Raw genomic sequence first — 57,032 nt, 5'->3', positions numbered from 1 at the left:
ACGGCATCCATCTGTGGCCCGAAGGCGTCACGGACCTGTCCTGCTGCCGGCTCCCCGGAAGTGATTACTTCCGAGCCGGTCAGTACGACGGCGACCCTCGGCTTGCGCTGTACCTGGAGATGATCGTGGCCTGCCACGGCGGCCAGGGCAATGTGGGCGGGGTTAAGCAGTGTGCCGGCGGGGATGAGGACATCGCCTGCCCTGGCTTCCTCTCCTGCCGGACGAATGTGCCGGCCGGGCAACGTTTCGCCCGGTTTTGCATCGTGCCTGAGCAAGAGCTGTCCTTCCCCGGAGACCTGGCCGCTTTCCTTGCGCAGGACCGCCGAAGCGCCGGCCGGGACCAGCCCGCCAGTGGCGATAGTGCTGGCTTCGCCCGGTGAGAGCGGCAGCCCCGCCGTCGTCAATAACCACGGACCGCTGCCGTTGATGGCCCAGCCGTCCATTGCCGATGACGCGTAGTGCGGAAGGTCCCGCGGGGCGGTGACTGCGCGGGCCAGGGTGTGCCCGGTTGCTTCGCGGAGGGAGACTTTGGACGGCGGGAGCGGGCCGGCGCAATCGTAGGCCAACTGCCGGGCATCAGCCCAGGCGGGTGAGTGCCGCACGGAAACGCCGGCGATTTCTTGGGTCAGCATGGATGTCCGCTTCCTGGGAGGAGGTTAACCGCAGATACCGGGGACTGTGCGGCCTTCCCGTAATTCCTGCCGCGCAGTCCCCGGTATCAGTTGATGCGTACTGCCTTAGGCCTTCACGTAGCCGTTGGGGTTCAGTACGAACTTTGTTGCCGCGCCGGCATCGAACTCTGCGTAACCGCGGGGAGCGTCCTCGAGCGGGATTGCCTGGGCATTCACTGCCTTGGCGATCTGGACCTTGTCATGAAGGATCGCCATCATCAACTGACGGTTGTACTTCATGACCGGGCACTGACCGGTGGTGAAGGACAGGGACTTGGCCCAGCCCGTGCCCAGGGAGAGCGAGAGCGAGCCGTGCTTGGCTGCGTCGTCGATTCCGCCCGGGTCGCCGGTGACATAGAGGCCCGGGATGCCCAGGGACCCGCCGGCGGCAGTGATGTCCATGAGGGAGTTCAACACGGTGGCCGGAGCCTCATGGGAGGCGTCCTTGCCGTGGCCGCGGGCTTCGAATCCCACAGCGTCCACGCCGCAGTCCACTTCCGGGACGCCGAGGATCTGCGCAATCTGTTCCTTGGGGTCGCCATTGGACACATTGACCGTTTCACAGCCGAAGGAGCGCGCCTGGGCCAGGCGGTCCTCGTTCATGTCGCCCACAATCACGACGGCGGCACCCAACAGTTGGGCGCCGACGGCGGCGGCAAGGCCTACGGGCCCGGCACCTGCGACGTAAACAGTGGACCCCACGCCCACACCGGCCGTGACTGCGCCGTGGAAGCCGGTGGGGAAGATGTCCGAGAGCATGGTCAAGTCCATGATCTTTTCCAGGGCCTGGTCGCGGTCCGGGAAGCGCAGCAGGTTCCAGTCGGCGTAAGGAACCAGCACGAATTCGGCCTGGCCACCCACCCAGCCGCCCATGTCCACGTAACCGTAGGCACTGCCGGGGCGGTCCGGGTTGACGTTGAGGCAGATACCGGTCTTCTGTTCCTTGCAGTTGCGGCAGCGGCCGCAGGAAATGTTGAACGGCACCGAGACGATGTCGCCCACCTTGATGAACTCGACGTCGGGGCCCACCTCCACCACTTCGCCGGTGATTTCGTGGCCGAGGACCAGATCCTGCGGAGCCGTGGTGCGGCCACGGACCATGTGCTGGTCCGAACCGCAGATGTTGGTGGTCACGGTGCGGAGGATCGCACCGTGGGGTACTTTCCGGCCGACATTTGCGGGATTGACGCCTGGTCCGTCCTTGAGCTCAAACGTTGGGTAGTCGGTGTCGATGATTTCCACCACACCGGGTTCCTTGTAGGCGACTGCTCTGTTTCCTGACATGGTCACTCCCTGTTCTTTGGCTGTTACTGACATACGCTGCCCAATGGTCCGAAAGCGGTGCTTCGATGAAGAAATACCTCCCCAGGTTTCAGGCCACCGAAGCACCTCCCACGGACCATTGGACTGTTGGAACTCTTGTTGGAACTCTTGTTGGAACTCAGGCCTTCTCCAGCCTGATGATCACGGACTTGGACGTGGGCGTTCCGCTGGTGTCCGCCACGGAATCGAGGGGCACCAGAACGTTCGTTTCCGGGTAATACGCGGCGGCACAGCCCTTGGGCGTTGAGTAGGACACGATCCGGAAGTTCTCCGCCCGCCTGTCCGTTCCCTGGAACTCGGAGATCAGGTGGACCATGTCGCCGTCGGAGAATCCAAGTTCGGTGATGTCGTCAGCGTTGACGAGCACCACGCGCCGGCCCCCATGGATGCCACGGTAGCGGTCGTCCTTGCCGTAGATGGTGGTGTTGTACTGGTCGTGTGAGCGCAGGGTCTGAAGGACCAGCCGGCCCGGTGGGATTTTGATGAACTCCAGTTCGTTGCCGGTGAAGTGTGCTTTCCCGGACACGGTGTCGAACTTCCTCGCATCGCGGGGCGGATGGGGGAGCACAAAGCCGCCAGGATGTTGGATCCGGGCTTCAAAGTCCTCAAAGCCATCAAACACGGCTTCAATGTGCTTCCGGATCAGGGTGTAATCGTCCCGCATGGCGAGCCAGGCCGCCTGGGGAGTGTTGGGCAGGCGACTGTGGCCATCGGTGAACAGCCGGTGGGCGAGGTTGCACACGATTGCTACTTCGGAGTGCAGGTGTTCACTTGCGGGCTTGAGGCGTCCGCGTGATGCGTGGACGGCGCTCATGGAATCTTCCACGGTGACGCGCTGGTCGCCGGTCCGCTGGGTGTCCTTCTCGGTGCGCCCGAGGGTGGGCAGGATCAACGCCCGCCGGCCAGTGGACAGGTGCGAGTGGTTGAGCTTGGTGGAGATCTGAACGGTCAGCCGGGTGTTGGCCAAGGCTTGCTCGGTGACCTCCGAATCGGGGGCGGCCCGGACGAAGTTGCCTCCCATGCCCATGAAGAAACGGACTTTCCCGTCCCGCATGGCGCGGATGGCTGCCACGGTGTCGTAGCCATGTTCGCGGGGGGAGCGAAACCCGAATTCCTGGTCCAGCCGATCGTGGAAGGCCTCGGGCATCTTTTCGAAGATGCCCATGGTGCGGTCGCCTTGGACGTTGGAGTGGCCGCGGACCGGGCAGACTCCGGCGCCGGGCTTGCCGATGTTGCCTTGCAGCAGCAGGACGTTCACTACGTCGCGGAGGGTGGGGACGGAATGTTTGTGCTGGGTCAGGCCCATGGCCCAACACACGATGGTGGCGCTGGAAGCGAGCATCCGCTCACCGGTGGAATGGATCTGTTCCAAAGTGAGCCCGGTTGCCTCCACAATGTCATCCCACTCCACCTTCTCCAGGTAGCGCAGGTAATCGTCGAGGCCCACTGTGTGGTTCTCGATGAAGTTGTGGTCCAGCACTGTTTGCAGGCCCGGGGTATTGCGTCCGGCAGCTTCGGCTTCGAGCAGGTATTTGCCCAGTCCTTGGAAGAGGGCCTGGTCTCCGCCGGCGCGGATCTGCAGGAAATCGTCCGTCAGTTGGGTTCCTTGGATCATCCCGGCCACATGCTGTGGGTTTTCAAAATGCAGGAGCCCGGCTTCAGGAAGCGGATTCACCGAGACGATGATCGCCCCGTTCTTCTTCGCCTTTTCCAGGGCGCTGAGCATGCGGGGGTGGTTGGTTCCGGGATTCTGCCCCGCCACGAAGATCAGCGACGCCGTCTCCAGGTCCGTCAGGCTGACCGAGCCCTTGCCGATGCCGATGGTCTCCACCAGCGCGGAGCCGGAGGACTCGTGGCACATGTTGGAGCAGTCCGGGAGGTTGTTGGTCCCAAGTCCGCGGACCAAAAGCTGATAGACAAACGCTGCCTCGTTGGAGGTGCGGCCGGAGGTGTAGAACACCGACTGGCCAGGGTGTTCCATTCCCCGCAGTTCCTCGGCCATAAGGTCATAGGCGTCATCCCACCCTATGGGGGTGTAATGGGTAGCGCCTTCATCCAGGAACATCGGATGCGTAATCCGGCCTTGCTGGCCAAGCCAGAAATCATCTCGGGTTCTGAGTTCGGCAACGGAGTGCTTGGCGAAGAACTCCGGTGTGACCCGGCGTCGGGTAGCTTCCTCGGCCACGGCCTTGGCGCCGTTCTCGCAGAACTCTGCCGCATTGCGCTTTTCGTGTTCCGGCCAGGCGCACCCCATGCAGTCGAACCCGTCCAACTGGTTCACTGCCAGCAGGGTCTGGACGCTGCGCAGCGGCCCCATCTGTTCCAACGAAATTTTCAAGGCGTTGGCAACAGCGGGGATGCCTACAGCTTTGGTCTTGGGTTTGGTGACGTTCAGCTGTGACTCGTCGATGTTCTCGCGCGGAGCTTTGGCATGCATGGGTAAACCCTTCAGATCCGGGAAGTGGAAGCAGTCAGCAGGGCAGCGTGGGACTGTTGCCGCGCAGCCTCAGCCGTGTGCAGCAGCAACAGTGCGGTGGTCACCGACCCCACGCCGCCGGGAACCGGGCTCAGGCCGGCGGCCACGCCGGTAACACTGGCTTCGTCCACGTCCCCCACCAGGGAACCATCGGGAAGAACGTTCGTGCCGACGTCGATCACCACTGTCTCCGGTGAAAGGTGGCTGCCCTTGAGCAGTCCTGTGCGCCCCGCGGCAACTACCACGACGTCGGCCGGCCGGGTGTAGCGTTCCAGCGGTCCGGATTTGGAATGGCAGATAGTGACGGTCGCGTCCCTTTCAAGGAGGAGCAGGGCCAGCGGCTTGCCCACCACGGCGGAACGTCCGACGACGGCCACGTTGCGTCCTGCGACCGGAACCTGGAAGTGGTCCAGCAACTCCACCACAGCCTGGGCGGTAGCAGGTGCGAAGGCGGGCTGCCCCACAGCCAAGCGGCCCAGGCTGAGGGGGTTGGCGCCGTCGATGTCCTTCCCGGGGGCAATGAGCCCCACCAGCCGGTCAGCGCGAACGGCGGCCGGCAGGGGAGTCTGGAGGATGATCCCATGGACGGTTGGTTCGGCGCTGAGGTCTTCGAGGACACCGGCCAGCGCTTGCTCGCTGGCATCCGGGCCTAGATCCACAATCCTGCAAGCAATTCCGGCACGTTCGGCCGCACGCTCGATCGAACGGACATACCAGTGCGTTGACTCGTCCTCCGTGGCCACCACAACAGCCAGGGTGATCCGCAATCCCTCGGAGTGAAGGATGCGGGCCTCATCCCGGGCGTGCTGCTGGATCCGGGAAGCGAGTTCCTTCCCGGAAAGCACCTCGGTGTTCCCACGAACAGCAGTACTCATGAGAGGATCCTTTCGCGTACGCGCTGCACCAAGGCATCAGCGGCGAGAACCACTTTGGCTTCAATCCCGTCCGTCTGCTCCGCCAGGCGGGAACGGGCTTCGCCGGGCTTGATGGCAACCACGTTGATGTCGATGTTGACCCGGGCAGTAGTAGCAGCGGCCCGGGCTGCATCGGCGGCAGCGGCGACGTCACTGATGACGTTGGAATTGGCCACGTCAAAAAGCTCCGTTGCCAGGTCCACCACCTCACCGGCGACCTTGATGAGCTGCGCTGGAGTGTGCGCGGCCTGAACCAGGGCGTCCTGGATGGCAGCGGTTCTTATTGCCTTGAGCTGGTCAGTCTCCGAGGGGAGCTTGTAGGAGTCGATGACGGACTGGAAGGCGTGCTCGTCGGCGTCCGCAAGGCGCAGCGACTCAACGATCAAGTGATCGGCAGCGCTGGTGATCCGGTTGACGAGCCCTGCATGCTGCTCATATTTCGCGCCTGTGGTGTACCTGGCCACCATGGCAACCAAGGCAGCGCCTTGGGCTGCATGCAGAGCCGCCGCCGCACCACCGCCGGGTGTGGGCTGACGCGACGCGAGCCGGGAGAGATAGTTGTTGATGGTTTCTGAGCTGATCATGGGAGGAGTACTAGCCGCGAAGCCGGCTCATGGTGGGGTCGTACAGCGGATCCTGGGTCACGGTCGCTTGGATACGGCGGCCGAAGTACTCAATTTCCACGGAGTCCCCGATTGATACAGCAGAGGGCAGGTAGGCGTAGGCAATCGGCTTGCGGACGGAGTATCCGTAAGCGGCGCTGGTGACGTAACCAACGGCCTGGTCCTTGTAGAACACCGGTTCCTTGCCCAGTACGAGGCTCCTGCCGTCGTCGACCGTCAAGCAGCGCAGGCGACGCGCCGAGCCTTCCTCGGTGCGGCCTTCAAGGGCGGCCTTGCCGACGAAGTTCTCCTTGGTCATCTTCACGGCGAACCCGAGGCCGGCTTCGAATGGATCATGCTCTGTGGTCATGTCCGTGCCCCAGGAGCGGTAGCCCTTTTCGAGGCGCAGCGAGCTGAAGGCTGCACGGCCCGCGGCAATGACGCCGAACGGCTGGCCGGCCTTCCACAGGGCATCCCAGAGGCGCTGCCCGTTGTCAGCGCTGGTGTAGAGCTCCCAGCCGAGTTCGCCCACGTAGGACAGGCGCATGGCCGTGACGTTGACGCCGCCAATGGTGACCTTCTTGGCGCGGAAGTACTTCAAACCGTCATTGGTGAAGTCATCGCTGCTGACCGTGCTGATGAGGTCGCGGGCCAGCGGACCCCACAAGCCGATGCAGCAGGTGCCACCGGTGGTGTCACGGACCTGGACCCAGTCTCCGGAGTCGCCGTTCTCCGTCTGGTGCCGGGCTGCGCGTTCAAAGTAGGCGGTGTCCATGTTGCCATTGGCACCCAACTGGAAGGTGTCTTCGCTGAGGCGGGCAACGGTGATGTCGCTTCGGACGCCGCCGGCCTCGTCCAGCAGGAGGGTGTAGGTCACTGCGCCGGGCTTCTTGGCCAAGTCGCCCGTGGTCAGTTCCTGAAGCAGCTTCAGGGCTCCCGGGCCGGAAACTTCGAGGCGCTTCAGCGGAGTCATGTCGTACATGGCAACTGCGGTACGGGTCTTCCATGCTTCGGCCGCGGCAATGGGCGAGCTGAACATTCCGGACCAGGCGTCACGGGCCGGGGGCTGCCAATCGTCCGGCATTTCCTTGAGCAGTTCAGCATTGGCCTCGAACCAGTAAGGGCGCTCCCAGCCGGCGCCTTCCAGGAAGTAGCCGCCCAACTGCTTCTGGCGGGCATGGAAGGGGCTGACGCGAAGGTTGCGCGGGGAGAGCTTGGGCTGAAGCGGGTGCATGACATCGTAGATTTCCACGAAGTTTTGCTGTGAAGTCTCACTGACGTATTCGGGAGTCAGCTGGACCTCTTCGAAACGGTGGATATCGCAGTCGCCGAGGTCGATCTGCGACTTGCCGGTGGTCAGCAGTTCGGCCACGGCGCGGGCAATGCCGGCGGAGTGGGTGACCCAGACGGCCTCGGCAACGAAGAAGCCGTCCACTTCCTTGGATTCGCCTACCAGCGAGCCGCCGTCAGGGGTGAAGGAGAAGATGCCGTTGAAGCCGTCCTCGATTTCGCTTTCGCGGAGGGCGGGAAGGATCTGCTTGGTTGCTTCCCAGGCGGGAAGGAAGTCTTCCAGCGTGAAGTCCAGGCGCGAGGGCATGTTGTGTTCGCTGATGCTGCTGGGCTCGTAGCTGCCCAGTTCGTCCAGGTCTACCGGCATGGGGCGGTGGGCATAGGAGCCGATGCCGTAACGGTCGCCGTGCTCACGGTAGTAGAGGTCCTGGTCCTGGTGGCGCAGGATGGGCAGCTGGGCGCCGTTGGGCAGCTCGTTCTTGCCTTTCTGGGCGGGAACCGGCGTCGTTTTTACGTACTGGTGCGCCAGCGGGAGGAGCGGAACGGACATTCCGATCAGCTCGCCCACCTTGGCGCCCCAGAAACCGGCGCAGGAAACCACGATGTCCGCGGGGATCACGCCGTCGGCGGTCTCGACGCCGGTCACGCGGCGGTTCGACTGCTCGATTCCGGTCACCTCGGTGTTGCCGATGTACTTAACGCCGGCGGCTTCGGTGCGCTTGATCAGCAATTGCACAGCGCGGGCAGCAAGGGCCAAGCCATCGGTGGGGACGTGGAGGCCGCCCAGGATGTCTTCCTCGTTGATGAGCGGGTAGAGCTCCTTGCATTCCTCACGGGTGAGGATCTTGCCGTCGATGCCCCAGGACTGTGCGTAGCCGAGCTTCCGCTTCAGATCAGCCAGGCGCGTCTCCGTGGTGGCAACTTCAAGGCCGCCCACTTGGTTGAAGCAGCTTTGGCCATCCTCGGTGAGGGACAGGAGCTTCTCCACCGTGTACTTGGCAAAGAGGGCCATGGACTTTGACGGGTTGGTCTGGAAGACCAGGCCGGGCGCGTGCGATGTGGAGCCACCGGGCATGTTCAGGGGCCCTTGGTCCAGGACGGTGATGTTGTTCCATCCGCGGGTGACCAGTTCGTCGGCGAGGTTGGTGCCGACGATCCCGGCTCCGATGATGACAATGCGGGGCGTGGATGCCATGGGGGTTCTCCTGCTGAAGTTCGTGGGGGTTCTGGGGCGACGGGTGGCTTAGCGGAAAACCACGGTGCTGGTCTCATCCAGCAGTACGCGGTGTTCGCAGTGCCACTTGACGGCGCGGGACAATGCCAGGGCTTCGGCATCCTGGCCCACGGTTGAGAGCGTGGTGGGGCCGTAGCTGTGGTCGACGCGGATGACTTCCTGCTCGATGATCGGTCCCTCGTCCAAGTCCGCGGTGACGTAGTGGGCGGTTGCACCCACCAGCTTTACCCCGCGGTCATAGGCCTGGTGGTAGGGACGGGCACCCTTGAAACCGGGAAGGAAGGAATGGTGGATGTTGATGGCACGGCCTTCAAGGGCACGGCAGAGGCCATCGGAGAGGACCTGCATGTAGCGTGCCAGCACCACAAGGTCCACGTTGTATTCCTCCACCAGGTCCAGGAGGCGTTGTTCAGCGTCTGCCTTGGTATCCGGGGTGACGGGGATGTAGACAAAGGGCAGCCCGGCCGCTTCAGCCATGGCCCTGTGGGTCTCGTGGTTGGAGGCAACTACTACAAGGTCACCGCCGAGGCTGCCGCCGCGCCAACGGAAGATGAGGTCGTTCAGGCAATGCCCGAACTTGGACACCATCACCAGGACCCGCTTTTTGGTCTGGTCATGGAAACTGAACTTCATCTCGAAGCGGTCAGCAATCGCGCTGAATTCCTCTTCGAGCCGCTCCGGTGAGTAGCTCAGGGGACCCGAGAAAGCGGTCCGCAGGTGCAGCGTCTGGCGGAGGCCGTCGTCGAACTGCTGGTGCTCTTCGATGTTGAATCCACGCTCAAAGAGGAAGGTGGTGACTGCCTGAACAATCCCGGCGCGCTCGACGCACGACAATGTGAGTACGAACTTTTGTGCTTGCTCTTCGTTGAGCATTTCGGGCTTCGGCAGGGTGCTTACCGGTGAGTCTGTCGCCACGAGGGTCATGTCTCCTCCTTTAGATATATTCTTGAGTCCTGAACTGATATATTAGGATTGGGATTCAGCGTATACTGGTGTTCCGGGCAGGTCAATAGGTTTTTTGGTTGTGAAGAAGGGGATGGCGCTGTGGCTTTTGGAACTCTGGCAATCGCCGGTGAAGACACGAAGAAGTCTTTGGCCGACCTCGCCTACGAACGCCTCCGGGACCGGCTTTTGATGCTGGACATCAAGCCCGGCGACCTCCTCAACGATGATCAGCTCGCCAAGGATCTGGAGATCGGCCGGACGCCGGTGCGCGAAGCCTTGAAGCGGCTGGAGTTGGACCGGCTGGTTATAACGTATCCAAGGCGGGGCACCTTTGCCACTCGCGTGGAAGTGACCGACCTCGCCTTCATCTCCGAGATCCGGGCCCAGCTGGAACCCCTTGCTGCTGCCCGCGCGGCCCGTGTTGCCTCGCCGGCCACCAGGGACCGCCTGCGTGAAGTGATGAGCGCCGTGGAGGACTTTGACGTCAAGGCGGCGTCCGTGGTTGAGACCCTGCGGCTCGACGCCAGTGTCCACCAAGGGATCTACGCGGCGGCTGCAAATCCACACCTTGAAGACATCCTGATCCGCTATGACAACCTGGCCACGCGCATTTGGTGCATGGTCCTGGACCGGTTGCCCAACCTGGAGCACCACCTGCGCGAGCATCTGGATCTGCTGCGGGCGGTCATTGACGGCGACGAGGATAAGGCTGCCGAGTTGGCTCGCGTCCACGTCAGTGGCTTCGAGCAGGCAGTGCGTCAGGCGCTTTTCGCGGCTTAACCCAACGGCGCCTTTTGGCTGTTGACTCCCCGGCCGACCGATTGCATACTGAGTTATCCATCTAATATATCAGCCGGATATCAGTGCGCCGATGCTTGCCGTTGATCCCTCCGGGCGTTGGTGATGCCATCACAACCTTGAACCTTTGGAGTATCGAGTGACGATCAGACCCCTCCTCTTCGAACACATCCCCTTGATGGGCAGCAGCCGCGTGAAGCGGGGCATGGCGGAGATGCTCAAGGGCGGCGTCATCATGGACGTCGTTAACGTCGAGCAAGCCCGCATCGCCGAGGACGCCGGTGCCGTGGCTGTCATGGCGCTCGAGCGCGTTCCGGCCGATATCCGCGCCCAGGGCGGCGTGTCCCGCATGTCCGATCCCGACATGATCGATGCGATCATCGCTGCCGTGTCCATCCCGGTCATGGCCAAGGCCCGGATCGGCCACTTCGTCGAAGCCCAGGTCCTGCAGTCCCTCGGTGTTGACTACATCGACGAGTCCGAGGTCCTCACCCCGGCCGACTACATCAACCACATCGACAAGTGGAACTTCACCGTTCCCTTCGTCTGTGGTGCCACCAACCTGGGTGAGGCCCTGCGCCGCATCAACGAGGGCGCGGCGATGATCCGTTCCAAGGGCGAAGCCGGCACGGGCGATGTTTCCAACGCCACCGGCCACATGCGCAAGATCCGCTCCGAGATCGCCAAGCTTGCAGCCCTCCCGGAGGACGAGCTGTACGTTGCGGCCAAGGAACTGCAGGCCCCGTACGAGCTGGTCAAGGAAGTTGCCGCTACCGGCAAGCTCCCCGTTGTCCTGTTCACCGCCGGCGGCATCGCTACCCCGGCTGACGCTGCGATGATGATGCAGCTCGGCGCCGATGGCGTGTTCGTCGGTTCGGGCATCTTCAAGTCCGGCAACCCCGCAGAGCGCGCCGCCGCCGTCGTGAAGGCCACCACGTTCCATGATGACCCCGATGTCATCGCCAAGGTCTCCCGCGGCCTCGGCGAAGCCATGGTGGGCATCAACGTTGACGAGATTCCCCAGCCCCACCGCCTCGCAGAGCGCGGCTGGTAAGTTTCCACTGCGCCCGGTGGGCGCTGGTCCTCTGTGTGCTATTCCCCGCAACCGCTGCCGCCACTTTCGCGGTGGTTGGGGCGGGGGCCCTTTTACGCACACTGCCGGATCAGCGCCCACCGTCCCGTTTTTGGTGTGTTGGGCGGAAGGTCTTTCCACCCGGAAGCTCTTCGACAAGTCCACGGGCTACCAGGTCTGGGCCTAAGCGGCTCCTGGTTTCAGCGCTCGTCTTCCGGCCGGGCCGTGAGGATGCGGTGGGCGTTCTCCTGCAAAATGCCGAGCGACTCCTGAATGAGTGGTGAGGCGATGCTGCCCCGACGTGCTGCAGCCACAATGCGTCGGGTGGGTTTGCCCTTGCCCGTGATGCGCAACCGGACAACATTCTCTGCGTTGTTCAGGGGTGCCAACCTTGGCAGCAGGCCGACGCCCAGGCCTGCGCCCACGAACGCTATCTGGGTTTCCCATTCCACTGCCTCGTGCGCCACCCGGGGTGTCACCCCCACGGCCGTGAAGGCGGCTGTGAAGAGGGAGTGGTATGTGGAGCCGGCGGCCTCGGTGATCCAAGGTTCGGAGGCAAGCTCTTCGAGCGTTACCGATTCCTGCTGTGCCAGTGGATGGTCCGCCGGAATGATCACGTCCAGGGGATCGTCCAGCAGCACGGTCTGCTCGAACCGGGGATCGTCCTCACCGTAGGTTTCGGACTGCATGGCGACGATTACGGCGAGGTCGATTCGTTCTGCCACCAGCAAGTCGAAACAACGGGCCGGGTTGGCCTCCAGCACTTGGACTTCCAGCAGGGGACGCGTCGAGCGCAGCGTGGCGGCGAGCGGTGCCAGCAACTGTGCGGCCGCCGTCGAGAATCCGCCGAGCCCGAAATGTGACTGCACTTGGTCGCCGGCCTCCATGGCCGCTGCCCGCAAACTCTCCCATTCGGCAATCAGGGCGTCCGAGCCCGTCACCAAAAAGCGTCCCGTGGCAGTCAATCGAACGCCCCGGCCGTCCTTGGTCAGCAGTTGCATTCCCAGCATTCGCTGGAGCTCGCGGAGTTGCGCGGAGACGGCTGAGGGGGAGTAGCCGGTGAGCTCCGCTGTGGCGCCAATAGTGCCGCAGCGGGCGAACACCCGGAGTGTGATGAGCCTCGCATCGATCATGCACCTATTGTGCACGGTTATCTTCTGAATCTTGCGCTTTTGTTGCGGTTCAATCGTCCCTAATCTCATGACTATAAGGTTTTCGACAACGCCGCTCGCCCCCAACGCAGCCGTGCTCCCCACGAAACACACTCTGACCCACGCCTCCCGGGAGGAAACATATGTCTGCACCAGTCTTGCCCCTCAACTCACGCGGAAAACTCGCTTCATCCTTGCCTGCAGAGCAGCTGGCGGAGATCAGCGGTTTGTTCGAGTTCCGGCGCAAGGGATATTCCCTCGATGCGCCGTTCTACACTGATGCCACGATCTTCAAGATCGACATGGAGGCCATTTTTGGCCAGCATTGGATCTTCGCCGGCAGCATTGCCGAACTGCCGGAACCGGGCGACTACATCACCGTCGATTACGGTCCCTACTCCCTGATCGTGCTGCGCAATGACGACGGCGGCGTGAACGTCCTGCACAATGTCTGCCGCCACCGCGGCGCCCGGGTACTGACCGAAGCAACCGGATCAACCGGCAACCTGGTGTGCGGCTACCACTCGTGGACCTACTCTCCGGAAGGCAACCTGATCCACGCCTCCGCACCGGGAGAGACAAAGTTCGACAAGAGCTGCTTCGGCCTCAAGCGTGCCCACAGCCGCGTGGTGGCCGGGCTCATCTTCGTGTGCGTCGCCGACGAGCCGCCGGCGGACTTTGACGAAACGTCCAAGATCTTCGAGCCGTACCTCGCACCCCACGATCTCTCCAAGACGAAGATTGCCTACCAGCAGAACATCATCGAGGAAGGCAACTGGAAGCTCGTCATGGAGAACAACCGTGAGTGCTACCACTGCGACGGCCACCCTGAGCTGGCCTGTTCCCTCTTCCCCACCTGGGGCCTGACGGAGGGCCTGATCCCGGCCCACCTTGAAGAAGTGTGGGACCGCAACAAGGAAGCGCAGTCCTCGCTCGAGGAGCGTTGCCGCCGCTACGGCCTTCCCTATGAGGTTGTGGAGGAGCTCGACACCCGGATCGCGGGAATCCGCATCTCACGTGAATCCCTGGACGGCGAGGGCGAATCCTTCTCCGCTGATGGTCGCAGGCTCTCAAAGAAGCTCCTGGGCGACCTGCGCGACTTCCGCCTGGGCCGTTGCTCGATGCACCTGCAGCCCAACAGCTGGTTCCACTTCCAGAGCGACCACGTCATCACGTTCGGCGTCTTCCCCATCAACGAACACCAGTCCCTGGTCCGCACCACGTGGCTGGTAGCCGACGACGCCGTGGAAGGCGTGGACTACGACCTCGAAAAGCTCACCTACACCTGGAAGCAAACCAACCTGCAGGACAAGGCGTTTGTTGAGTTGTGCCAGACCGGCGCAGGCAGCCCCGCCTACGAGCCCGGCCCTTACATGAAGAGCGAATACCAGGTGGAGGCCTTCATCAACTGGTACGTACAGCGTGTCCAGGAGCACTTGGCATGACCGAACTCCTCACCGAGACGGTAGTCCAGGAGCCACATCGGATCCGCGGCCTTGAAATGCCGTGGAACAGGGTCATGGGCAGCACCGAGGGACCTGCCAGTGCAGCCCGTGCCTTGGGCCCGTGGCATCCGCAGGAGTTCATGGCCGAATGCGTGGAGATTGTTCCCGAAGTGGGCGGCATGATGACGTTCGTGTTCCGTCGCTCCGACGGTGCGCCCCTGGCTTTCCGTGCCGGCCAGTACGTGAACGTCGCCTTCCCCGTGAACGGCGAGGACCAGGATCCGGCGGACCGCAGCTACTCACTGTCCAGCGCGCCCACCAAGCCGTGGACCTTCGACATCACGGTCAAGCGCGATCCCACGGGCCTGGTCTCACCGTGGGTGCACGAGAACATCAAACCGGGGACTGTTTTGGAGATGCTCGGGCCGGTGGGCGCGTTCCACCTGCCCGACGCCGACCGGCGGGCACGGTACCTCCTGTTGGCCGCCGGAGCTGGGATCACGCCCATCATGTCGATGGTGCGGACCATTCACTCCCTGCCGGGAGAAGCCGACGTAGTGGTGCTCTATCACGGAGCAGCGGACGAGGGCTTTGCCTTCAACAAGGAGCTCGCCTACATCGCCTCCGTGGACTCGCGCATCAAGGTCTTCTATTCCCTGGGTGATCGCGGCAAGCCCGATGGCTGGGAAGGGCTCAGCGGAAGGTTGACGGCGGCCATGCTGGACCAAGTGGCCCCCGATGCCAACGGCCGCCAGGTTTACGCCTGCGGCCCTGAAGGGTACCTGAACACTGCCACGGAGCTCCTGGGGAAGGTGGGCGTGGACGATACCTCCATCCACATGGAATTCTTCACCGGAGACCGCCAGACCATCCTCGAATATCAGGCGGAGCTCGCCCACGCGGCCGACATCGCGGAGGAGATCGCGGAGGAAATCGCCGATTCCGCCGAGGACTACTACGAAAGCCAGCCCACGGCGTTCGGACTCTACGAGCCCGGCTACGACGCCGGGGGAACCTTGAAAGCGACGGGTCTCCCGCTGGAATCCGCCGATTCGGAGGCATCCGGTCCGGAAGTTTCCGACGCCGGTCCGGAGGTTCAGCACGAGGTTGCTGTTCCTGATGCGTCGAGTTTTGAGACTGTGGGCACGGGCAGCCTCACCCTGTCCTTCATGCGCACGGGCATCAATGTCCGGGTAGACCCCACTGAGCACATCCTGGGTCCGGCCCAGCGGGCGGGCGTCAGGATTGGTGCCAACTGCAAGGAAGGCATGTGCGGCTCCTGCAAAGTGGTCAAGCTTTCGGGGGACGTGGAGATGAACCACCAGGGCGGCATCCGGGCCCGTGAAATCGACGCCGGGAAGTTCCTGCCCTGCTGTTCCACCGCGCTCACCGACATGGTGATCGACGCCTGAAGGGCAGCAACCGGCAGGAGAGGAGGAAGACGGCCAGTCTTCCTCCTCTCCTTTTTTGTTCCAGTATTTTTTAGGGCGGCTGTAACCCGCCATGGTGCAAGGAAAATTCGTGTCCGCAACCCAGAGTTAACCTGGTTTCCCCTTACTCAGCGGTATAAGGGGTCTATAGTGGGGGATAGGACATTCGCTGATGCAGCCCGGCGGCCCGCTTTTCTTCCGACGCCGGAGGCCCGTAATGACCGACACCCAAATAGGCAGCTTTATTCGCGACTGTGTGGTGTTTGAGGACGACACTGAGAACGGCTTGGATTTTGACACTTTCTATGGCCTGTACATCAGCTGGTGCGTTCTTGGACGCAAAATCCCCATTCCCGACTCCGCTTTCAAGACAGCCCTTGAACTTGAGGGACTCAGGCCCATCAAGGAAAACGGCCGCAGGATCTATGCCGGCATGAGCATGGTTGGCCTTGCCGCCAGGGACTACGTGGTGAACAGCGTTCCCATGTGGCAAGAGACCGAGGCCAGCGCCGCGGCCCTTTCCGAAATTTCTGAGGAAGCTGTTCCCTCCATCGCCTGATTTCATTCAACAGCCAGCGTCCAGCCCGTGCCCCTAGGATTTCAGAAGGGGGCATGGGCTGTTCCTGTTTTTGGGGTGTGCGCTGAAAGGAATTAATGAAACCGTCCATCGTGTGGTTCCGGGACGACCTGAGGGTCGCCGACAATCCGGCCTTGCGTGCCGCCGTCGACGACGGCGAAGCCGTGGCTTTGTTTGTCCTCGACGAAGAATCGCCGGGCATTCGCCCCCATGGCGGCGCTGCGCTCTGGTGGCTCCACCATTCCTTGACGGCACTGCGTGAAGACCTGGAAAAACTGGGCATACCGCTGCTGCTCCGCCGCGGGCCGGCCGGAGAGATTGTGCAGGAAACCGCGACGACGCTGGGTGCGGGCGCGCTGTACTGGAACCGCAGGTACGGTGCGGCTGAGCGGGCGGTCGATGCCGGACTCAAGACCTGGGCGGCCGAGGCCGGCCTGCAAGTGGCGAGTTTCCAAGCCTCCCTTCTTCATGAACCCTGGAATGTCACCACCAAAACGGGCGGGCAGTACAAGGTTTTCACGCCTTTCTGGCGGACGGTGTCCGCGCAGGAATTCCGCGATCCGTTGGCCGTCCCGGCAAAAGGCCACGGATTCACCGGGAAACTGCCTGCCAGCGACCTCTTGGACTCCTGGCAGCTCCTGCCCACCAGCCCGGACTGGTCCGGGGGATTGGCTGAGATGTGGACTCCTGGAGCCGCGGCCGGGCACAAGCGGCTCGCTGCGTTCGTGGTGGACGGGCTGGATAACTACAGCGAGGGCAGGAATCGTCCGGATACCGATGGCAGCAGTTGCCTGTCTCCCTACCTTCGATGGGGTGAGCTGAGCCCTTTTGAAGTGTGGCATGCCTTGGGGTCCAGGCGATCGGAAAGCGCAAGCATTTATGCCTCCGAGCTGGGCTGGCGTGAATTCTGCTGGCACCAGTATTTCCACAACCCGGAGATCGCCACCGCCAACCTTCGCCCTGAGTTCGATCGTTTCCCGTGGGCTTGGCCCGGCACTAACGGAGTGAAAGGGAAGCACCCCGGACACGAGAGTGCGCCGGAGGAGTTCCGGGCCTGGCAGCAGGGCCGCACCGGCTTCCCCATGGTTGATGCCGGGCAACGCCAGTTGTGGCACACCGGCTGGATGCACAACAGGGTACGTATGGTGGCGGCAAGCTTCCTGGTGAAGAACCTGGGCATCCATTGGCAGCTCGGGGAGCAGTGGTTCTGGGACACCTTGGTGGACGCTGATCCGGCGTCGAATCCTGCCAACTGGCAGTGGGTTGCGGGCTCCGGTGCGGATGCCTCGCCCTTCTTCAGGATCTTCAACCCGGAAGCCCAGCGCACGCGGTTTGATCCGGCGGGAAAGTACATTGCCCGTTGGCTCCCGGAGTTCGGGACGCCTGAGTATCCGGAGGAAATCGTGGACCTCAAAACCACCCGGGCGGAGGCCCTGGAGGCATACAAGGAGATGAAGGAAGTCCACTGAGGGCCTTCCAGGCACCCCTCTGGAAATTAGTAGGAAGTCCGAGTATATTCGGATTCAGAGATGACCTGGATCACAGTTGGTCACGTGTTCCCCGCAGTGGTCCCAGTACCTGGCGGCACGGCAGTCATTCACGATGCAAAGGAGCATTTCACCATGGTGCGCGAGCTTTCCCACTACGTAGACGGTCAAAGGATCGACGGCACGTCCGGTCGATTCAGTGATGTCTACGATCCCTGCACAGGCGGAGTCCAGGCGCGGCTTCCGCTGGCCAGCGCTGACGAGGTTCGCAACGCCGTCGCAAATGCCGAGAAAGGCCAGCTCGAATGGGCGGCCATGAACCCGCAGCGCCGCGGACGCATCCTGCTCAAGTTCGTGGACCTGGTCAACGAAAACATGGATGAACTGGCTAAACTCCTGTCCTCCGAGCACGGCAAGACCTTCGCGGACGCCAAGGGCGATATCCAGCGCGGCATCGAAGTAGTGGAGTTCTCCGCCGGGGCGCCGCACCTCCTCAAAGGTGAGTTCTCCGACAACGCCGGGCAGGGGATCGACGTCCACTCGCTCCGCCAACCGCTGGGCGTCGTCGCAGGAATTACGCCCTTCAACTTCCCGGCCATGATTCCCTTGTGGAAATCCGGACCGGCGCTCGCAGCCGGCAACGCGTTCATCCTCAAGCCTTCCGAGCGGGACCCCTCGGTGCCACTGCGCCTTGCCGAGCTTTACAGTGAGGCAGGGGTGCCGAACGGCGTCTTCAATGTCATCAACGGCGACAAGGAAGCAGTGGACGCACTGCTCGAAGATCCGCGGGTGAAGGCCATCGGGTTCGTGGGATCGACGCCGATTGCCCAGTACATCTACGCAACGGCTGCCGCCCACGGCAAGCGCGCACAGTGCTTCGGCGGGGCGAAGAACCACATGGTGATCATGCCCGACGCCGATCTGGACATGGCAGCCGACGCCCTGATTGGTGCCGGCTACGGTTCCGCCGGCGAACGCTGCATGGCAATCTCCGTGGCCGTCCCGGTGGGCCAGGAAACCGCCGATGCGTTGGTGGCCAAGCTGACCGAGCGCGTCAAGGACTTGAAGGTAGGCCACAGCCTGGACAAGGACTCGGACTTCGGACCCGTGGTGGCTGCTTCTGCCAAGGAGAGGATTGAGGGTTATATCCAATCCGGCGTGGACGAAGGCGCGACGCTGGTCACCGATGGCCGCGGCCTCACCGTGGACGGATACGACGGCGGTTTCTGGGTGGGCCCCACGCTCTTCGATCACGTCACCAAGGACATGAAGATCTACAAGGAAGAGATCTTCGGCCCGGTCCTCAGCGTGCTGCGCGCGGCTGACTACGACGAAGCACTCAGGCTCTGCAGCGAGCACGAGTTCGGCAACGGCGTCGCAATTTTCACCCGCGACGGCGACTCCGCCCGGGACTTTGCCAGCCGCGTGGAGGTGGGGATGGTGGGCATCAACGTGCCGATTCCGGTGCCGATCGCCTACTACACCTTCGGTGGCTGGAAGGCTTCCGGTTTCGGCGACCTCAACCAGCACGGCGCAGATGCCTTCCGCTTCTACACCAAGACCAAGACCGTGACGTCGCGGTGGCCCTCCGGCATTCGCCAGGGCGCCAGCTTCATCATGCCGGCAGGCAGCTGATGGGGGCTGAAGCGGCAGAGGAAGAAGTCCTGTTTGAGCGTCGCGGCCACCTGGGGATCGTCACCCTGAACCGCCCCAAGGCGGTCAACGCGCTGAACGCGGGAATGGTGAAAGCCATGCTCCGGCAGCTGACCGATTGGGCCGGCGACGACGCCATTGCCACGGTGTTGGTGCGCGGCGCCGGTGACCGTGGGCTGTGCGCCGGCGGCGATATTGTGGCCATCTATAAGGACATGCTGCACGGCGGCACTGAAACTGCGGAGTTCTGGGCTGAGGAGTATCGCCTGAACTTGCTCATTTCGCAGTACCCCAAGCCGTACGTGGCCTTCATGGACGGGCTGGTACTGGGCGGTGGCGTGGGTATCTCCGCCCACGGTTCGGTCCGGATTGTCACCGAACGGACCCGTACCGGGATGCCCGAGACCACCATTGGTTTTGTTCCCGACGTCGGCGGCACGCTGCTGCTGTCCCGCTCGCCGTGGGAGACGGGAACTCACGCAGCCCTGACCGGCGCCCACCTGTCAGGGGCCGACGCCCTGTTCATGGGGCTCGCGGACCACTTTGTGCCGTCCGAAAGCCTGCCCGCGCTGGCGGAAGCGCTGGAAAGCTCGACGCCGGATGCCGCCGTCGGGCGCTTTGCCCAAGCCGCGCCGGACTCGGCCCTGGCGGCACAGTGCGAGTGGATCGACGCTGCATACGTGCATGACGACGCCGAGGAAATTGTGCGGAGCCTGCGCTCTTTGGGCGACCAAGCGATCGCTGCGGCGGACACGATCGAGTCCAAGTCGCCGACGTCCGTGAAGGTCGCTCTGGAATCGTTGCGCCGGGTCCGCGGACTCCTGCTCGAGGAAGCGCTGGATCAGGAATACCGCGTGGGCCTTCGCTGCCTGGCCGGTCCTGATTTCCGTGAGGGCATCCGCGCACAGGTAGTGGATAAGGACAGGCATCCGCAATGGAAGCCGCCCACGCTTGCTGACGTCCACGCGTCCGACGTCGAGGGCTACTTTGCGCCGCTCGGCGAGCGGGAGTTGGGGCTTTCAAAACTGGGCACTGAGTCGAAGGAGACGGTATGACAGAGAACGCAGCCATGTCAGATAGCCAAGCCCCGGGGACGGGCCTCATCGCGTTCCTCGGACTTGGACACATGGGCGGCCCCATGGCGGCCAACCTGATCAAGGCCGGGCACGACGTCATTGGCTATGATCCCGTTCCGGCAGCCGTTGAAGCGGCGGTGGCCCATGGGATTCCCATGGCCGCCACGGCGCATGAAGCTGCTGCGGAGGCGGCAGTGGTGCTGACCATGCTGCCCAGCGGCAAGCATGTCCTGGATGCCTATCGTGGGGTGGACGGCCCGGGGCTGCTTGCCATTGCGCGGCCAAACACACTCTTCCTGGACTGTTCCACCATCAATGTGGACGAAGCCCGGGAAGCTGCCGCCGTTGCCCTTGAAGCCGGGCACCGCTCAGTGGACGCCCCGGTTTCCGGCGGCGTAGTGGGTGCAGAAGCGGGCACGCTGACGTTCATGGTGGGCGCGCTTCCCGAGGACTTCGAGACCGTGAAGCCCATCCTGGAATTGATGGGCAAACGGATTGTCCATTGCGGTGACCACGGTGCCGGGCAGGCCGCGAAGGTCTGCAACAACATGATCCTGGGCGTTTCCATGATTGCGGTGGCCGAAGCGTTTGTTCTCGGTGAAAAGTTGGGCCTCACGCATCAAGCCTTGTTCGACGTCGCTTCCAACGCCTCGGGGCAGTGCTGGGCGTTGACCACCAACTGCCCCGTTCCGGGACCTGTGCCTACCAGCCCGGCCAACCGCGACTACCAGCCCGGTTTTGCCGGAGCGTTGATGGCCAAGGACCTGCGCCTGGCCCTGAACGCGTTGGAGAGCACGGGTGTTGCGGCGGAAATGGGACCGCTGGCATCACGGATTTACGATGCCTTTGCTGCGGGTGAGGGAGCCGGAAGGGACTTCTCCGGAATTATCACGGAGATCCGGGATAAATCCGTGTGAGAGGTTTGAACCGAGTAGTTGAGGGTCTGAAGAGCGTGGCGAGAGGGAGAGCATGACGGAGCAGTACCAGAACATTGTGGTGGAGCGTCGGGGCCGGGTTGGATTGGTGACCCTGAACCGGCCCGAAGCGCTGAACGCGCTGAACACGGCACTGATGAATGAGCTCGTGGACGCTGTCACTTCAATGGACACCGACCCCGACGTAGGCGCAGTGGTGATCACGGGATCCGCCAAAGCGTTCGCTGCGGGTGCCGACATCAAGGAAATGTCCTCCAACAGCTACATGGAGATGTACGCGGCGGACTGGTTCCGGCGCTGGGAGGACCTCACCCGCCTCCGCATTCCTGTTGTTGCTGCTGTTTCCGGCTTTGCCCTGGGCGGTGGCTGTGAGCTGGCCATGATGGCCGATTTCATCATCGCCGGGGACAACGCCAAGTTCGGCCAGCCGGAAATCAACCTGGGGGTGATCCCGGGCATGGGCGGCTCGCAGCGGCTCACCCGCGCCGTCGGCAAGGCCAAGGCCATGGACATGGTCCTGACCGGCAGGTTCATGGACGCCGATGAAGCCGAACGCTCCGGCCTGGTCTCCAGGGTGGTTCCTGCTGCTGAAGTCATTGACGAAGCGGTCAAGGCAGCGGAAGTGATCGCGTCCAAGTCCAAACCCGCCGCCATGGTGGCCAAGGAAGCTGTCAACGCGGCCTTCGAAATGGGACTGTCACAAGGGGTGGTGTTCGAACGGCGCGTATTCCACTCGCTCTTCGCAACAGAGGACCAGAAGGAAGGCATGGCCGCGTTCAGCGAGAAGCGCCAACCGGAGTTCAAACACCGGTAATTCGCGCGTCTTTTGGGGCCTGGCGGGGATAGACTCGGTGCACTTACAAATGGGGAGAGAACATGTCAACGGAGATCGTTCAGGCTAACCACACTGAAGCGTCCGCCCAGCCGATCAACCGGCAGGCCCTCGTGGCCGCCGCAATGGCAGTCGTAGCCCTCGTCGGGCTGTTCTTCGCGGGCATGGCTGTGATTGCGGTATTCGTGGTGGGGGCAGGGCATGTGGCCCTCAACCAGATCGAGCAGCGCGGCGAACGCGGCAGGGGCTTTGCCATCGCCGCTTTGGTGGTGGGCTACGGGATTGGCCTCCTGTCCCTGGGCTCGGCGCTGATCTTCGCGTTCACCGGGTAGTTCCGGCGGCTCCGCTGTTTTAGTCTGCTGCTTCAGTCCTCTGATTAGGACGCAGCTCACGGTCCTTCCTTCGTCATGTTCCACCTGATTGCGACTCCTACTGAGGGATACACAAGCAGGCGAGACTGAGGGACCCATGACCTGGCAATTTTGCGATAACGATTACTGCTCCGAGGGCTGGCACTGGACTGACCTGACGGGAAGTCCGGAGGCCTGCCGTGGTTCTGATGAAGACGGCTCCGACGAACAGGAGAACCGCACAAGGGTTGTCCGCTCCTACTTCGCGGCGTAGGCCTCGTCAGGGACCAGCGCTGCATCGAAGAACGCCCGCTCCAGCCGCACCGCTTCCGCGAAGGTAGCGGCCACGCGTTGCCGCTCCTGCGGCTGTGAAGGTTCGACGGCGTCGAATTCGTCGCGTAGCCATGTGACCCACGCGTTGTACTCAGGGTTGTTGTGGAGGCGGATCCATTCGGCATGCCTGGGTTCGGCGGGCCACTGGGTGGGGTCTCCGGCGCGGGCGGCCCACTCTCCATACAGCCACTCAGCAACAAGCAGGACTGCCAGGACATCGGGGTAAGAGCGGGTGGACAGGGCGCTGCGCATCAGGTTGTCGAACTCCCGGGTGGCACGTCCGAGAGCGGGCGCAGTCCTCTCGGCTTCCGGAACGTCCAGCTCATTGAAGCAATCCTGGAAGTACGTGTTCTCGTCCGAAGCGAAAGCTCCCAAAACCCCGGCGAACACCAGGCGTGCGGGGAGCGAAGGAGCTGAGGCGACGGCCTGGCCCAGCAGGGCGGTGAAAGCATCGCAGAACTGGTAATCCTGCATAAGATAATGGCGCAGCTGCTCATCGGGAAGGGACCCGTCCAACAGCTGGTCCACGAACGGATGGTTGACGGCGGCGTCCCAATCCCCGGCGGACTGGTTCCTGAGTTCTTCGGCAAAGCTCACGGTGTTTCCTCCTGAAGTGTCAGCATCGGAGCCTAGCAGCGTGTTGCGTTGTGGCGTCGGGCGTTACGCTATGGTGCCTCTCCCGGTGCGGGCGTAGGCTCTGGCCATGACGAACGAGCGCGCATCGAAGATGATCGTGGTTGGCTTTGACGGGTCCGAAGAATCACACCGGGCCGTTCAATGGGCGGCAAAGCACGCTATCCTCCGGGACTGTTCCCTTCACGTTGTGCACTGTTCGTTGTGGGTCATGCTGTCCCACAACAGGGGTCCCGTTCCTGGTGTGGCCGATAGCGGCCTGGAACGGGCCGCGCAAAAGGTGCTTGAAGAAGGCGTGGCGCTCGCCAAGGAGACCGTCCCCGATCTGGACGTTCGCAGCACCTTGTTTCACGGCATGCCGCGCGATCACTTGGCCCACGTCTCGGCCGGTGCTGCGATGTTGGTGCTCGGAAGTCGGGGTCTTGGCGGGTTCATGGGTTTGCTGGTGGGATCGGTGAGTTTGGAGATGGCAGCAACCGCTGAGTGCCCGGTGGCCGTGATCCGCGCCGACGACCATCCTGAAGGTCCCGTCCTGCTGGCGGTGGATGAGACGGGTTCCCCGGCAGCCCTCGAGGACGCGTGCCTGTTTGCAGCAGCAACAGGTGCCGAACTCATGATCGTTCACGTGCTGCACGAACCGGAAGGGTACCGGCGGTTGCGTGAGCCCGTGGAGGCTTATCCGGACGCTGAAGCGATGCTCGACTCCGTGCTGAGCCGCGCCAGGCACAAAGCCCCCGGGATCACAGTGTCCGGCGAGCTCCTGGTGGACTCGTCATTCTCCCGGGCGGTGGTCAAGGCTTCACAAGGGGCTCGCATCACGGTGGTGGGGACCAAAGGACATGGGCTCATCAAAGGAACCATAGGCTCAACGGCCCACGCCGTGCTCCACCATGCCCACAGTCCGGTGCTGGTTTCACGCCGGAGGCCCGAGCCTGCGTAAGCCGGTGGAGGCCCTGGCAGGGACTCCCTCCCGTGACTGACCGGACCTAGCATGGGAGTCATGGATAACCGGGCTGAAGTACGCGAATTCCTGATCTCCCGGCGTGCGCAGGTGGCCCCGGAGCAGGTGGGCTTACCCGCAGGATCCAACCGCCGGGTCAAAGGGCTGCGTCGCAGCGAAGTTGCCACACTGGCAGGGCTGAGCGTGGAGTACTACACGCGATTGGAAAGGGGTGCCATCAGCGGTGCTTCGCCGCAGGTGCTGGATAGCCTGGCCAGGGCGCTGAAGCTGGACGACGCCGAGCGCGCCCACCTGTTTGATCTCGCTCACGCGGCCAGTCCGGTTGCCAGGCCCCCGCGACGCCGGACCTCGAAATCCTATGTACCCCACCAGAGCCTGCAGTGGGCGCTGGACGCTGTCACTGCAGGCCCCGCGTTCGTCCGGAACGGCCGAATGGACCTGCTGGCAGTGAACCCCTTGGCGCGGGCGTTCTACAAGGACTGCTACGACATGCCGGGCCAGGCGCCAAACATCGCACGCTTCACTTTCCTGGATGACCGTGCCCATGAGTTCTACCCGGACTGGGACGCCTTTGCCGAGGTGACCGTTTCCATCCTGCGCACAGAGGCCGGCCGCGACCCGCACAACAAAGAGCTTCACGACCTCATCGGTGAACTCAGCACCCGCAGCGAGGACTTCCGCGCCCGCTGGGGCGCGCACAACGTCCGCCATCACGGTACCGGGTTCAAGACGTTCAACCATCCGATCGTCGGTGATATGACACTCGCTTTTGAGGGCCTGGAAATGGCGGCCGAGCCCGGACTGACCCTGACCATCTACGCGGCGGAACCCGGATCGCCGTCGGCCGAGCGGCTCCAGTTGCTGGCGTCATGGGCGGCCAGCGAATACGCCGTCGAGTCCACTGCCGAGAGGACCCGGGCGGACAGCTGACCACCGGCACGCTCAGCGGCTGACTTCTACCCTGACGTTCTGGCCCTCGAAGCGTGCGAGATCCTCCGGTGTGGCGTTGTAGCGTCCCAGATGGATGGTCTGGTCTGAGAATTCGATGCCCGATGCGTTGTAGTAAAAACCCAGGTTTCGCCAAGGGACGAAGTAGATGAGGTCGCCGTCTTCGGGATCGGATCCGGGGGACCCCTCATGGCTAAGGGGCCTGGGCAGGTCCGCGATCTTCTCCCGGCCGGCGAACTCTTCCATGGTGAGGGTCAGCGGGAGCATGCTCAGGAAGTCCCGGGTGGCGGGGCTGTCCTCGCCGATGGTCACGTTCAGTGTTTCCGAATCGGTACTGTAGCGGACCACGGTACCTATCACGCTGCCTGTGGCGGGGCTGGATGCCTCGCTGGGGCTGGATTTTTTCTGGGGACTGGTGGCTATTTTGCTCGGAGCCGGTGCTGCGTCCCCCGTTGGTGGTGGGCTGCAACCGACTAGTGTCAGGGGCAGCGCCAGGGCCAGGGCCAACGCAACCGTCCTCGCAGGGAACGGTATGCCGACGGTGCTGCGCCTCATGCCACAGCACCTTCCTTCCGGTCCTTCAGCATCAGCAACGTAAGGGGCACGAAGTAGAGCGCGGCGATGACAGTCCCCACCACCACCGGGCCCGTGGCACCGAGCGATGACTCGAGCGCATAGCCGGCGATCCATGAGCCCACTGCCGTGCCCAGATTGAAAGCTGACGTGCTGAGCGCCGAAGCAAGGGTGGGTGCTTGGCCTGCATAACCAACGGCTTTGCCGATCAGGATGGGGTTGGTGGCCATGCCAAAGAGGCCCAGTAGGAAGATCAGGACCACGGTGACCAGCGCGTAGTGGGAGAACAGTGCAAGGGCACCCAGCACCAGGAATGTCATGCCAGCCGGGATAAAGAGTGCCGGATAGGGGCGGTGAGCACCGAAATGGCCGCCAAGATTGGAGCCAATGAAGGCCCCCACGCCGTAGGCCACCAGCACCAATGGCACCACGGTAGCGGCAAGTCCGGTGTTTACAGTCAGCAAGGGCGAGATGAAACTGTAGGCGGCCAAGGACGATCCGCACACGATCGCGCAGCCGGCCAGGACAAGCCAGACCCGGGTGTCGCGCATGCTGGCAAGTTCTGCCCGCACTGACGGAGCAGCGCCGGATTCCGGGGTGACCGGGACCAGCCGGTACACCACGCCAGCAGCTGCCAGCGCGAGGACAGCCAAGGCCCAAAACGGCCCCCGCCAGCCAACCACCTGCCCGGCAAACGCGCCGAGGGGTACACCCACCACATTGGCAAGCATGCCACCGCCGAGGACAACGCCCAGCGCCCGGGACGCTGACGCCGCACCTGCGGCTTTTGCACCCACGACGGCGGCTACCGCCCAGAACGCGCCCGTCGCCAGTGCGGTGACGAGACGAGCCATCAGGATCAGGGTGAAGTCGGACGTGAGGGCAACAACCACATGCCCCACAGCAAATATCACCAGTGCCAGGCTCAGCGTCAGGCGGCGCGGCAGCTTCAGGGTCAGGATGGACATGGTGGGGGTTCCCACGATCATCCCCACCGCGAAGACCGTGATCATGAGGCCCGCATCGGCTACGGACGTGCCAAGATCAGTGGCGATCTCCGGCAGGATGCCCGCAACAATGAACTCGGTGGTTCCCATCAGGAACACGCCCGCCGCCAGAACGTAGGTCACTAGAGGCAAGCGCCGGGTGCGTGTGGGGGAGAGTTGTGGTCATGACTCTAGAACATCAGGGTTATGGACTGGGAGGGAGTCCCGCTTAAGGGAGGTCCTCCGAGGGACTCCTTCCCTGAGCGTCCCGCCCACTGCGCTCCACGTGCGGTCACTGACGTTATTTTGTCGGTGGCTGGTGCCAGAGTTAGGGCATGGAGCGAATTGGGGAGAAGCGAGCGGGCGCACGGGTGCCGGGTCCGCTTGCTGCTGCCTCAACCGCCCACACTCTTGGCGGAGTTCCGCCCCGAGCTGTTCCGTCCAGCGCAGTGCAGCCCGGCACTGCCCCCAACAGCAGCGTCAGTAGCGACCTGATCGAACAGTTGCGGGTCCTGGAGGAGATGAAGTCTGCGATCTCCGCTTTGCAGGCGCGGGTTGCTGTGGCCTTTGATCTCGCCCAGCGTGCCGAGCAAGCCGAGGCAGGCGTCCCTGCTGCGGAGCGTGGACAAGGTGTGGGAGCCCAGGTTGCTTTGGCCCGGCGCGAGTCACCGAACCGCGGGGCACGTCTCCTGGGCTTGGCAAAAGCCCTTGTCACGGAGATGCCCCGCACCTTGGCGGCCCTGAAATCGGGGAACTTGAATGAATGGCGCGCTACGCTTCTTGTTAAGGAAACGGCCTGCCTGTCTGTCGAGGATCGTTGTGCGGTGGACGAGGAGCTCGCCCCCGACACCGGGACCTTTGACGGCAAGGGCGACAAAGCGATCGTTGCCGCCGCAAAAGCTGCCGCCTATCGACGTGACCCGCGGTCTGTAGTCGGGCGTGCCAGCCGTGCTGCGGCCGAGCGGACCGTCAGCCTCCGTCCGGCCCCGGACACTATGACATACCTAACGGCCTTGCTTCCTGTAGCCCAGGGCGTAGCGGTCTACGCCGCGCTGACTCGAGCGGCTGATTCTGCCCGTTCCAGTGGGGATACCCGGGGTCGGGGCCAGCTCATGGCCGACACCCTCACCGCACGCATTACGGGCACCCCGGGCGGGATTTCGGGGATCAACCTGGACCTCGTCATGACTGACCGCACCCTTTTCCAAGGCGACAGCGAACCAGCCCGGCTCAAGGGCTACGGAATCGTCCCCGCAGAATGGGGAAGGGAACTGCTCGCGTTGGGGCAGGCCTCACCTCTGGGTCAGGCGGGCGTGAGCCCAGCCTCTAGAGCAGGACACCCCAGCCAAGGTCCCGCGGCAGCGCTGAACGCAGAGTTCGCCGTATGGCTTCGTCGGCTCTACACCGCGCCGGGCACAGGAGAACTGCTCGCCACCGATTCCAAAGCCCGGCTCTTCACGGGTGGGCTTCGGCGCTTCATTGAAACCCGCGACGATAGTTGCCGGACTCCCTATTGCGATGCGCCCATACGGCATATTGACCATGTGGTTCCGTGGCGCTCCGGAGGAGGGACCAGCCTGGCCAACGGCGCCGGTCTATGCGAAGCGTGCAACCACACCAAGGAAAACGCCGGTTGGAGCACCAAGGTCATGCCCGGGGACGTTCACACCCTGGAAATCAGCACTCCTACGGGACACACGTACCAATCAAAGGCTCCACCCCTGCCCGGGCACGGACCCTCCAGAACGTAAAGAGGTAAAAAGCCTAGTCCTCGAAGTCTCCGGCGTCCCTCCGGAAGCTGCCCAGCACGCGGATGAGGTGGTCCACGTCGTCGGGCCCGAAACCTGACTTTCCAAAAACCTCCGCGTTGAGCGCCGCCGTCGCCTTCTTGGCGAGCGTTCGGCCTTCAGGAGTGAGCTCGATCAGGGTGGTGCGCCCATCGGTGGGGTGCGGTGACCGGGCAACCAGGGCTGCCTTTTCCAAGCGGTCGACGGCGTTGGTCACCGAGGTGGGGTGCACCTGCAGGAGCGCGCTGGCTTTGTTCATAGGCAGGGCACCGCTGCGGGCGAAACTCAGCAGTGCAAGGAGTTCGTAGCGTGCGAAGGTCAGGCCAAAGGGTTTGAGCACTGTTTCGATCCGGGCGAGCAGAATCTGTTGCGTGCGCATGATGGCGGTAATGGCGGCCATGGGCGCAGCGACATCACCCCAGCCATGCCGTTCCCAGTTGCGCTGGGCGTCGGCAATGGGGTCGCGGGGGAGTGGCGTGCCCATGGGCCTCCTTTGTTTGCTTGCTTGGCCTACTGCTTGCTTGGCCTACTGTTCGGTTGGCTAGTCTTTCAGATTCGGAAACTCTTCCTCGGTATATTCCACGCCCAAACCAGCGGGTAGCGGACCGTCGCCGTGCCGGGCGACTTCCGTCCCGCGCAGTTCAACCCGCCTGATCTTGCCCGAAATGGTCTTGGGCAGCTCTCCGAATTCGAGCCGACGGATGCGCTTGAACGGCGCCAGGTGCTCGCGGCAGTACTTCAAAATGTCCTCGGCTACTGCCGGCCCGGCTTCATAGCCGGCGGCCAACACCACAAAAGCCTTAGGCACCGACAGCTTCACGGCATCAGGCGAAGGCACGACGGCGGCTTCCGCCACTGCGGGGTGTTCGATCAGGACGCTTTCGAGTTCGAAAGGCGATAACCGGTAGTCGGAGGACTTGAAAACATCGTCATCCCGGCCGACGTAGGTGATGACGCCGTCGGAATCCCGGCTCGCCATATCGCCGGTGTGATAGTAGCCATCGCGGAAGGCCTCGGCCGTCTTGGCTTCGTCGCCGAAGTAGCTTTTCATGAGCCCCACGGGCCGGGGGTCCAAGCGCAAGCAGAGTTCGCCGTCGTCGGCTTCCTGCCCGGTGAGCGGGTCCACCAGCACGACGTCGTAGCCTGGCAGCGGCCGTCCCATGGAGCCGATCTTCACGGGCTGGGCAGGAGTGTTGGCGATCTGGACGGTGGATTCGGTTTGGCCGAAGCCGTCGCGAATGGTGACACCCCAGGCTTCCTCCACTTGGCCAATGACCTCTGCGTTGAGCGGCTCGCCGGCGGAAACCACTTTCAAGGGCGGGCTGGTGAGCTGGGTGAGGTCGGCTTGGATGAGCATGCGCCACACGGTGGGCGGGGCGCAGAAGCTGGTGACTCCTTCCCGGCCCATCTGGTCCATCAGGGCGGCGGCGTCGAAGCGCTGGTAGTTGTAGATGAAAACGGTGGCTTCAGCAATCCACGGCGTGAAGACGTTGGACCAGGCGTGCTTGGCCCAGCCTGGTGAGGCGACGTTCAGGTGGACGTCGCCGGGTTCCAGGCCGATCCAGTACATGGTGGAGAGGTGGCCCACGGGGTAGGAGATGTGGGTGTGCTCCACCAGTTTGGCTCGGGAGGTGGTGCCGGACGTGAAGTAGAGCAAGAGGGTCTCGTCGGCTTTGGTGGGGGCGTCGGGCGTAAAGTCCGTGCCGGCGTCGTTCGAGTCTGAGTACTGCCTGGCGTCTGGGTTGGCGTGCTCGGAACCGACCTCAATCAAGGTGTATTGACCCTCGACGTCGGCGAACTTGCCGATGTTGGCACTTCCGACGGCCACCCAGGCGGCCCCGCCGCGCTCCACCCGGTCCTGGAGATCACGGGCGCCCATGAGGGTGGTGGTGGGGATCATCACGATGCCCAGTTTGATGCCGGCGAGCATGAGTTCCCAGAGTTCCACCTGATTGCCGAGCATGATGATCATGTGGTCGCCGCGTTGGACACCTTGGCCGCGCAGCCAGTTGGCCACTTGTGAAGACCTGCGCGAGAGGTCCTTGAAAGTCCGGCGGGTGGAGCTGCCGTCCTGTTCCACGATCACCAGGGCCGGCTGGTCGCCGCGGGCCGCGTCCGCCGCGATCTGGTCGAACCAGTCGAGCGCGAAGTTGAACTCTTCAAAGCGGGGCCATTGGAATTCGGAGTGGGCCTGCTTGTAGTCCTCGCGCAATTCCAGCAGCCTGTCGCGGGCCGCACGGAAGTCTTCTGTGACTGTCATAGTCCGCCTTTCGCCTTCGGGTTGTGCCGGCACCTTTGCCGAAGCATCCCGCCTAGTGATCCACATCACCTTGCAATATACTAGGACATCCAAGGGTTTGGAAGAGCCTATGCGGGACATGACGAAGGGGTCTAATGCTCGACGAAAAAGCTGCCGGCACCGTTACCAGCGGTGCGGCATCGACACGCGTCCTTCCTCCTTATCCGGAGGCGGACTTGATGCACGTCATTGACCTGCTCCCCCCGGAGGAGCGCTTGCGGTACCTGGAGATCAGGGAGTTCCTGCAAACGCGAATCCGTGCTGCGAGCATCGAGTACTGGAACCGGGAGGAGTTCCCGTTCGGGCTGTTGGCCGACATGGCCAAGTTCGGGGTGGGCGGGCTGCAAACTGATGGGTCCTCCAAGCTGTTCAAGGGCCTCATGTACACCGAAGTGGCCCGGGCGGACGTCTCACTTTCGGCGTTGGTAGGCATCCACAATGAGTTGATCGTCGGCATGATTGACGAGCTCGGATCACCGGAGCAGAAGCGTAAATGGCTGCCGGGGTTGGAGGCATTTACCCAACTGGGCGCCTTCGCCCTGACCGAACCGGACCACGGTTCGGACATCGCCGGAGGACTTTCGACGACGGCGCGGCGCGACGGCGGTGAATGGGTCATCAACGGCGCCAAGCGCTGGATCGGGGCAGGGACCATTGCCGATTTCGCGTTGGTCTGGGCCCGTGACGAGTCCGATGGCCACATCAAGGGATTCATCGTGGAGACCGACCGCCCCGGGTACTCCGCCACTAAGATCTCCCACAAGATCGGCCTGCGCATCATGCAAAATGCGGACATCGTGTTGGACGAGGTCCGCATTCCCGTGGAAAACCTTTTGCCGGGCGCCACGGAGTTCTCGCGGGCCAATGAACTCCTGCGTGATTCCCGTGCCTGGGTGGGATGGCAAGCGGCAGGAATCCAGCTGGCGGCCTTCGATATTGCCCGTTCCTACGCCTTGGAGCGCAAGCAATTCGGCAAGGAGCTGGCCCGTTTCCAGCTGGTTCAGCAGCAACTCGCAGACATCCTGGGCAATGCCAACGCCTCACTGTCCATGATGGTGGAGCTCGCGCGGATCCAGCAGGCCGGGAAACTCGAGATGGTGCAGGCCGCCATGTGCAAGGCCACCACCACCCGGCTGGCCCGATCATCCGTGGCGATGGGCAGGTCCCTGTTGGGTGGGAACGGAATCACCACGGATTATGAGATGGCCAAGCTGTTTGGTGACGCCGAGATCCTGTACACGTACGAGGGCAGTTATGAGATCAACTCCATGATCGTGGCCCGGGCGGTGACGGGGAAGTCGGCGTTTGTCTGACGAAGCAAGCCCTGGATAAACGCACGGAGCACCCCATAAACGCACGGAGCACCCCTTCGCGGCTGTGAACGTCGGCGAAGGGGTGCTCGTCTGTGGCGTGGGTCAGGAGCTCTGGGTTACTGCCAAGGCGGGATCTTTGTCCGGCCCCGCGTCCGGATCTGTTGTCGGATCAGCGTCCGGACCCGCGCCGGATGGTGCAGCGACGGCGGCGTGCTCGGCCAGGACTCCGGTGCGGTGCCGGAGGCGGAGGCGGTAGAGGAGCGTTCCGCCAATGATGACTGTGCCGACGAAGATCACGCCACCCCATTGGAGGTACCACTCAAACGGCGGCACCGAGTTGTAGATTTCCGGCCGAGGCCACACCAGGTTCAGCGTCATGGCGCCTCCCCACAGCACGGCCAGGATGTTCACGGGCAGCCCCCATTTGCCCAGGCTGAATCCCGGTTCCGATCCGTCGTCCTTCAAAGGCCACTTCTTCAGGAACCGACGGCGGAGCATCGGCACTGTGACCAGCAGGTAGGACAGGTAGATCAGGACGATGCTGATGCTGGAGAGAATGGTGAAGATGGCCGGCTGGGAGATGTTCACGATCAAGGGAATGACGGCCACTACGCCAATGACGATCGCAGCCACTGTGGGGGTTTTCCGGGTGGGGTGCACTTTGCTGAGTTGCCTGCTGAAGGGAAGGTTGTTGTCCCTGGCCATGGCAAACATCATTCGGATGGCAGCTGCGTGGACGGCCAGGGTGCAGACCACAACGGCCACGACGATGCATGCCAGGAACGCCTTGCCGAACGGGCCACCCAGCACCGAAAGCACGATGTACTGCAGACCGCCGTCAGCGGCTCCGAGCTTGGGGTCGGAAAGATCCGGCGCGGCCAGGATTCCGCCGAGAAGGAGCAACCCGCCCAAAAGGAAAGATGCCGTAACGGCGCGCAGGATCGCCCTGGGAGCGGTCTTCTTGGGGTCTTTGGTTTCTTCGCCCAGGGAACTGGCGGTGTCGAAACCGTACATGACGTACCCGGAAGCCATGGCAGCAATGAGGAACACTCCAAAGAAGCCCAAGGGATGCTCTTCACCGAAGCCGGCGGTATCCAGGAGGACTTCCGGTCCGCGAACCGAGTGCCAAATAAGAGCCGCAATGAGCAGGACCGCAGCAACCAGTTCCACGAACACGCCCACACTGTTGATCATGGTCATGAGCTTCACGCCGAAAGCGTTGATAAGGGTGGAAATGCCGATCATGATGCTGGCCAGGATGACCCCGTTGACCGCAAAGTCATAGGGACCTGTGCCATCGCCCACTAGTTGGAAGCCGTCCCAGATCTGCGGCAACGTGATTTGGAGGGCCAAGGCAACCGAGCCAAGGGCCATGATGGAGGAGAGTAGCAGCAGCCAGCCCGCCAACCACGCCCAGGTTCCGGTTGATAGCCTCTTCGCCCAGTTGTACACCGAACCGGCCACCGGATAACGCCCGGCCAATTCAGCAAAACACAAGGCCACCATGAGCTGGCCGACGAAAACGATGGGCCACGACCACGCATAGGCGGGTCCCGCCGTCGAAAATCCGAAGTAAAACAGTTGAAAAACGCCGGTGAGGATGGAGATGTAACTGACGCCGGCGGCGAAGCTGGCAAACTTACCGATGCTGCGGTCCAGGGTTTGGGCATAGCCAAACTCGTCCATACCGCTCGCATCGCTCTTGCAGGGTCCTGATTTGCTGGGTTCTGACATTCGAACTCCTAGTTCAGACATGCATGAATGGTGATAGCCCGCGGCCGTCATTGGACGCGGTGTGTATCAAAAGCCGGGCACCACGGTGTGCCAACGGCTGTTTCCCCCATTTTTTGTTGCGTGGGTCTAAAAGCAGGGTCCCTGTTCAGGCGAGGGACAAGCTGAAGCCGGCTTCCGCCGTCGTGGTGTCCTCCGTCCCGTGGGCCCGGAGGAGGTCGGCCTTGATGAAATCAGCGCAGCGCTCGCCGATCATCATCACGGTGATATTGGGGTTTACGGTGACGTGCTCCGGCATGACGGAGGCATCGGCCACACGCAGCCCGGTGACGCCTTTGACCCTCAGCTCAGGATCCAGCGGCGACATATCGTCCTCCACCGGCCCCATGCGCACGGTGCCTACGGGGTGGTACACAGTGTTGTGCGTTTTGCGGATGTAATCCTGCAGTTCCTCGTCGCTCTGGGCCTCGATGCCGGGGGAGAGTTCCCGGCCGGCCCACTCCGCCATTGCCGGCTGCGCCGCGATTTCCCGCGCCTTGCGGATGCCGGCCACCATCACGCGCATGTCGTGGCCCTCGGGATCGGTGAAGTACCGGGGATCCACCATGGGTTTGTCGCGGAAGTCCCGGCTGCGGAGCCGGACCGTTCCGCGGGAACGTGCGTGAGTGACGTTGGGAGTGAGGCTGAAGCCGTTCTCCGTAGTGGGATAGCCGTAGCGCAAGGTGTTCATATCAAATGGGACGGAACCGTAATGCATCATAAGGTCCGGCCGGTCCAGGCCCTCTTCGGTAGGAGTGAAGATTCCGATCTCCCACCACTGGGTGGAGGTCTGGACCATGGGCTGCTTCGCCTCGAACTGCACCACGCCTTCCGGATGGTCCTGCAAGTGCTCGCCGACGCCAGGTGAGTCCACCAAGACCTCAATGCCATGCGCCGCCAGGTGGGCGGCGGGTCCGATGCCGGAAAGCATGAGCAGCTTGGGCGAATCAATGGCGCCCGTGGACAGGATGACTTCGCGGTGCGCGCTCAGCCTGTGCGTCCGGCCGAAAGCCGAGTCCACAACATCGACGCCGGTGCAGCGCTTGTGGGCGTCGAACACCAATTGGCGGGCCCGCAAGCCGGTCAGCAACGTGAAGTTCTCACGGTCCATGATGGGGTGGATGTAGGACACCGAGCTGGAAGAGCGCGTGCCGTCCGAGCGGCGGTTGATCTGGAAGAAGTTGGCGCCGTTGATCACGGTGGTGCCGGTGTTGAACTTGGTGCGGGGGATGCCGCTCTGCTCACAGGCATCAAGGAGCGCGACGCCGGCGGGATCGTTGGGGGGAACGTTCATCAAATGCACGGGACCGGAATCGCCATGGTGGGGAGCGTCCGGACCGGCGTCTTCGTTGCTTTCCAGGCGCTGGTAGACAGGCCAGGCAGCAGCAGCGTTCCAGCCGGTGGCGCCGTACTTCGACTCCCATTCATCCAGGTCCTCGCGGGGAGCCCAGAAAGCGATGCAGGAGTTGTGGCTGGAGCAGCCACCCATCACCTTGGCCCGGGCGTGCCGCATGAAGGAGTTGCCGTTCTCCTGCGGTTCCACGGGGTAGTCCCAGTCGTAGCCGGATTCCAGAAGTTCCATCCAGCGGTCCAACTGCAGGATCTCCGGCAGGTTGCGGTCATCCGGGCCGGCTTCCACCAAGGCCACCGTGACGGCAGGATCCTCGCTCAGCCGGGCGGCGACGGCAGCTCCGGCCGATCCTCCGCCGATGACCACGTAATCGAACCCGCGCTCGCTGAGGTTCTCAATGTTGTCCACGTGCATTTAGTTCTCCTTGCCGTGATCTGCGAACCACCCGGTCACCTGGGGGTTGGTGTTCTGGTAGATGTGCTTGGCTTCCTGGTATTCGCCCAGTCCAGTGGGGCCGAGTTCACGGCCGACGCCGGACTGGCCGAAGCCACCCCACTCGGCCTGCGGAAGGTAGGGATGGTAGTCGTTGATCCAGACCGTGCCATGCCGCAACCGGCCCGCTACCCGCTGGGCTTTGCCGGCATCCTGGGTCCACACTGCGCCCGCGAGCCCGTAGATGGTGTCGTTCGCTGTGGCTACGGCTTCGTCTTCCGTGCGGAAGGTTTCCACTGTTACTACCGGGCCAAAGGCTTCGTCGATGACCACCGACATTCCCCGTTGGACGCGGTCCAGGACCGTGGGCTGGTAGTAGAACCCGGCGTCGAACTTTTCGCCTTCCGGGGCCGCGCCGCCGCACCGCAGCCGCGCGCCTTCGGCCACGCCGCGCCGGACGTAGGCGTCCACCTTCTCCCGGTGGGCGGCGGAAATCAGCGGTCCGGTTTCGGCAGAGTCATCAAACGGGCCGCCGAGGCGGATGCCGTTGGCCTTGCGGACAAGTTCGTCAACGAAGCGCTCGGCGATGGATTCCTCCACCACCAGCCGCGCCCCGGCAGAGCAGACCTGCCCGGAATGCACAAAGGCGCCGTTCAGCGCGTTGTCGACGGCGGCGTCGAAGTCAGCGTCAGCGAACACCACGTTGGGGTTCTTGCCGCCGAGTTCCAATGCCACCTTTTTCACGGTGCCCGCAGCGGCAGCCGCGATGCGCTTGCCGGTTTCCAGGCCACCGGTGAAGGAAACCAGGTCAATATCGGGATGTTCCGAAAGTGGTGCGCCCGCCTGTGGACCGGGGCCGGTCACCAAGTTGGCGACGCCGTCCGGCAAGCCGAGATCCTGCAGCAACTGCATGGCGAGGATCGCGGTGGAGGGGGTCAGCTCGGCGGGCTTCAGGATGAAGGTGCAGCCGGCGGCCAGTGCGGGCGCGATCTTCCACGCGGCCTGCAGCAACGGGTAGTTCCACGGTGTAATCAGGCCGCAGACGCCCACGGGTTCGTAAACGATTTTGCTCACGACGGCGGGGTCCCCGGCGTCCACTACACGGCCGGCTGACTGCCCGGCGAGGCGTCCGAAGTATTCGAAGCAGGAGGCGATGTCGTCCATGTCGATGCGGCTCTCGACGATTCGCTTACCGGTGTCCAGAGATTCGGCGCGGGCGAACTTCTCCCGGCGTTCGCGCAGTTCAGCGGCGACCTTGAGCAGGAACGCACCTCTTTCGGGGGCAGGAACGTTCGACCAGACGCCGGAGTCGAAGGCTGCCCGGGCTGCGGAAATCGCACGCTCGGCATCCTCGCGGCCTGCCTCGGACACTGTGGCGACCAGTTCGCCGTCGGCCGGGTTGTGAATCTCACGCACCGCGCCGGAAGCGGCCGGTTCCCATGCGCCGTTGATGAAAAGCGTGGAGGCGGAATCGGAAAATGTGGCTTGGGTCATACGAAGCAGGCTAGTGCATCTTGAACATCTGTTCAAGGAAAATCATGAACAGATGTTCAAAGTGACGCGGCCCTGCAGGCTTCAGCTGATGCTGCACCCATCCCTGCTCCCGCCCGCTACGAACTACTGGCATGAAAAAGCTCGGACTCCGGACCAAAGGCCCCGAAACCATGGCAGCGCTGGCAGGCGTGGTGTCTGCCGCCGTCGTGCTTGCCGTCGCCGAGCTGATCGGCGCCTTCTTCACCGCCAGGGCAACCCCCGTATTCGCCCTGGGATCAACGTTCATCGACTTCACGCCGTCGTGGATGAAGGATTTTGCCATTGCCACATTCGGCACGAATGACAAAGCAGCACTGTTCGTGGGGATGGGCGTCACCATCGCATTACTTGCCTGTGTCCTGGGCATAGTGGCCTACAAGAAGTGGGCGCTGGGCGTCCTGGGCGTGTTGTTCATGGGGGCCGTGATTGTGGCCGCCGTTCTGACCCGCGCAGGAGTGGGACTGGCCGACGCCATTCCCTCCGTCCTGGGAACCATCGCCGGCCTGATAGCCCTCCGCCGCCTCATAGTGCCGCTGTGGAGGCTGAAAGCGTGGCCGGAGGCCCCCGCTGACGTGGCGGCCGACGCCGACAAGCAGGTTGGCGGGGCCGGAACCAGCCGTCGTCGTTTCTTTGCCGCTGCCGGAGTCACCGCCGTGGCCGCCGGAATTGCGGCCACCGGTGGGCGGCTGTTGGGCGCGGCACGAAACAACGTTGCCCAAGCCCGTGATGCCCTCAGGTTGCCGGCACCGATCAAGGCTGCGCCCCCTGTGCCGGCGGGTGTCCAGTCCCCGGTGGCGGGAGTATCGTCTTGGCTGACGCCAAACAGCGAGTTCTACCGCATTGATACGGCCCTGAGCGTCCCGGAAATCAACGTCAACGATTGGTCATTGCGGGTGCACGGAATGGTCGAGGAGGAAGTGACCCTCACCTTCCAGGACCTGCTCGACGCCGATCTGATCGAATCGCACGTTACCCTCACCTGTGTTTCCAACCCGGTGGGCGGAAAGCTTGCCGGTAACGCCAAGTGGTTGGGCCTTCCCATCCGCGAAGTCCTGAAAAGGGCCAGGCCCAAGGATGGCGCGGACATGGTGCTCTCGCGATCCATCGACGGCTTCAGTGCCTCCACGCCGCTCGAGGTACTTCAGGACGACCGGGATGCCATGCTGGCCATCGGCATGAACGGTGAGCCGCTGCCGGTGGAGCACGGCTACCCCGTGCGCATGGTGGTTCCCGGGCTGTACGGATTCGTCTCCGCTACCAAGTGGGTGGTGGAGTTGGAGGTCACCCGGTTCGCCGACAGCAAGGCTTACTGGACCGAACGCGGCTGGTCAGAGCGCGGACCCATCAAAACCATGGCACGGGTGGACGTACCCGCATCCTTTGCAAGGCTTAAGGCAGGAAAGGTAGCTGTGGGCGGCACCGCTTGGGCGCAGACGCGGGGTATTACCAAGGTTGAAGTCCAGATTGACGACGGCGATTGGGTGGAAGCAACCCTCTCCGACGAAGCCTCCACCATCACCTGGCGCCAATGGTCTTACGAATGGGATGCCACGCCCGGCATGCATTACGTCAAGGCCCGCGCCACTGACGCCACCGGCGAAACCCAGACCGACAAGCGAGCCGATCCCGTGCCTGACGGGGCCTCCGGCTGGCCGTCCGTGATGGTGACGGTTGAGTAGTACTACGCGATCTGAACTAAGCGGGTTTCGCGGCCTGGATCTCCAGGCGTGAGCGAAGAACAGGTACACCGGGGCCTTGGAGGTCCTCAAGGTAGGGAATACGTCCGGCCATCGCCATGACCAGGGCGAGGGTGGTCCCCGTAACCAGCGGTCCTGTCCCTGCTGAGAAGGGCCCGTCATCCGCCCTCAACTGCAGGTCCGCAGCGTGGGTGCGGCTGGCAACCGCAAAGTCCCGGCGCGCGTAGAACTCCGCGACGGGCGTCAAAGCGTCAATGCTCGGAGTACGGGGAAGCCCCAGGGGCCGGCGGATGTCCTGGGCATGCACGATTACCTCCCCCAGATAGGCCGGAGTATCGGAGGAAGGGGCGATGCTGCTGTGGATGACGGCGCGGAACCTCTCCAAGGTCTTAGCCGGGGTGCTACCACGGTGCTCCTCCAGCCTCCGCTGGTTGTGCACGTCAGGCCGGAAACGGGCACCGAGCATGCTGCGCAACCACTGCCACTGGTTAAGGCTCGCCGCGGCCGTCAGATGCGCGACGACGTGCTCCACATCCCATCGCCCACACAGGGTCTCGTGGCGCCATTGCTCCGGGCTAAGGCCGGTCAGGTCCTCCACCAGCGCGGCGCGCTCAGCATGAACCAGGGTCCAAAGATGGCCGTCCGAAGGTTTCCCCACGTCTTCCTGCTTCCTCTATGAGAGTTCTGTGGTTCCAAGCCCACGCTCGCTTCTTATAGACGCATTCAAACACAGGAGGTCGTCAGCGGAGCGGGAACCCGTCCGGAGCGCTGCAGGCCGGTGGCCAAGCTGTGGCTTCCATGAATCGTGAGAGCATCATGGAGTGACCGACGCCACTTCGCTTGAAATGCCGCCCCTGTATGAGTCGCTGACCTGGCTCACCCCGCTTTCGGAGGAACGTGCCGCCCACCTTGTGGCGTTCTTGTCCGACCCGGCCCCTGCTGAGGTTCTGGACATGGGGTGCGGATGGGGCGAACTTCTGCTTCGGGTTTTAGCCTCGGCCCCGCAGGCACGGGGACGTGGAGTGGACCGTGCTTCGGCATTCATGGACCGGGCGACGCAACAGGCATCCACCCGTGGACTGCTCGAGAGAGTGACTCAGGCCTGCGCGGTATGCGAGGCAATGCTCAACTTTATGTGGTGGGCACTGAGGACCTCTATTGAAGACGGGAAGACCGGGCAGCTGGAACTGCCGCTGAGGACAACCGCAAACCTCGCGCCGGCATCCAGCCAGCCCGCTACAGGGACAGGAGCGGGGAATGACGGATCCTCGGCCCAGGACCCGGGATCAGCTGTAATTGCTGCCGATGGCAGTCCTCCGCGAAATTCAGATTCGGAAATCGATGACGGAACGGCGGAACAGCCTGCGAGCATAGCGGCCAGGCCGGCGACGAAAAACCGAAAACTAGTCCCGATATAACCGAGGCTGGGGTGTCTATGGCTCATGTGCCCGCTGCTGGATGCTCGGACTGTACTATCCGCAAGCCCAGTCGAACGTATCTGATTCAAGGTCGAATTGGGCATTGCCGCCACCGCCAAAGTTGAGCCCAGAAATCTCTTCCAGTTCGAGGTACCAAGGAGTGAGCCCGTCAGGCATTGCTTGGATGGGAAAGGCCGTCCCGCCCAAGTGGCTCATGGCAAACAGGGGTTCTGCCCAGTCGGCAAGTCCGTTGCCTGTTGAGGGATTGACATACCCATCTGGCCCAGCCTCATCTCCCCAGAGTTCGACGGGGGCCTTGCCGGCATTGGGATCGGCGCGCGGAATCAGCCAAATGTCTGTGGTTGGCTCAACCTCGTCCCAGGCGTTTGTACCTTCTGACTCATCCCCATGGTCACCCCCGACACGAAGATCCGGGCGGGGCGCTGTTGGTCCGGCCGCCAATTCATCGTGGGTGAGCCAAAGGATCGCGAATTCTCCGCCGATCACGTCTCTTCGCCTCAAAAGGCCGGGATGGTCCTCGGCTGCTGCAAGGTCGCGCAGGAAAGGATCGGCTGATTCCGCGCTGGGAATGGCAGATGTGTCTTCCACTGCAAACTGGCCCTCGCCGGCAAAGATGGCTATCCCAGGGAACTGTGGCCCGCGCCTTAGGAAGTCTGCGGGCAGCCAGAGAGTCAGCACATGCATCATGGGCAACCCAGTATTGAGGCTGCGCGGCCAGTGTTCCCAACGAACGCCCGGACCATGGCCGCCTGTCCACCCTGAAGGCGGCTGGCTTGGCAGTGCAGCACCGGGAGCTCGTCCTGGCGCGTTGCCAAGGCCATTGCCACAGCGAAAGGCCAGGTTCCAGGCGGTCATCGGCTCAAGGCCTCTCGCTGTGGTACTCATCGGTTTGCGCAGTTGCCTCTGTTGTCGATGAAGAACGAGGACACCTTGTTCTTCAATCCCAGGGCCTCGAGGTTCCATCGTCCGCCGGGTCCGATGCTGAGTGGGTTTCCGCCGCAATGGGAATCGTCGTAGACCCAGACAGTTTCGCTGGTGTTGTTGATGATCGAGGCGGCGTTGTTGTTGACCTGGACGTTCCATCCGTTGGCGCCGGCGGGGCCGTTGTTGAACAGTTCGTCACCCAGCCAACCGTCGGAGTACTGGGTGTCGGCGCGTGCCCCTTCGTAGTTGCTGTTGAAGTACAAGCACAGCCTCTCGTAGGGGCACGTTGAGCCGGCTTGAGCCGCGGGCGCGCCGGCAAGGAACGCCCCTGCTGCCAATCCAAGCAATGACACGGTCCCGGTGATTCGCTTGATGAGTTTCATTGGTAGACCTTTCAATTTCCGGAGATTGACGACATACAACTGCTGACTGCGCTGCTACTGATGTTCCTGGCGGGTCAGCCGATCAGGGCAGTGGCCGCGGAGTAGCGGGCCAGTGCGGTGTACGCGGTCTTCGTTCCTGTCACGCGTACCTTGATGGCGCTTCCCTTGTCCGCGGCAACCAGCTTGTACGTCTGGGCGGTTGCACCCGTAATGGCGGTGCTTCCGCGGAACCACTGGTAGGTCAGGGTCACAGGCGCCGGCCCCCACACGCCGGGGGTTGCCGTGAGCGTGCTGCCTACCGTTTTGGTGCCGGAGATCGTGGGAGTAGGCCCGGTCAGCGTGCCCGCCGCCACGGCGGCAGTCGCCACGGAGGTTTTCGCCGCCGTCGTGAATCCGGTCTTGCTGCCGGTGACGCGGACAGTGATGGTCTTACCCAGGTCGGCGGCAGTGAGCGAGTAGGTAGCTGAGGTGGCACCCGTGATCGCGATGCCACTCCGGAACCACTGGTACGCCAACGTCACGGGGGCAGGGCCCCACGCACCCGGCACTGCCGTGAGGACCGCACCGACCTTCACCGTCCCGGAGATCGTCGGCACCGGAGCGGTCAGGGTTCCCACCGCCACGGCGGCGGTCGCCGCGGAAGTTTTGGCCGTCGTCGTAAATCCGGCCTTGGTTCCCGTGACCCGGACGGTCATGGTTTTGCCAAGGTCGGCGGCAGTCAAGGTGTAGCTGGCAGACGTAGCCCCGGTAATGGCAACACCAGTCCGGTACCACTGGTAGGCCAGCGTTACGGGAGCCGGTCCCCACGCCCCGGGAACAGCTGTGAGGGCAGAGCCAACCTTCGCCGTCCCGGAGATCGTCGGCACCGGCGCGGTCAGCGTGCCTACCGCCACGGCAGCAGTGGCAGCGGAGGTCTTGGACGCAGTAGTGAACCCGGCCTTGGTGCCCGTGACCTGGACGGTCATGGTCTTGCCCAAGTCGGCGGCAGCCAAGGCGTAGGTTGACGATGTGGCACCGGTGATTGCGACGCCGCTCCGGTACCACTGGTAGGCCATCGTTACGGGAGCCGGTCCCCATGCTCCGGGTACAGCGGTGAGCATCGAGCCAACTTTCGCGGTCCCGGACACGGTGGGCACCGGCGCGGTCAACGTGCCGGCCGCGACGGCGGCTGTCGCAACGGAAGTCTTCGCCGTCGTCGTAAATCCGGACTTGGTGCCTGTGACCCGAACGGTCATGGTCTTCCCCAGATCGGCAGAAGCCAATGCGTAGGTAGCTGATGTGGCACCTGTGATGGCGACGCCGCTTCGGTACCACTGGTAGGCCAGCGTCACCGGAGCCGGTCCCCATGTCCCCGGAACCGCAGTGAGCGTCGAACCTACCTTGGTGGTCCCCGTTATGGTCGGGACAGGAGCAGTCAGTGTGCCTGCTGCGACAGTGACGCTGGCCTGGCCGTAGTAGGGCTGCAACGGCCAGTCATGGATGCTAAGCCGTACGGTGACTTTTTTCCCGGCGTCGGAAGCCTGGAGGAGGAACGTTGGCCCATTGGTCCTGTGGTCCTGCACGCCGTTGACGAACCAGTCATAGTAAGGGCCGAAATCAGGGGTGGGGCTCAGGGTTCCATGGTCAACGGTCAGGGTGTTCCCGGCGCTGGGCGTGCCCAGAAGGGTGAAGGGCTTCGAAGCCGTGACAGCCTCGGCTCCGGACTTACCGGCGTGCACCGAGGTGGTGTGCGAGGCGTATCCGGTCTTGGTCCCGGTGACCTTTGCCCAGATGTCGTACCCGGCATCGGCGGCGGTGGGAATGTAGACAGTGGTGGTGGCGCCGGGAATGTCTTGGGCGACCACGCCGTCCTTGGAACGCTGCCACTGGTAGGCGAGCGTCACTGGAGCCGGTCCCCAAACGCCGGGATCGACCGTAAGCTTCTGACCTGCCTGGGCAGAGCCGTAAACGAACGGCCTGTCAGGTGTCAGCGACAGCCCTGCAACGTCCAGCTGCATGGTCAGCTTGATGCGCTGGCCGGCAGCAGTGGCCGTCAGGACGGTGGCCGTGTCCAGGGTGGCGGTGTTGTCGTAGCACTCGGCCTTGTATCGCTTCTCGCGGGGTGCGCCCTCGTAGAAAGTGTCCGAGACGCAGAGCTTGTACTTCCTGCCTACCGTCATGCGCCAATAGATCTTGCCCTGCGCATCCGATGTCAGCGGCCCCATCTGTGGGCCTTCCCAAGCTGCCGTGGCTTCGTTGTAGACCATCGGCGAATACCCGACGTCGGCAATCGGCGCGCCGGCCGGATCGACGACGGTGGCCTCCATGACGGTTTCATCCTTGAGGACGAAGTTCACGTTGGTCCATTTAACTCCCGCAGGAACAGTGGCCACCGTGTAGGTGTCCACCATGGTGGTGCCGGTCCAGTACTGCTCCAGGTAGAGGCGCTGGCCGGACTCGTCCCGGACGCTGATGTAGGCCTGGTTGGGGCGGATCTTGGTAAGGGTGAAGTAGCCGTTGGCGTCCGGCTTGGTGCTGCTGATCTGTCCGCCGTTGTTGGGCGAAGCTGAAACGGACACAGCAGTCAGTGGCTGGCCGGCCTTGTTGGTGACCCGTCCGGTCATGCTGCCGAAGGCTTCCAACTGCGGGTTGAAAGTGGTGGTGGGGGCAGCGTCGGTGACGGCAACCGGCGTCGAACCGTAGGAACTGGACTGGTTGCCGTTCCACTCATCCGCATACGTGGCGGAACAAGGTCCGGTGCTGCAGGTAGTCCATATCTTGTAACTGCCGGCCGTCGGCACGGTGAAACTGTACGAGCCATCGGCCGCGGACCAGGCGCCGGCCACATAGGAGGCCCGTTCGTCGTTGGTATACGCACCCACCCACACGTCGCCCAGGGGAGTGGCCGTTGCGGTAGCTGTCAATTTTCCTTTGACGACTCCCTTGAAGGTGTACGTCGCGGCCGAAGCGGGCGCGGCACCGGCGAAGAGGCCCGCCGCCACCAGGATGACTGCCGTCAGGATGGCCCACACCCCCTGCCGCGTCCTTCGAATCGGATGGTGGGCGGCACGTCGCTGCAACGGCATGGGTAAGGTCCTTTTCCCCAAAAAAGTGACTAAAGGGGACCGAGTGGTCCACTGACATCGTAGGCGTCGGCCCGCAGCAGTGCCATGGGGAGTTCTGCCCCGGTCTATACAGAGGCCAGCGGCTGCTGGTTGAGTCCTTCCAACCGGGCTTGAAGTTCATCGGAGGTTGGAGGATTGGCGCCGGGCCTGCTGACGGTGATCGCGGCGGCAATAGCTGCGGTCTGTCCGATGTGGCCGAGGGCTGTTGGTGCGAAAGCCTTTTCCCCTCTGGCCAGCAGTTCAAAGATGAGCGCGGCCATGTAGGAGTCGCCGGCGCCGATGGTGTCTGCAACCTGGGTCTTCACAGACGGGATGGTGGCGCGCGCCCCCGGAGTGGCAAGGAGTGCACCTTCGGCGCCACGGGTGATGACGGCCATCCGGGCGCCGTGGTTGAGCAGGCGGGAGGCGACGTCGTCCGGCGAGGACTCGGGATAGAGCCACTGCGCGTCCTCATCGCTGAGTTTGATGACGTCAATAAGGGGGAGCAGGTCCTCGAAAGTCCGCTGCGCTTCGGCGTGGCTGCCAAGGAGGGCCGGGCGGATGTTGGGGTCATAGGTGACCAGGCAGGAGTCGTGGCTCTGCTCCAGGAGGGTGCGCACGGTGGACGCTCCAGGGGCCAGGAAGGTGGCGATGGATCCGGTATGCAGGACTTTCGGAATCATGGCCGGTGCAACGGGTGCAAGTTCCCAGCGGATGTCGAACTCGTAGCTGGCCGAGCCGTCCGCTGCGAGTGTAGCGGTGGCTGTGGCGGTGCGCGTGAGGGAAGTAGATCCGGGAAGCAGTTGGACACCGGCGCTGTGAAGGTGGGATGTGATGGCGGCGCCGTGTTCGTCGTCGCCGATCGCTGTGAGAAGCCCGGTCGGCACCCCGAGGCGGCCCAGTCCGTAGGCGACGTTGGCAGGGGAACCGCCAGGGTAGCTGATGCGTCCTTCCCGGGTGTTCACAATGTCCACCAAGGCCTCGCCGATAACGAGGACGTCCAGTGGGTTTTGGGCGGATCCGCCCGGGGGAAGGTTGTGCATCTTGGTTCTTTCGTCGGGTTGCCGGCTGATCGGAGGAGCGGCAGGGGGATGGGTCCGGGCGCATTTTCACAATGACAACGTTGTCAGTCACCATGTAAGCAAGCCCACACGATAGAGTCAAGTGTTGAATCAAGATGAGGAGAAGCAAGTTGACAACGGTGTCCAGTCCTTACCAATCGGATTCCGGGCACAAGCGCCCAACGATGAAGAACGTGGCGGATCTCGCCGGGGTTGGGATCAAAACGGTCTCCCGGGTAGTCAACGACGAGCCTGGAGTCTCCGAGGCCACCCGGCAGCGCGTCATCCGTGCCACCGAACAACTGCAGTACCAACTGGACATCACTGCGGGCAGCCTCAAGCGTTCCGGACGCAAGACCCAGTCCATAGGCCTGCTGCTTCCGAGCGTATCCAACCCGTTCAGTGGAGAAATTCACAGGGCCATGGAAGACGCCCTGGCTTTGCGCGGAATTGCAGTCTTCGCCGCCAGCCTGGATGACGATCCCGAGCGGGAAAAGAAGCTCATTTCAGCTTTCCTGGGCCGCCGGGTTGACGGGCTTGTCCTGACCACCATTTCCAAGAGCCAGGCATACATGATCCCGGAGCACTCCCGGGACCTGCCACTGGTATTCATTGACCGTGAACCGGCGGGTATCGAAGCTGACGCGGTAGTCACTGATAACGAAGTCGGTGCGGCAAACGCGGCGGCCCATCTCATCGAGCACGGACATACCCGGCTGGCCTACCTTGGCGACCGGACGGACATCCAGACTGCCGGGAAGCGCCGGACGGGATTCCTGGACGGCGTCGGCGGTGCAGGCATTTCCGCCTCCGTTGTCGCGGTTCGGGAGAACCTGCACGATGAGGAAACCGCCTTTCGGGCCGCTCACGAACTACTCACCTCGGAAAACCCTCCGACGGCGATTTTCTCCAGCCAGAACCTGGTGACGTTTGGCGCCATGCGGGCCCTTAAAGCACTGGGACTGCATCACAAGGTTGCCCTCATCGGGTTCGATGATTTCATGTTGGCCGACATGATGGACCCCGGGATCACCGTGATCGCCCAGCACCCCGAGCGCATCGGCAAGCTTGCAGCTGAGCGGATCCTTGCAAGGATCGACGGCGACGCGAACCCCGCCCGGACCTATGTCGTCCCCACCGAATTGATACAGCGGGGCTCCGGTGAAATCCGTCCCCCGAGCTGATCCGGACAAGGCAGACAACGACGGCGGTGCTGCCGCCGTCGTCGTTTCTTCCGGAAGACTAAGACCCGGCCTGGTGCCGCGACGGCGCGAAGGCAATCTCTTCCGTGCGGGCAATGCCGCGCTCGATTGCGGCCTTGTCGATCCCCAGGAGGGTGGTGAGCCACATGCCGTTCTGCACCACCACGATGTCGGCCGCCCGCTCCCTGGATTCATCCTGCGACAACCCGGAAACGGCATTGCCGATCAATGCCGCAAGCCCTTGAAGGTAGCGGTCGAAAGCTGCGGCGTTGATCCGGGCAAACTCCTCGTCGGCCTGAGCGAGGGCCCACAAGTGGAGGCGAAGTGAAAGGTACGGGGTGGTCAGGAGCCCTGGATCGGCAACCCGACGAAGAGACTCCCGGAGTTGTTCGTCCGGGGTTGAGGTGGGCGAAGGCTCCACCAGCAGGAGGTCGTGCTCTTCGATCTGGTGGAGCACCGCGCGGATCAAACTCGATTTGTCTTCGTAGTAGTAGTTCACAAGCCCCAGTGCGACGCCGGCTTCACGTGCCACGGCCCGCATGTTGATGCCCGAAATGCCGTGGCGGGACAGCAATTCCAGTGCCGCTTCGAGAATGCGCTTCTGCCTGTCAACCTGTTCGCCGGATTTCACGGTGCTTGTACCCATTCGGTCAGACTATTGCCTAACTCTGATCAGCGCATCCCGACCGTTTAGAGGTTTTTTTCTGCGTAAACCCGCAAAGCGTCCCGGACGAAAATCGCCCCTGTTTCCCCGCCGTAATTGGCGGCAAACCTAGGGTCAGCGACGTACATCTCGCCAAGTCCCGTGACGTAACCCTTGATGTCTCCGCCAGGTGCCGCCGTCGGGGTTCCGGGTATGCCGCGAAGCCATTCAACGTGACGTCGTGCCAAATCCTGTGCTTCGGTACTGTCAGGTGCAACGCCGGACTCTGCTGCTGAGATCCAGTCCGTGCCCAGCTTTTGGACGCGATCCTTCCATTGCTGCTTTTCCTCGGCGCTCATCCCGCGCCACCACGAATCACTGGCGGCGTAGGCGTCCTTGCCCCAGCGCTCCTCCACCTCGTCCTTGTATTGAGTGTGGTCGAAGCCATCAAACATGTTCTGTGCCATGTACTTTCCATCCCCTTTCATTGTGTCGATGGTTTGCCGAACGGAGGCAATCTGCCGGGTCAACCGGTCCTGCTCCTGGGCGAGCCAGTCCAGGTGGCTGCTGAGCGCCTTGACGGTATCGGTCTCGCGATCGAGAACTTCGGCGATGGCCGGCAGGCCAAGCCCCAGTTCCCGGAGCAGGAGGATGCGCTGGAGCTGAACCAAGGCCGGACCGTCATAGTAGCGGTAGCCGTTATGGCCGGTCCGGCTTGGCTTCAGCAGCCCAATGTCGTCGTAGTGACGCAGCGTGCGGCTGGTTGTCCCTGCAATCTTGGCGATTTCCTGAATTGACCAGTCCATACGTCCTCCGTCCTGTGCTTGTTCTTCGACAGTAGGGGTTGACGTTACGTCAAGGTCAAGAGGACTTCAGCAGGCATTAGTCAGCCAGGATCAGGTAGAGGGCGCGGCGGGTCTCGTCGAGCTTTTCAATGGCTGCCTGGCGCTGTTCGTCCGTGGCGGCCGAGCGGAACTGGTGGATCACTCCCATGAGTTTGCCGACGCTTTGGTGGAATGCAGGTCCGGTTGCATCGGCCTCGGTGTTCCAGGCGTTGGCGAGCTCTTCCTCATGCTCGGCAATATAAGCCTTGCCATCGTCCGTGAGGGTGAACTCGGTGCGGCGGCCCTCGCCGACGGCGACGATCAGTCCTTCGTCCACCAGCTGCTGCAAGGTGGGGTAGACCGAGCCGGGGCTGGGACGCCAGGCCCCGGATGTCTTCTCGGCGATGGTCTTGATCAGGCCGTATCCATTGGACGGGGCCTCGGCCAGGAGCGAGAGGATCGCTGCCCGGACGTCACCACGGTTGGCTCGGCGTGCACCGCCGGGACCGAAGCCCCTCGGCCCGAAACCGGGGCCAAACCCGGGACCGAAACCGCCGGGCCCGAAGCCCGGACCGAATCCGCCCCCGCCGTGCCCGCCCGGTCCGCGCCGGCCCTTGCCCCGGTTGAAGCGGCCTCGGCCGTGTCCGTGTTCGGGGTGTCCGTGGTCGTGCTCAGGGAATGAGTTGTTGTTTTCGTTGATGCCTTTCATAACAGCATCGTCCTTTCGGTTGTGTGAATCACCGAAGAAGTATCGGCGATAGTTAACGATATATCGGTAACTATCGGGACGTCAAGACCTGGCGCGGGATGTGGGAGAGGGTTGGTGGGAAGGCCGCGGGATGTGGAAGAGGGTTGGCGGGAAGGGCTTGGGATGTGGGAGAGGGTTGGTTAAAGCACGACGGCCGGTGCGGACTTCCGTAGGGAAGCCGGCACCCGCCGTCGTGGTTTTGTCAGCGCGGTGGTTTTGAACGCTCTGGTTTGGTCAGAGCGGTAATGCGCTTATTTCCACCAGGTATCGAAGATGGTGACCGGAACGGTGCGCTTGTGGCGCGTCCGGAGGTACTTCTGCTCGATGAGCTCGGCCGCTCCATCAGGCACCTCGCGGCCTTCGAGGTAATCGTCGATCTGGTCGTAGGTGATGCCGAGCTCGTCCTCGTCGGTGCGGCCGGGCTTGTCGTCCAGGAGGTCGGCAGTGGGAACCTTCTGCCACAGGCGGGCGGGAGCGCCCAACTCGGCAAGGAGCGTCCGGTTCTGGCGTTTGTTCAGGCCGAACAGCGGAAGGATGTCCGCACCGCCGTCGCCGAATTTGGTGAAGAAGCCCGTGACGGACTCGGCGCCGTGATCGGTGCCGATCACCAGGTAGTTGTGCTCGCCGGCCAGGGCGTACTGCGCGATCATGCGGGCCCGGGCCTTGGTGTTGCCCTTGTGGAAGTCGGAGATTTCAGCGCCGGTGGTCTTCTGGAACTCGTCCTCGAAGCAGTCAACGGCCGCGGAAATGTTGAAGGTCCACTCGGTCTTGGCCTTGATGAAGTCCAGGGCCGCCTGGGCGTCGTCTTCGTCGTGCTGGACGCCGTAGGGGAGCCGGACGGCCACGAAGTTCGCATCAACGCCTTCAGCTTCGAGCTCCTCGACTGCCAGCTGGGCCAAGCGCCCGGCGAGCGTGGAATCGAGCCCTCCGGAAATACCCAGCACAAAGCCCTTGGTGCCTGTTGCTTTGACGTAATCCTTCAGGAAGGCGACCCGCTGACGGATCTCCTCCGCAGGATCGATCCGGGGCTGGACGCCCATTTCTTCAATGATCTTTTCCTGGAGTTCGCGCATGGTCCAACACTAGTCAGCCGCGTCACGAACCCTCAACCATATTGCGCTGGTGATTCGGCTGCGCTGGTGATTCGGGCTGGATGTCGATTAGGCCTGGGGGGAGGGGACAGGACCAGTGGAGCCGCGAACCGTGAGGTGGGTGGGCATGACCGAGCGGTTCCTGTTGCCGCCGCCGGCGAGTGGATTCAACTGGGCCAGCAGCATGGATACCGCCACCCTGCCGGCCTGCTCAATGGGCGAGCTCATGGTGGTCAGCGGCGGATTGCAGAAATCTGCCCCGAAGATGTCATCACAGCCCACGATGCTCATGTCCTCCGGCACCCGGAGGCCACGTTCCCGGAGCCGTTGCAGCATGCCGATGGCGATCAGGTCATTGAAGACTATGCAGGCAGTGACCCCGCTGTGGACGGCGGCGTCGGCTGCGGCAGCGCCGGATTGCGTCTTGGGTGCGAACGGTCCAAGGCGGCGGACCTCCACGCCGCGTTCCTCCGCGGCCGCTGAGAGCGCGTCCCATCGCCGGGCGCTGGACTGCGAAACGGCAGGGCCGGACACGTAGGCAACGGACGTGTGGCCCCAGGAAATGAGGTGGTCCAGTGCTTGTGGCATGGCTGAGGGGGTGTCGATGATGACTGCGGGGACGCCGTCGACGTCGCGGTTGACCGTGACCATCGGCATCAGCGCCGCGGCAGCGGCCAGGGAGTCGTCATTGAGGCGGGACGCAGCAACAATTACGCCGTCAGCACTTTTGCGCAGCTGTTCCAGCGTGCTGGCCTCTACCTCGTCCGATTCCTCGGTATCGACCAGCAACTGCGTGTAGCCGGCGGCTTTGAGTTGCAACTGGGTGCCGCGGATGAGGTCGAAGTAGAACGGGTTGGTGATATCCGGAACCAGGACGCCCACGGCGCCGGTCTTCCCGGAGCTGAGGGCTTTCGCCTGCGAATTGGGCGTGTAATTAAGCTCGACGGCGGCAGCTTGGATCCGCTCGCGGGTGCGGATGTTGACGCGCTCAGGATTGGCTAGCGCACGCGAAACCGTGGACGCCGCGACGCCGCACAGGGCCGCGATGTCGTGGATGGTGGCAGGCCGGCCTGTTGCCATGGGTTGCGTCGCCATGGGCGTTCCTCTCTGAACAGCAAACATGGGCGTTCCTCCCGGAACGACAAAAAATCATCCGGCTGTGACTACTGCCACACCGTGGGTCAAGAATGCCATACCTTGGCAGTTAATGGCAATCGGTTGTCAAGATAGTGCCACGATGGCTAAACTCGTGAGGACAAGACACTCCTGTGAACTGCATCACTGTGCTCCTGCCGGTGGCATCACGGGGCTACCTAGGAGAATTCGTGACCCATCCCCAAGCCGTGTGGAGCCTGTCCGGTTTCGGCGACGAAGTAGATCCAGATCCCGCCGTCCAGGCCGCAGTACTGCTGGCCCTCGGCGCGAGTCACGTTGAAGTCCGCAGCGTCTGGGGCACCAACGTCTCCGAGCTGGAGCCCGATGCTGTGAAGCGGCTGAAGGGAATCCTGGATGAAAAGGGTTTGAAGGTTTCCGCCGTAGCCAGCCCCATCGGCAAGGTGGATGTCGGCCTCCCGGTAGAGCACGAGCTCGCACGGCTCCGCCAAATCATCTCCGTGGCGAAGGCCTTGGAGACCAAGTACGTGCGCATCTTCTCCTTCTATCGTGGCGAGGACCAGAGCCAGGAAGAGATCCGCGATGCCGTGATGGAGCGGATGACGGCCTTGGCCTCTGAAGCGGAAGCCAGTGGTGTGGTTCTGCTGCACGAAAACGAAAAGGGTATCTACGGCGACACCCCGGAGCGCGTCCTGGACATCATGGAAACCGTGGCGTCCCCGGCGCTGCGGGTCGCCTGGGACAACGCCAACTTTGTCCAGGTGGGCGTCAAGCCTTACACCGACGGCTACGCCTTGCTTCGCCCGTACCTCGAGTACCTCCAGGTGAAGGATGCGATCGCCACCACCGGCGAAGTCGTTCCCTCCGGCGAAGGCGACGGCGAACTGGACGCCACCATTGCTGCCCTCGCTGCCGATGGTTACAGCGGCTTCGCTTCCCTGGAGCCGCATTTGGCCAGCGCCCACGAACTCGGCGGATACTCAGGCCCCGTGGCCTTTGGCATCGCGGCGCGTGCTTTCGCCGGCCTGGCAAGCAAGAACGGCGTGACCCTGGCCTGACGGCCTGACCCCAACAATTCAGCATCATCCTTCGAAGGAGCAGGACATGCCTACAGCGGCAGTCATCGGTTGCGGCGACATCTCGACCGTACATTTTGAGGCACTATCTGCGTTGGAGAACGCGGAGTTGGTGGCAGTTTGCGATACCGACCCCGAAAGGTTGGCAGCGGCGGCAGCTGCCCACGGCGTCCCCGGCTACGCAGACTACCTGGACATGCTCCAGGAGGTGCGTCCCGACGTCGTACATGTTTGTACTCCCCACCACCTCCACGCCTCGGTGGCGGCCGACTGCCTTGAGCGCGGCGTCAATGTGATCGTGGAAAAGCCGCTGGCACACACCTTGGAAGAGGGGCAGCGGCTGATCGAGGTGGCGGAGCGGAGTCCGGCAAGGATCGGCGTCTGCTTCCAGAACCGCTACAACGCGACGTCACAAGCCATGCATGAATTGCTCGACGGCGGCACGTTGGGGCAGGTGGTCGGCGCCTCGGCAACCGTCATGTGGCACCGGGACGGAAGCTACTACCGGAACCGTCCATGGCGCGGTACGTGGGCGGAAGGTGGGGGCGGGCTGATGATGAACCAGGCCATCCACACGGTAGACCTGCTGCAGTGGCTGGTGGGTGATGTTGCCAAAGTGGAAGGCCGTGCGTCCACCCGTTCGCTGGGTGGCGTGATCGAGGTGGAAGACACGGCCGAGTTCGTTGCCGAGCACGTCAATGGGGCCCGCAGCGTTTTTTACGCCACCCTGGCCAACGCCGTGAATGCACCCGTGACGCTGGACATCGTTACCGAAAAGGCGACCCTCAGCCTGCGGGGTGATCTCACTGTGAGCTACGCGGACGGGACCGTTGAGGTCATCCAGGAGCGGGTGGCGGAAACCGGCGGGAGATCGTATTGGGGCGTTTCCCATCAACTGCTGATCGCCGACTTCTACGCCACCTTAGGGGAGCCGGGCCGGTTTTGGATCAACCCCGCGGAGGCGGCCAAGTCGCTGGGCATCATCAAGGACATCTATGCGCAAAGCTACCCGGACATGCTTGAAAAGGTGGGCTGAAGCAAGGGTGCAAGCGTGATCCAAGTGCCCGGCCCCGGCACTTGGCAACAAAATAAGAAACTTTTGACAATCGGTTGCCAAACCGAAACAAAGTCCGTACTGTAAATCTCACACCCATAAAAGTGTGGCGCAGGCCACACACCCCCAGCTCTGACTCGCATCAGGCAAAGACTCAGTAGGAGCCGACAATGAAGTTAGGTCCCAAGGCGGCAGCAGCTGCCATCGTTCTCAGCGCCTCCCTGGCGCTCACCGCGTGTGGCGGCGGCGGTGCCGGCGCTGGAACCGGTTCAACCGGCGGCAGCAAGACCGTTACGGCACTGACGTTGGGTACCCTCCGGGACATCACTTCCTGGGATCCGGCACAGGCACATGTTGGTCACGCTCTCCAGCCCTACCAGGCGGCTTACGACTCTCTGATTCTTCGCGAACCGGACGGCAAGCTCAGCCCGATGCTGGCCACGGCGTGGAAGTACAACGACGCCAACACCAAACTCACGGTTGACCTCCGCACGGACGTCACTTTCAGCGACGGTGCCAAGTTCGACGCCACTGCCGCCAAGGCCAACCTGGACCACTTCAAGAAGGCCAACGGCCCGCAGATGGCCCAGCTGGGTTCTGTCTCTGACATCGCCGTGGTGGATGCAGACACCATCGACATCAACCTCACCGCTGCAGAGCCGGCGCTGGAATACTTCCTGAGCCAGGCCGCTGGCCTGATGGGAAGCCCGGCAGCCCTCGGCACGGATGCCATCAAGACCGTACCGGTGGGCTCCGGCCCCTACGTGATGGACAAGGCAGCCTCCGTGAAGGATTCGCAGACGGTCTTTACGGCCCGCGAAGGCTACTGGAACAAGGACCTGCAGAAGTTCCAGAAGCTGACCTTGAAGATCCTGACTGACCCCACTGCCCGCACCAACGCCTTGGTGTCCGGCCAGATTGACGCCACGCTGCTTGACCCCAAGAACGGCAAGCAGGCCGAGGGCGCCAGGATGAAGCTTGAAACCAACCAGGTTGACTGGTCCGGCTTGCTCCTCCTTGACCGCGATGGAACCAAGAACCCGGCTTTGGCCAACGTCAAGGTGCGCCAGGCCATCAACCACGCCTTTGACCGCAAGACCATCCTGGAGCAGGTCATGCTGGGCCAGGGCACACCCACCACCCAGCCGTTCGGCAAGGACAGCGGTGCCTGGACTGAAGAGCTGGAGAACTACTACAGCTACGATCCCGGCAAGGCCAAGCAACTCCTCAAGGAGTCCGGCTTCGAGGGCAAGGTCAGCATCGATGTTCCCACCCTTCCCGGTGCTGAAACGCTGATCTCCGTGCTCAAGCAGCAGCTGGCGGACGTGGGAATCACGTTGAACCCGGGCGCGGCAATCACCAACACCTTCACCGCGGACGTTGCGGCACAGAAGTACCACGCACTCTTCTTCAACCTCTTCCAAGGCGAGCCCACGGTGGCCATTGACCAGATTGTCTCCACCAAGGCCCTCTACAACCCCTTCAAGAACACCACTCCTGAGCTCGAGGCCAAGATCGCGGCCGTACGCTCCGGTGGTGCCGATGCCGGCAAGTTGGCCCAGGAAGTGAACAAGTATGTGGTGGAACAAGCCTGGTTCGCTCCGCTGTTCCGCGTGAACCAGATGTACTACCACAACGACAAAGTGAACGTCACGCCGCAGGCCCAGCAGGCCGTTCCGTCCATCTACAACTACTCGCCTGCCAAGTAGGACCCCATGATCAAGTTCATTGCGAAAAGACTGGGCAGCGGGCTGGTGGTGTTGTTCGTCGTCTCGGTCCTCACCTTCACCCTGCTGTACACCTCCAGCGGAAGTATTGCCCAGAACATCCTGGGGGATCAGGCAACACCTGAACAGGTTGCCCTGAAAGAACAGGAACTGGGACTCGATCAGCCACTGTTCGTCCGATACTTCGCCTGGTTGGGCGATGCCGTGACAGGCAATCTTGGAGCCTCCTGGTTCACATCGGAGCCGGTGGCCAACTCCCTGGCCACCCGCATCCCGGTGACCATGACCATGGTCTTCACCGCAATGATCCTGATCGCCATCTGCGCAGCACTGATCGGTGTTGCCGCAGCCGTCAAGCGCGGCTGGGTGGACAGGGTGGTGCAGGTTGGCGCGATCGTAGGGGACTCCATCCCCGGGTACGTGATCGGCGTTTTCCTGGTAACCATCCTGGCCATCCAGCTGGGCTTCTTCCCCGCCACCAGCACCATCGCTCCGGGGGTGGGCCCGGAGGCCTGGGTCTATTCCATGACGCTTCCGGTGATCGCGTTGCTGATCAACGGTGTGACCGGTGGTGCCCAGCAGATCCGCAGCGCCGTGATCAAGCAGCTCGAGCGTGACTACGTCCGGACGCTGCGCAGCCGCGGCATCGGGGAGCGCGAAATCCTCTTCAAGCACGTGCTTCGCAGCGCGGCACCTGCGGGCCTGACGGTGTTGAGCCTGCAACTGATCGGCATGCTGGGCGGCGTGGTCATCATCGAGCAGATCTTCGCCCTGCCAGGCATGGGTCCGCTGGCCGTCACTGCCACGACCCAAACCGATCTTCCCGTGGTCATGGGAGTGGTGATGTACACCGTGGTGGTGGTCATCGTCGTGAACCTCCTGGTGGACATCCTCAATGGTTGGCTCAACCCGAAAGTACGTGTCTCATGAGCGACTCCGTAGATTCAACAGCAGTATCGGCAGACTCCATGGGCCTCGCAGCGATGCCCGGGGCCGGTCAGAGCGGCACGGTGGTCCGTTCCACCGTGATGCGCCGGCTCCTGAAGAACCCCATGGGCATCGCCTCGCTGACGATCCTGCTGACCATCACTGTTTTGGCCATCCTCGCACCCGTGATCGCACCCTTCGAAGAGAACTTCGCCAACATCTCCAAGACCCTGGCCGCTCCGGACTCCGTCAACATCATGGGCACGGACAGTGCAGGCCGCGATACCTGGAGCCGCCTGCTCTTCGGCGCCCAGCTGACCTTGTTGTCCGCGCTGTTGTGTGCCGGTGTGGCGATCGCAATCGGACTCCCTGCAGGCCTGATCGCCGGGTATTACGCGGGTAAGTTCGAGGCCGTCTCCAACTGGGTAGTCAGCATCCTCATGAGCCTGCCCGGCCTGATCGTCCTGCTGACCATCCGCGCAGCGTTCGGCCCGTCGGTGTGGATCTCGATGATAGCTTTCGGCATCCTGATCAGCCCGTCCTACTTCCGGCTCACCCGCACCGCAGTGCAGTCGGTCAGGAACGAGCTTTACGTCGATGCCGCCCGTGTCTCCGGCCTTTCCGATCTCAGCATCATCGCCCGCCATATCTTCTCCGTGGTCCGCGCACCCATCATCATCCAAACCGCAGCAATTGCCGGTGTTGCCATCGCCATCCAGTCCGGGCTTGAGTTCCTTGGCTTGGGCGATCCCACCAAGGCAACCTGGGGCGTCATGCTCTCCGAGGGCTTCAAGAACGTCTACCTCACCCCGATGCTGCTCCTCTGGCCCGCGCTGGCCATGGCGCTCACCATCGGCGGA

The 57,032-nt window shown here is 63.1% G+C and carries 50 protein-coding genes (2 of these 50 only partly in view); 24 read left to right on the top strand and 26 right to left on the bottom strand.

Features of this window, described 5'->3' with window-relative positions; genetic code table 11:
• The 7 genes from M1D51_RS19300 to purU form a co-directional block, all read right to left on the bottom strand.
• Positions 1–632 carry the 5' portion of a molybdopterin molybdotransferase MoeA gene (locus M1D51_RS19300; RefSeq protein ID WP_458107649.1) on the bottom strand. Its footprint begins 577 nt before the window's first position, so only the first 632 of its 1,209 coding nucleotides appear in the window; its start codon is at positions 630–632; its stop codon lies beyond the left edge, outside the window.
• Positions 633–737: 105 nt separating this feature from the next.
• A complete protein-coding gene (gene fdhA / locus M1D51_RS19295) occupies positions 738–1,955 on the bottom strand; it encodes a formaldehyde dehydrogenase, glutathione-independent (protein WP_026005570.1) in 1,218 nt (405 codons plus the stop codon).
• 157 nt (positions 1,956–2,112) lie between these two features.
• Positions 2,113–4,431: an FdhF/YdeP family oxidoreductase gene (locus M1D51_RS19290; protein WP_458107648.1), complete on the bottom strand. Its 2,319-nt coding sequence runs from the start codon at positions 4,429–4,431 to the stop codon at positions 2,113–2,115.
• An 11-nt stretch (positions 4,432–4,442) separates the two neighbouring features.
• Entirely contained in the window at positions 4,443–5,345 is a 903-nt protein-coding gene (locus M1D51_RS19285; RefSeq protein ID WP_458107647.1) for a bifunctional 5,10-methylenetetrahydrofolate dehydrogenase/5,10-methenyltetrahydrofolate cyclohydrolase, read from the bottom strand.
• Entirely contained in the window at positions 5,342–5,968 is a 627-nt protein-coding gene (locus M1D51_RS19280) for a cyclodeaminase/cyclohydrolase family protein (protein ID WP_458107646.1), read from the bottom strand. The genes M1D51_RS19285 and M1D51_RS19280 overlap by 4 nt, the downstream gene beginning before the upstream one ends.
• A gap of 10 nt (positions 5,969–5,978) precedes the next feature.
• Positions 5,979–8,471, bottom strand: coding sequence for a GcvT family protein (locus tag M1D51_RS19275; RefSeq protein WP_458107645.1), 2,493 nt, complete (start codon positions 8,469–8,471; stop codon positions 5,979–5,981).
• 48 nt (positions 8,472–8,519) lie between these two features.
• Positions 8,520–9,434, bottom strand: coding sequence for a formyltetrahydrofolate deformylase (gene purU / locus M1D51_RS19270; protein WP_458107644.1), 915 nt, complete (start codon positions 9,432–9,434; stop codon positions 8,520–8,522).
• A gap of 120 nt (positions 9,435–9,554) precedes the next feature.
• Here purU and M1D51_RS19265 point away from each other — a divergent pair, with 120 nt between their 5' ends.
• The gene (locus M1D51_RS19265; RefSeq protein ID WP_172324353.1) at positions 9,555–10,235 is read left to right on the top strand and encodes a GntR family transcriptional regulator; all 681 of its coding nucleotides are present in this window, start codon (positions 9,555–9,557) and stop codon (positions 10,233–10,235) included.
• 196 nt (positions 10,236–10,431) lie between these two features.
• On the top strand, positions 10,432–11,307 hold the full coding sequence (gene pdxS, locus M1D51_RS19260; RefSeq protein ID WP_458109622.1) for a pyridoxal 5'-phosphate synthase lyase subunit PdxS: 876 nt from the start codon (positions 10,432–10,434) through the stop codon (positions 11,305–11,307).
• Between the two features lie 218 nt (positions 11,308–11,525).
• Here pdxS and M1D51_RS19255 read toward each other — a convergent pair whose 3' ends face one another.
• On the bottom strand, positions 11,526–12,458 hold the full coding sequence (locus tag M1D51_RS19255; RefSeq protein WP_458107643.1) for a LysR family transcriptional regulator: 933 nt from the start codon (positions 12,456–12,458) through the stop codon (positions 11,526–11,528).
• Between the two features lie 161 nt (positions 12,459–12,619).
• On the opposite strand from M1D51_RS19255, the gene M1D51_RS19250 reads away from it, so the two are divergent.
• The 10 genes from M1D51_RS19250 (at position 12,620) to M1D51_RS19205 (ending at position 22,535) form a co-directional block, all read left to right on the top strand.
• Positions 12,620–13,921 (top strand): aromatic ring-hydroxylating oxygenase subunit alpha, encoded by a 1,302-nt coding sequence (locus tag M1D51_RS19250; protein ID WP_172324355.1) that lies wholly within the window; start codon positions 12,620–12,622, stop codon positions 13,919–13,921.
• On the top strand, positions 13,918–15,333 hold the full coding sequence (locus M1D51_RS19245) for a ferredoxin reductase (RefSeq protein ID WP_458107642.1): 1,416 nt from the start codon (positions 13,918–13,920) through the stop codon (positions 15,331–15,333). The genes M1D51_RS19250 and M1D51_RS19245 overlap by 4 nt, the downstream gene beginning before the upstream one ends.
• A gap of 235 nt (positions 15,334–15,568) precedes the next feature.
• A complete protein-coding gene (locus M1D51_RS19240; protein ID WP_458107641.1) occupies positions 15,569–15,910 on the top strand; it encodes a hypothetical protein in 342 nt (113 codons plus the stop codon).
• Positions 15,911–16,005: 95 nt separating this feature from the next.
• Positions 16,006–17,397, top strand: coding sequence for a cryptochrome/photolyase family protein (locus M1D51_RS19235; RefSeq protein ID WP_458107640.1), 1,392 nt, complete (start codon positions 16,006–16,008; stop codon positions 17,395–17,397).
• Between the two features lie 153 nt (positions 17,398–17,550).
• Positions 17,551–19,050 (top strand): CoA-acylating methylmalonate-semialdehyde dehydrogenase, encoded by a 1,500-nt coding sequence (locus M1D51_RS19230; protein ID WP_458109621.1) that lies wholly within the window; start codon positions 17,551–17,553, stop codon positions 19,048–19,050.
• A complete protein-coding gene (locus M1D51_RS19225; protein WP_458107639.1) occupies positions 19,050–20,123 on the top strand; it encodes an enoyl-CoA hydratase/isomerase family protein in 1,074 nt (357 codons plus the stop codon). Before M1D51_RS19230 ends, M1D51_RS19225 begins: the two co-directional genes overlap by 1 nt.
• Positions 20,120–21,061 (top strand): 3-hydroxyisobutyrate dehydrogenase, encoded by a 942-nt coding sequence (mmsB, locus tag M1D51_RS19220; protein ID WP_458107638.1) that lies wholly within the window; start codon positions 20,120–20,122, stop codon positions 21,059–21,061. The genes M1D51_RS19225 and mmsB overlap by 4 nt, the downstream gene beginning before the upstream one ends.
• Positions 21,062–21,113: 52 nt before the next feature.
• A complete protein-coding gene (locus M1D51_RS19215) occupies positions 21,114–21,893 on the top strand; it encodes an enoyl-CoA hydratase (protein ID WP_458107637.1) in 780 nt (259 codons plus the stop codon).
• 62 nt (positions 21,894–21,955) lie between these two features.
• Entirely contained in the window at positions 21,956–22,243 is a 288-nt protein-coding gene (locus M1D51_RS19210) for a DUF4190 domain-containing protein (protein WP_458107636.1), read from the top strand.
• A gap of 136 nt (positions 22,244–22,379) precedes the next feature.
• A complete protein-coding gene (locus tag M1D51_RS19205; protein WP_458107635.1) occupies positions 22,380–22,535 on the top strand; it encodes a hypothetical protein in 156 nt (51 codons plus the stop codon).
• Here M1D51_RS19205 and M1D51_RS19200 read toward each other — a convergent pair.
• Positions 22,520–23,191 carry a TenA family protein gene (locus tag M1D51_RS19200; RefSeq protein ID WP_458107634.1) on the bottom strand — a complete coding sequence of 224 codons (672 nt, stop codon included), beginning with the start codon at positions 23,189–23,191 and terminating at the stop codon, positions 22,520–22,522. The two genes, M1D51_RS19205 and M1D51_RS19200, sit on opposite strands and share 16 nt — an antisense overlap.
• Before the next feature lie 106 nt (positions 23,192–23,297).
• Between M1D51_RS19200 and M1D51_RS19195 the strand changes: the two genes are divergently transcribed.
• Positions 23,298–24,167, top strand: coding sequence for a universal stress protein (locus M1D51_RS19195; RefSeq protein WP_458107633.1), 870 nt, complete (start codon positions 23,298–23,300; stop codon positions 24,165–24,167).
• Positions 24,168–24,227: 60 nt separating this feature from the next.
• Positions 24,228–25,118: a helix-turn-helix transcriptional regulator gene (locus M1D51_RS19190; RefSeq protein WP_458107632.1), complete on the top strand. Its 891-nt coding sequence runs from the start codon at positions 24,228–24,230 to the stop codon at positions 25,116–25,118.
• A gap of 12 nt (positions 25,119–25,130) precedes the next feature.
• Here M1D51_RS19190 and M1D51_RS19185 read toward each other — a convergent pair whose 3' ends face one another.
• Together M1D51_RS19185 and M1D51_RS19180 are read right to left on the bottom strand one after the other, a co-directional pair.
• Complete coding sequence (locus M1D51_RS19185) at positions 25,131–25,691, bottom strand: cyclophilin-like fold protein (protein ID WP_458107631.1); 561 nt, start codon at positions 25,689–25,691, stop codon at positions 25,131–25,133.
• Positions 25,688–26,839, bottom strand: a complete 1,152-nt coding sequence (locus M1D51_RS19180; RefSeq protein ID WP_458107630.1) for an MFS transporter — start codon at positions 26,837–26,839, stop codon at positions 25,688–25,690. The genes M1D51_RS19185 and M1D51_RS19180 overlap by 4 nt, the downstream gene beginning before the upstream one ends.
• Before the next feature lie 191 nt (positions 26,840–27,030).
• Here M1D51_RS19180 and M1D51_RS19175 point away from each other — a divergent pair, with 191 nt between their 5' ends.
• Positions 27,031–28,446: a DUF222 domain-containing protein gene (locus M1D51_RS19175; RefSeq protein ID WP_458107629.1), complete on the top strand. Its 1,416-nt coding sequence runs from the start codon at positions 27,031–27,033 to the stop codon at positions 28,444–28,446.
• Between the two features lie 13 nt (positions 28,447–28,459).
• Here the strand turns inward: M1D51_RS19175 and M1D51_RS19170 are convergent, their stop codons facing one another.
• Both M1D51_RS19170 and M1D51_RS19165 read right to left on the bottom strand, forming a co-directional pair.
• Entirely contained in the window at positions 28,460–28,966 is a 507-nt protein-coding gene (locus M1D51_RS19170; RefSeq protein WP_458107628.1) for a MarR family winged helix-turn-helix transcriptional regulator, read from the bottom strand.
• Between the two features lie 57 nt (positions 28,967–29,023).
• Positions 29,024–30,742 carry an AMP-binding protein gene (locus M1D51_RS19165; RefSeq protein ID WP_458107627.1) on the bottom strand — a complete coding sequence of 573 codons (1,719 nt, stop codon included), beginning with the start codon at positions 30,740–30,742 and terminating at the stop codon, positions 29,024–29,026.
• A gap of 134 nt (positions 30,743–30,876) precedes the next feature.
• Between M1D51_RS19165 and M1D51_RS19160 the strand changes: the two genes are divergently transcribed.
• Complete coding sequence (locus M1D51_RS19160) at positions 30,877–32,094, top strand: acyl-CoA dehydrogenase family protein (RefSeq protein ID WP_458107626.1); 1,218 nt, start codon at positions 30,877–30,879, stop codon at positions 32,092–32,094.
• A gap of 102 nt (positions 32,095–32,196) precedes the next feature.
• On the opposite strand, the gene M1D51_RS19155 is transcribed toward M1D51_RS19160, so the two are convergent.
• The 3 genes from M1D51_RS19155 to M1D51_RS19145 all read right to left on the bottom strand — a co-directional run bounded on the left by M1D51_RS19155 (position 32,197) and on the right by M1D51_RS19145 (position 37,141).
• Positions 32,197–33,828: an APC family permease gene (locus M1D51_RS19155; RefSeq protein WP_458107625.1), complete on the bottom strand. Its 1,632-nt coding sequence runs from the start codon at positions 33,826–33,828 to the stop codon at positions 32,197–32,199.
• 145 nt (positions 33,829–33,973) lie between these two features.
• Entirely contained in the window at positions 33,974–35,629 is a 1,656-nt protein-coding gene (locus tag M1D51_RS19150; RefSeq protein WP_458107624.1) for a GMC family oxidoreductase, read from the bottom strand.
• Positions 35,630–37,141, bottom strand: coding sequence for an aldehyde dehydrogenase family protein (locus tag M1D51_RS19145; RefSeq protein WP_458107623.1), 1,512 nt, complete (start codon positions 37,139–37,141; stop codon positions 35,630–35,632).
• Between the two features lie 131 nt (positions 37,142–37,272).
• On the opposite strand from M1D51_RS19145, the gene M1D51_RS19140 reads away from it, so the two are divergent.
• Positions 37,273–38,859 carry a molybdopterin-dependent oxidoreductase gene (locus M1D51_RS19140; protein WP_458107622.1) on the top strand — a complete coding sequence of 529 codons (1,587 nt, stop codon included), beginning with the start codon at positions 37,273–37,275 and terminating at the stop codon, positions 38,857–38,859.
• Positions 38,860–38,875: 16 nt separating this feature from the next.
• On the opposite strand, the gene M1D51_RS19135 is transcribed toward M1D51_RS19140, so the two are convergent.
• Positions 38,876–39,535 carry a maleylpyruvate isomerase family mycothiol-dependent enzyme gene (locus tag M1D51_RS19135; protein ID WP_458107621.1) on the bottom strand — a complete coding sequence of 220 codons (660 nt, stop codon included), beginning with the start codon at positions 39,533–39,535 and terminating at the stop codon, positions 38,876–38,878.
• 187 nt (positions 39,536–39,722) lie between these two features.
• On the opposite strand from M1D51_RS19135, the gene M1D51_RS19130 reads away from it, so the two are divergent.
• Positions 39,723–40,295, top strand: a complete 573-nt coding sequence (locus tag M1D51_RS19130; RefSeq protein WP_458109620.1) for an SAM-dependent methyltransferase — start codon at positions 39,723–39,725, stop codon at positions 40,293–40,295.
• A 54-nt stretch (positions 40,296–40,349) separates the two neighbouring features.
• On the opposite strand, the gene M1D51_RS19125 is transcribed toward M1D51_RS19130, so the two are convergent.
• The 4 genes from M1D51_RS19125 to M1D51_RS19110 all read right to left on the bottom strand — a co-directional run bounded on the left by M1D51_RS19125 (position 40,350) and on the right by M1D51_RS19110 (position 45,749).
• The gene (locus tag M1D51_RS19125) at positions 40,350–41,003 is read right to left on the bottom strand and encodes a hypothetical protein (protein WP_458107620.1); all 654 of its coding nucleotides are present in this window, start codon (positions 41,001–41,003) and stop codon (positions 40,350–40,352) included.
• 194 nt (positions 41,004–41,197) lie between these two features.
• Positions 41,198–41,623 carry a peptidase inhibitor family I36 protein gene (locus M1D51_RS19120; protein WP_172323090.1) on the bottom strand — a complete coding sequence of 142 codons (426 nt, stop codon included), beginning with the start codon at positions 41,621–41,623 and terminating at the stop codon, positions 41,198–41,200.
• 74 nt (positions 41,624–41,697) lie between these two features.
• A complete protein-coding gene (locus tag M1D51_RS19115; protein WP_458107619.1) occupies positions 41,698–44,688 on the bottom strand; it encodes a carboxypeptidase regulatory-like domain-containing protein in 2,991 nt (996 codons plus the stop codon).
• Between the two features lie 104 nt (positions 44,689–44,792).
• Positions 44,793–45,749: a carbohydrate kinase family protein gene (locus M1D51_RS19110; protein WP_458107618.1), complete on the bottom strand. Its 957-nt coding sequence runs from the start codon at positions 45,747–45,749 to the stop codon at positions 44,793–44,795.
• A gap of 203 nt (positions 45,750–45,952) precedes the next feature.
• Between M1D51_RS19110 and M1D51_RS19105 the strand changes: the two genes are divergently transcribed.
• Positions 45,953–46,951, top strand: coding sequence for a LacI family DNA-binding transcriptional regulator (locus M1D51_RS19105; protein ID WP_458107617.1), 999 nt, complete (start codon positions 45,953–45,955; stop codon positions 46,949–46,951).
• 58 nt (positions 46,952–47,009) lie between these two features.
• On the opposite strand, the gene M1D51_RS19100 is transcribed toward M1D51_RS19105, so the two are convergent.
• The 5 genes from M1D51_RS19100 to M1D51_RS19080 form a co-directional block, all read right to left on the bottom strand.
• Complete coding sequence (locus M1D51_RS19100; RefSeq protein WP_458107616.1) at positions 47,010–47,615, bottom strand: TetR/AcrR family transcriptional regulator; 606 nt, start codon at positions 47,613–47,615, stop codon at positions 47,010–47,012.
• Between the two features lie 44 nt (positions 47,616–47,659).
• Positions 47,660–48,418 (bottom strand): MerR family transcriptional regulator, encoded by a 759-nt coding sequence (locus tag M1D51_RS19095; RefSeq protein ID WP_458107615.1) that lies wholly within the window; start codon positions 48,416–48,418, stop codon positions 47,660–47,662.
• 76 nt (positions 48,419–48,494) lie between these two features.
• Entirely contained in the window at positions 48,495–49,145 is a 651-nt protein-coding gene (locus tag M1D51_RS19090) for a PadR family transcriptional regulator (RefSeq protein ID WP_172325803.1), read from the bottom strand.
• 290 nt (positions 49,146–49,435) lie between these two features.
• On the bottom strand, positions 49,436–50,257 hold the full coding sequence (gene nadE / locus M1D51_RS19085) for an ammonia-dependent NAD(+) synthetase (RefSeq protein ID WP_458107614.1): 822 nt from the start codon (positions 50,255–50,257) through the stop codon (positions 49,436–49,438).
• 87 nt (positions 50,258–50,344) lie between these two features.
• The gene (locus M1D51_RS19080; protein WP_458107613.1) at positions 50,345–51,370 is read right to left on the bottom strand and encodes a LacI family DNA-binding transcriptional regulator; all 1,026 of its coding nucleotides are present in this window, start codon (positions 51,368–51,370) and stop codon (positions 50,345–50,347) included.
• 230 nt (positions 51,371–51,600) lie between these two features.
• Here M1D51_RS19080 and M1D51_RS19075 point away from each other — a divergent pair, with 230 nt between their 5' ends.
• From M1D51_RS19075 to M1D51_RS19055, 5 genes are all read left to right on the top strand, one after another.
• A complete protein-coding gene (locus M1D51_RS19075; protein ID WP_458107612.1) occupies positions 51,601–52,446 on the top strand; it encodes a sugar phosphate isomerase/epimerase family protein in 846 nt (281 codons plus the stop codon).
• Between the two features lie 46 nt (positions 52,447–52,492).
• Positions 52,493–53,500 carry a Gfo/Idh/MocA family protein gene (locus tag M1D51_RS19070; RefSeq protein ID WP_458107611.1) on the top strand — a complete coding sequence of 336 codons (1,008 nt, stop codon included), beginning with the start codon at positions 52,493–52,495 and terminating at the stop codon, positions 53,498–53,500.
• Positions 53,501–53,688: 188 nt separating this feature from the next.
• Entirely contained in the window at positions 53,689–55,227 is a 1,539-nt protein-coding gene (locus M1D51_RS19065) for an ABC transporter substrate-binding protein (protein ID WP_172326253.1), read from the top strand.
• A gap of 6 nt (positions 55,228–55,233) precedes the next feature.
• On the top strand, positions 55,234–56,175 hold the full coding sequence (locus M1D51_RS19060) for an ABC transporter permease (RefSeq protein ID WP_172326251.1): 942 nt from the start codon (positions 55,234–55,236) through the stop codon (positions 56,173–56,175).
• Positions 56,172–57,032, top strand: the beginning of a protein-coding gene (locus M1D51_RS19055; RefSeq protein ID WP_458107610.1) for a dipeptide/oligopeptide/nickel ABC transporter permease/ATP-binding protein. Its footprint extends 1,005 nt past the window's final position; 861 of the gene's 1,866 nt are visible here — the first part of the coding sequence; it begins with the start codon at positions 56,172–56,174; the stop codon falls past the right edge of the window. The genes M1D51_RS19060 and M1D51_RS19055 overlap by 4 nt, the downstream gene beginning before the upstream one ends.

It is taken from the genome of Arthrobacter sp. R3-55 (assembly GCF_054161505.1).
Note: the sequence above shows the minus strand (reverse complement) of the source record. Positions and strands in the feature narration are given on the sequence as shown.

What these genes read in the sequence shown, in the direction of transcription:
- M1D51_RS19280 (WP_458107646.1), bottom strand. Translation starts at nt 5,968, where the DNA reads ATGATCAGCTCAGAAACCATCAACAACTATCTCTCCCGGCTCGCGTCG.
- M1D51_RS19285 (WP_458107647.1), bottom strand. Translation starts at nt 5,345, where the DNA reads ATGAGTACTGCTGTTCGTGGGAACACCGAGGTGCTTTCCGGGAAGGAA.
- M1D51_RS19155 (WP_458107625.1), bottom strand. Translation starts at nt 33,828, where the DNA reads ATGTCAGAACCCAGCAAATCAGGACCCTGCAAGAGCGATGCGAGCGGT.
- M1D51_RS19140 (WP_458107622.1), top strand. Translation starts at nt 37,273, where the DNA reads ATGAAAAAGCTCGGACTCCGGACCAAAGGCCCCGAAACCATGGCAGCG.
- M1D51_RS19125 (WP_458107620.1), bottom strand. Translation starts at nt 41,003, where the DNA reads ATGATGCATGTGCTGACTCTCTGGCTGCCCGCAGACTTCCTAAGGCGC.
- M1D51_RS19095 (WP_458107615.1), bottom strand. Translation starts at nt 48,418, where the DNA reads ATGGACTGGTCAATTCAGGAAATCGCCAAGATTGCAGGGACAACCAGC.
- M1D51_RS19160 (WP_458107626.1), top strand. Translation starts at nt 30,877, where the DNA reads ATGCTCGACGAAAAAGCTGCCGGCACCGTTACCAGCGGTGCGGCATCG.
- M1D51_RS19290 (WP_458107648.1), bottom strand. Translation starts at nt 4,431, where the DNA reads ATGCATGCCAAAGCTCCGCGCGAGAACATCGACGAGTCACAGCTGAAC.
- M1D51_RS19060 (WP_172326251.1), top strand. Translation starts at nt 55,234, where the DNA reads ATGATCAAGTTCATTGCGAAAAGACTGGGCAGCGGGCTGGTGGTGTTG.
- M1D51_RS19130 (WP_458109620.1), top strand. Translation starts at nt 39,723, where the DNA reads ATGCCGCCCCTGTATGAGTCGCTGACCTGGCTCACCCCGCTTTCGGAG.
- M1D51_RS19255 (WP_458107643.1), bottom strand. Translation starts at nt 12,458, where the DNA reads ATGATCGATGCGAGGCTCATCACACTCCGGGTGTTCGCCCGCTGCGGC.
- pdxS (WP_458109622.1), top strand. Translation starts at nt 10,432, where the DNA reads ATGGGCAGCAGCCGCGTGAAGCGGGGCATGGCGGAGATGCTCAAGGGC.
- M1D51_RS19115 (WP_458107619.1), bottom strand. Translation starts at nt 44,688, where the DNA reads ATGCCGTTGCAGCGACGTGCCGCCCACCATCCGATTCGAAGGACGCGG.
- M1D51_RS19225 (WP_458107639.1), top strand. Translation starts at nt 19,050, where the DNA reads ATGGGGGCTGAAGCGGCAGAGGAAGAAGTCCTGTTTGAGCGTCGCGGC.
- M1D51_RS19090 (WP_172325803.1), bottom strand. Translation starts at nt 49,145, where the DNA reads ATGAAAGGCATCAACGAAAACAACAACTCATTCCCTGAGCACGACCAC.
- M1D51_RS19120 (WP_172323090.1), bottom strand. Translation starts at nt 41,623, where the DNA reads ATGAAACTCATCAAGCGAATCACCGGGACCGTGTCATTGCTTGGATTG.
- M1D51_RS19175 (WP_458107629.1), top strand. Translation starts at nt 27,031, where the DNA reads ATGGAGCGAATTGGGGAGAAGCGAGCGGGCGCACGGGTGCCGGGTCCG.
- M1D51_RS19205 (WP_458107635.1), top strand. Translation starts at nt 22,380, where the DNA reads ATGACCTGGCAATTTTGCGATAACGATTACTGCTCCGAGGGCTGGCAC.
- M1D51_RS19150 (WP_458107624.1), bottom strand. Translation starts at nt 35,629, where the DNA reads ATGCACGTGGACAACATTGAGAACCTCAGCGAGCGCGGGTTCGATTAC.
- M1D51_RS19080 (WP_458107613.1), bottom strand. Translation starts at nt 51,370, where the DNA reads ATGGCGACGCAACCCATGGCAACAGGCCGGCCTGCCACCATCCACGAC.
- M1D51_RS19215 (WP_458107637.1), top strand. Translation starts at nt 21,114, where the DNA reads ATGACGGAGCAGTACCAGAACATTGTGGTGGAGCGTCGGGGCCGGGTT.
- fdhA (WP_026005570.1), bottom strand. Translation starts at nt 1,955, where the DNA reads ATGTCAGGAAACAGAGCAGTCGCCTACAAGGAACCCGGTGTGGTGGAA.
- M1D51_RS19275 (WP_458107645.1), bottom strand. Translation starts at nt 8,471, where the DNA reads ATGGCATCCACGCCCCGCATTGTCATCATCGGAGCCGGGATCGTCGGC.
- M1D51_RS19250 (WP_172324355.1), top strand. Translation starts at nt 12,620, where the DNA reads ATGTCTGCACCAGTCTTGCCCCTCAACTCACGCGGAAAACTCGCTTCA.
- M1D51_RS19195 (WP_458107633.1), top strand. Translation starts at nt 23,298, where the DNA reads ATGACGAACGAGCGCGCATCGAAGATGATCGTGGTTGGCTTTGACGGG.
- purU (WP_458107644.1), bottom strand. Translation starts at nt 9,434, where the DNA reads ATGACCCTCGTGGCGACAGACTCACCGGTAAGCACCCTGCCGAAGCCC.
- mmsB (WP_458107638.1), top strand. Translation starts at nt 20,120, where the DNA reads ATGACAGAGAACGCAGCCATGTCAGATAGCCAAGCCCCGGGGACGGGC.
- M1D51_RS19210 (WP_458107636.1), top strand. Translation starts at nt 21,956, where the DNA reads ATGTCAACGGAGATCGTTCAGGCTAACCACACTGAAGCGTCCGCCCAG.
- M1D51_RS19190 (WP_458107632.1), top strand. Translation starts at nt 24,228, where the DNA reads ATGGATAACCGGGCTGAAGTACGCGAATTCCTGATCTCCCGGCGTGCG.
- M1D51_RS19105 (WP_458107617.1), top strand. Translation starts at nt 45,953, where the DNA reads ATGAAGAACGTGGCGGATCTCGCCGGGGTTGGGATCAAAACGGTCTCC.
- M1D51_RS19165 (WP_458107627.1), bottom strand. Translation starts at nt 30,742, where the DNA reads ATGACAGTCACAGAAGACTTCCGTGCGGCCCGCGACAGGCTGCTGGAA.
- M1D51_RS19170 (WP_458107628.1), bottom strand. Translation starts at nt 28,966, where the DNA reads ATGGGCACGCCACTCCCCCGCGACCCCATTGCCGACGCCCAGCGCAAC.
- nadE (WP_458107614.1), bottom strand. Translation starts at nt 50,257, where the DNA reads ATGCGCGAACTCCAGGAAAAGATCATTGAAGAAATGGGCGTCCAGCCC.
- M1D51_RS19240 (WP_458107641.1), top strand. Translation starts at nt 15,569, where the DNA reads ATGACCGACACCCAAATAGGCAGCTTTATTCGCGACTGTGTGGTGTTT.
- M1D51_RS19110 (WP_458107618.1), bottom strand. Translation starts at nt 45,749, where the DNA reads ATGCACAACCTTCCCCCGGGCGGATCCGCCCAAAACCCACTGGACGTC.
- M1D51_RS19185 (WP_458107631.1), bottom strand. Translation starts at nt 25,691, where the DNA reads ATGAGGCGCAGCACCGTCGGCATACCGTTCCCTGCGAGGACGGTTGCG.
- M1D51_RS19145 (WP_458107623.1), bottom strand. Translation starts at nt 37,141, where the DNA reads ATGACCCAAGCCACATTTTCCGATTCCGCCTCCACGCTTTTCATCAAC.
- M1D51_RS19230 (WP_458109621.1), top strand. Translation starts at nt 17,551, where the DNA reads ATGGTGCGCGAGCTTTCCCACTACGTAGACGGTCAAAGGATCGACGGC.
- M1D51_RS19100 (WP_458107616.1), bottom strand. Translation starts at nt 47,615, where the DNA reads ATGGGTACAAGCACCGTGAAATCCGGCGAACAGGTTGACAGGCAGAAG.
- M1D51_RS19070 (WP_458107611.1), top strand. Translation starts at nt 52,493, where the DNA reads ATGCCTACAGCGGCAGTCATCGGTTGCGGCGACATCTCGACCGTACAT.
- M1D51_RS19065 (WP_172326253.1), top strand. Translation starts at nt 53,689, where the DNA reads ATGAAGTTAGGTCCCAAGGCGGCAGCAGCTGCCATCGTTCTCAGCGCC.
- M1D51_RS19245 (WP_458107642.1), top strand. Translation starts at nt 13,918, where the DNA reads ATGACCGAACTCCTCACCGAGACGGTAGTCCAGGAGCCACATCGGATC.
- M1D51_RS19235 (WP_458107640.1), top strand. Translation starts at nt 16,006, where the DNA reads ATGAAACCGTCCATCGTGTGGTTCCGGGACGACCTGAGGGTCGCCGAC.